45 protein-coding genes (2 of these 45 cut by a window edge) are annotated in these 57,671 nt (G+C 61.5%); 16 read left to right on the top strand and 29 right to left on the bottom strand.

Translation table 11 applies throughout. The features are described from left to right. The 8 genes from J3A64_RS18425 to J3A64_RS18390 form a co-directional block, all read right to left on the bottom strand. Positions 1 to 389, bottom strand: partial view of an amino acid permease gene (locus J3A64_RS18425; RefSeq protein ID WP_210065267.1) — the beginning only. 1,018 nt of this gene lie to the left of the window's left edge; only the first 389 of its 1,407 coding nucleotides appear in the window; it begins with the start codon at positions 387 to 389; its stop codon lies off the left edge, out of view. Between the two features lie 222 nt (positions 390 to 611). Beyond that, positions 612 to 1,919, bottom strand: coding sequence for a M18 family aminopeptidase (locus J3A64_RS18420; RefSeq protein WP_210065266.1), 1,308 nt, complete (start codon positions 1,917 to 1,919; stop codon positions 612 to 614). 37 nt (positions 1,920 to 1,956) lie between these two features. After that, positions 1,957 to 2,850 carry an intradiol ring-cleavage dioxygenase gene (locus J3A64_RS18415; protein ID WP_210065264.1) on the bottom strand — a complete coding sequence of 298 codons (894 nt, stop codon included), beginning with the start codon at positions 2,848 to 2,850 and terminating at the stop codon, positions 1,957 to 1,959. A 62-nt stretch (positions 2,851 to 2,912) separates the two neighbouring features. Further along, the gene (locus J3A64_RS18410) at positions 2,913 to 3,605 is read right to left on the bottom strand and encodes a response regulator transcription factor (protein ID WP_011776761.1); all 693 of its coding nucleotides are present in this window, start codon (positions 3,603 to 3,605) and stop codon (positions 2,913 to 2,915) included. Next, a complete protein-coding gene (locus J3A64_RS18405; protein WP_210065262.1) occupies positions 3,602 to 4,891 on the bottom strand; it encodes a sensor histidine kinase in 1,290 nt (429 codons plus the stop codon). Before J3A64_RS18405 ends, J3A64_RS18410 begins: the two co-directional genes overlap by 4 nt. A gap of 26 nt (positions 4,892 to 4,917) precedes the next feature. Further along, positions 4,918 to 5,769, bottom strand: a complete 852-nt coding sequence (locus J3A64_RS18400; protein WP_011776763.1) for an ABC transporter permease subunit — start codon at positions 5,767 to 5,769, stop codon at positions 4,918 to 4,920. A 2-nt stretch (positions 5,770 to 5,771) separates the two neighbouring features. Continuing rightward, on the bottom strand, positions 5,772 to 6,716 hold the full coding sequence (locus tag J3A64_RS18395) for an ABC transporter ATP-binding protein (protein ID WP_011776764.1): 945 nt from the start codon (positions 6,714 to 6,716) through the stop codon (positions 5,772 to 5,774). 165 nt (positions 6,717 to 6,881) lie between these two features. Continuing rightward, positions 6,882 to 8,384, bottom strand: coding sequence for a phosphatase PAP2 family protein (locus J3A64_RS18390; RefSeq protein ID WP_011776765.1), 1,503 nt, complete (start codon positions 8,382 to 8,384; stop codon positions 6,882 to 6,884). Positions 8,385 to 8,439: 55 nt separating this feature from the next. On the opposite strand from J3A64_RS18390, the gene J3A64_RS18385 reads away from it, so the two are divergent. After that, positions 8,440 to 9,144: a phosphatase PAP2 family protein gene (locus J3A64_RS18385; RefSeq protein ID WP_210065260.1), complete on the top strand. Its 705-nt coding sequence runs from the start codon at positions 8,440 to 8,442 to the stop codon at positions 9,142 to 9,144. Here the strand turns inward: J3A64_RS18385 and J3A64_RS18380 are convergent. From J3A64_RS18380 to J3A64_RS18370, 3 genes are all read right to left on the bottom strand, one after another. Next, complete coding sequence (locus J3A64_RS18380; RefSeq protein WP_210065258.1) at positions 9,089 to 10,276, bottom strand: MFS transporter; 1,188 nt, start codon at positions 10,274 to 10,276, stop codon at positions 9,089 to 9,091. The genes J3A64_RS18385 and J3A64_RS18380 overlap by 56 nt on opposite strands. Beyond that, positions 10,273 to 11,040 carry a DeoR/GlpR family DNA-binding transcription regulator gene (locus tag J3A64_RS18375; RefSeq protein ID WP_210065256.1) on the bottom strand — a complete coding sequence of 256 codons (768 nt, stop codon included), beginning with the start codon at positions 11,038 to 11,040 and terminating at the stop codon, positions 10,273 to 10,275. Before J3A64_RS18375 ends, J3A64_RS18380 begins: the two co-directional genes overlap by 4 nt. 155 nt (positions 11,041 to 11,195) lie before the next feature. Continuing rightward, on the bottom strand, positions 11,196 to 12,878 hold the full coding sequence (locus J3A64_RS18370; RefSeq protein WP_210065255.1) for an ABC-F family ATP-binding cassette domain-containing protein: 1,683 nt from the start codon (positions 12,876 to 12,878) through the stop codon (positions 11,196 to 11,198). Positions 12,879 to 13,029: 151 nt separating this feature from the next. Here J3A64_RS18370 and J3A64_RS18365 point away from each other — a divergent pair, with 151 nt between their 5' ends. Continuing rightward, a complete protein-coding gene (locus tag J3A64_RS18365) occupies positions 13,030 to 14,589 on the top strand; it encodes a serine hydrolase (protein WP_210065252.1) in 1,560 nt (519 codons plus the stop codon). Here the strand turns inward: J3A64_RS18365 and J3A64_RS18360 are convergent. From J3A64_RS18360 to J3A64_RS18345, 4 genes are all read right to left on the bottom strand, one after another. Then, positions 14,573 to 16,570 (bottom strand): penicillin-binding transpeptidase domain-containing protein, encoded by a 1,998-nt coding sequence (locus tag J3A64_RS18360; protein ID WP_210065250.1) that lies wholly within the window; start codon positions 16,568 to 16,570, stop codon positions 14,573 to 14,575. The two genes, J3A64_RS18365 and J3A64_RS18360, sit on opposite strands and share 17 nt — an antisense overlap. Positions 16,571 to 16,683: 113 nt before the next feature. Continuing rightward, entirely contained in the window at positions 16,684 to 20,532 is a 3,849-nt protein-coding gene (locus tag J3A64_RS18355; RefSeq protein ID WP_210065248.1) for an NPCBM/NEW2 domain-containing protein, read from the bottom strand. A 124-nt stretch (positions 20,533 to 20,656) separates the two neighbouring features. Further along, complete coding sequence (locus J3A64_RS18350) at positions 20,657 to 21,313, bottom strand: response regulator transcription factor (RefSeq protein ID WP_011776773.1); 657 nt, start codon at positions 21,311 to 21,313, stop codon at positions 20,657 to 20,659. Further along, on the bottom strand, positions 21,310 to 22,590 hold the full coding sequence (locus J3A64_RS18345; protein ID WP_210065246.1) for a sensor histidine kinase: 1,281 nt from the start codon (positions 22,588 to 22,590) through the stop codon (positions 21,310 to 21,312). Before J3A64_RS18345 ends, J3A64_RS18350 begins: the two co-directional genes overlap by 4 nt. A gap of 195 nt (positions 22,591 to 22,785) precedes the next feature. Between J3A64_RS18345 and J3A64_RS18340 the strand changes: the two genes are divergently transcribed. Together J3A64_RS18340 and J3A64_RS18335 are read left to right on the top strand one after the other, a co-directional pair. Then, positions 22,786 to 23,865, top strand: a complete 1,080-nt coding sequence (locus tag J3A64_RS18340) for an ABC transporter permease (RefSeq protein WP_210065244.1) — start codon at positions 22,786 to 22,788, stop codon at positions 23,863 to 23,865. A gap of 24 nt (positions 23,866 to 23,889) precedes the next feature. Next, on the top strand, positions 23,890 to 24,588 hold the full coding sequence (locus J3A64_RS18335; RefSeq protein ID WP_210065241.1) for an ABC transporter ATP-binding protein: 699 nt from the start codon (positions 23,890 to 23,892) through the stop codon (positions 24,586 to 24,588). Here the strand turns inward: J3A64_RS18335 and J3A64_RS18330 are convergent. Continuing rightward, positions 24,585 to 24,980 (bottom strand): helix-turn-helix domain-containing protein, encoded by a 396-nt coding sequence (locus tag J3A64_RS18330; RefSeq protein WP_011776777.1) that lies wholly within the window; start codon positions 24,978 to 24,980, stop codon positions 24,585 to 24,587. The two genes, J3A64_RS18335 and J3A64_RS18330, sit on opposite strands and share 4 nt — an antisense overlap. A gap of 100 nt (positions 24,981 to 25,080) precedes the next feature. Between J3A64_RS18330 and J3A64_RS18325 the strand changes: the two genes are divergently transcribed. Next, a complete protein-coding gene (locus J3A64_RS18325) occupies positions 25,081 to 25,686 on the top strand; it encodes an NAD(P)-dependent oxidoreductase (RefSeq protein WP_011776778.1) in 606 nt (201 codons plus the stop codon). Positions 25,687 to 25,691: 5 nt separating this feature from the next. On the opposite strand, the gene J3A64_RS18320 is transcribed toward J3A64_RS18325, so the two are convergent. The 5 genes from J3A64_RS18320 to J3A64_RS18300 form a co-directional block, all read right to left on the bottom strand. Beyond that, on the bottom strand, positions 25,692 to 27,137 hold the full coding sequence (locus tag J3A64_RS18320) for an NAD(P)/FAD-dependent oxidoreductase (RefSeq protein ID WP_210065239.1): 1,446 nt from the start codon (positions 27,135 to 27,137) through the stop codon (positions 25,692 to 25,694). Next, a complete protein-coding gene (locus J3A64_RS18315) occupies positions 27,130 to 28,647 on the bottom strand; it encodes a glycosyltransferase family 87 protein (RefSeq protein ID WP_210065237.1) in 1,518 nt (505 codons plus the stop codon). Before J3A64_RS18315 ends, J3A64_RS18320 begins: the two co-directional genes overlap by 8 nt. Positions 28,648 to 28,777: 130 nt before the next feature. After that, a complete protein-coding gene (locus J3A64_RS18310) occupies positions 28,778 to 28,918 on the bottom strand; it encodes a hypothetical protein (RefSeq protein WP_011776781.1) in 141 nt (46 codons plus the stop codon). Between the two features lie 599 nt (positions 28,919 to 29,517). After that, on the bottom strand, positions 29,518 to 30,099 hold the full coding sequence (locus J3A64_RS18305; RefSeq protein ID WP_011776782.1) for a histidine phosphatase family protein: 582 nt from the start codon (positions 30,097 to 30,099) through the stop codon (positions 29,518 to 29,520). Next, the gene (locus tag J3A64_RS18300) at positions 30,096 to 31,562 is read right to left on the bottom strand and encodes a CCA tRNA nucleotidyltransferase (protein WP_210065235.1); all 1,467 of its coding nucleotides are present in this window, start codon (positions 31,560 to 31,562) and stop codon (positions 30,096 to 30,098) included. Before J3A64_RS18300 ends, J3A64_RS18305 begins: the two co-directional genes overlap by 4 nt. Positions 31,563 to 31,758: 196 nt before the next feature. On the opposite strand from J3A64_RS18300, the gene J3A64_RS18295 reads away from it, so the two are divergent. The 5 genes from J3A64_RS18295 to trxA all read left to right on the top strand — a co-directional run bounded on the left by J3A64_RS18295 (position 31,759) and on the right by trxA (position 37,651). Next, positions 31,759 to 32,262 (top strand): NUDIX hydrolase, encoded by a 504-nt coding sequence (locus J3A64_RS18295; protein WP_043470909.1) that lies wholly within the window; start codon positions 31,759 to 31,761, stop codon positions 32,260 to 32,262. A gap of 26 nt (positions 32,263 to 32,288) precedes the next feature. Further along, positions 32,289 to 34,304 carry a murein biosynthesis integral membrane protein MurJ gene (murJ, locus tag J3A64_RS18290; RefSeq protein ID WP_210065234.1) on the top strand — a complete coding sequence of 672 codons (2,016 nt, stop codon included), beginning with the start codon at positions 32,289 to 32,291 and terminating at the stop codon, positions 34,302 to 34,304. Between the two features lie 140 nt (positions 34,305 to 34,444). Then, a complete protein-coding gene (locus J3A64_RS18285; RefSeq protein WP_011776786.1) occupies positions 34,445 to 36,106 on the top strand; it encodes an ABC transporter substrate-binding protein in 1,662 nt (553 codons plus the stop codon). Between the two features lie 227 nt (positions 36,107 to 36,333). Continuing rightward, positions 36,334 to 37,290 (top strand): thioredoxin-disulfide reductase, encoded by a 957-nt coding sequence (gene trxB / locus J3A64_RS18280; RefSeq protein ID WP_014923338.1) that lies wholly within the window; start codon positions 36,334 to 36,336, stop codon positions 37,288 to 37,290. Positions 37,291 to 37,324: 34 nt separating this feature from the next. Then, the gene (gene trxA, locus J3A64_RS18275) at positions 37,325 to 37,651 is read left to right on the top strand and encodes a thioredoxin (protein WP_014923339.1); all 327 of its coding nucleotides are present in this window, start codon (positions 37,325 to 37,327) and stop codon (positions 37,649 to 37,651) included. Between the two features lie 6,252 nt (positions 37,652 to 43,903). On the opposite strand, the gene J3A64_RS18270 is transcribed toward trxA, so the two are convergent. From J3A64_RS18270 to rpmH, 8 genes are all read right to left on the bottom strand, one after another. Next, complete coding sequence (locus tag J3A64_RS18270; RefSeq protein ID WP_210065233.1) at positions 43,904 to 45,151, bottom strand: ParB/RepB/Spo0J family partition protein; 1,248 nt, start codon at positions 45,149 to 45,151, stop codon at positions 43,904 to 43,906. 67 nt (positions 45,152 to 45,218) lie between these two features. Further along, positions 45,219 to 46,271, bottom strand: a complete 1,053-nt coding sequence (locus J3A64_RS18265) for a ParA family protein (RefSeq protein WP_307807208.1) — start codon at positions 46,269 to 46,271, stop codon at positions 45,219 to 45,221. An 87-nt stretch (positions 46,272 to 46,358) separates the two neighbouring features. Continuing rightward, the gene (gene rsmG, locus J3A64_RS18260; RefSeq protein ID WP_210065232.1) at positions 46,359 to 47,009 is read right to left on the bottom strand and encodes a 16S rRNA (guanine(527)-N(7))-methyltransferase RsmG; all 651 of its coding nucleotides are present in this window, start codon (positions 47,007 to 47,009) and stop codon (positions 46,359 to 46,361) included. A gap of 6 nt (positions 47,010 to 47,015) precedes the next feature. Beyond that, positions 47,016 to 47,567 carry a R3H domain-containing nucleic acid-binding protein gene (locus J3A64_RS18255; protein ID WP_011776794.1) on the bottom strand — a complete coding sequence of 184 codons (552 nt, stop codon included), beginning with the start codon at positions 47,565 to 47,567 and terminating at the stop codon, positions 47,016 to 47,018. After that, complete coding sequence (gene yidC, locus J3A64_RS18250) at positions 47,567 to 48,556, bottom strand: membrane protein insertase YidC (protein WP_011776795.1); 990 nt, start codon at positions 48,554 to 48,556, stop codon at positions 47,567 to 47,569. Before yidC ends, J3A64_RS18255 begins: the two co-directional genes overlap by 1 nt. A gap of 16 nt (positions 48,557 to 48,572) precedes the next feature. Beyond that, positions 48,573 to 49,058, bottom strand: coding sequence for a membrane protein insertion efficiency factor YidD (yidD, locus tag J3A64_RS18245; protein ID WP_011776796.1), 486 nt, complete (start codon positions 49,056 to 49,058; stop codon positions 48,573 to 48,575). Next, positions 48,988 to 49,398, bottom strand: coding sequence for a ribonuclease P protein component (rnpA, locus tag J3A64_RS18240; protein ID WP_043470913.1), 411 nt, complete (start codon positions 49,396 to 49,398; stop codon positions 48,988 to 48,990). The genes yidD and rnpA overlap by 71 nt, the downstream gene beginning before the upstream one ends. A gap of 41 nt (positions 49,399 to 49,439) precedes the next feature. Then, positions 49,440 to 49,577, bottom strand: a complete 138-nt coding sequence (gene rpmH / locus J3A64_RS18235; RefSeq protein WP_011776797.1) for a 50S ribosomal protein L34 — start codon at positions 49,575 to 49,577, stop codon at positions 49,440 to 49,442. 465 nt (positions 49,578 to 50,042) lie between these two features. Between rpmH and dnaA the strand changes: the two genes are divergently transcribed. From dnaA to gyrB, 6 genes are all read left to right on the top strand, one after another. Continuing rightward, positions 50,043 to 51,461 (top strand): chromosomal replication initiator protein DnaA, encoded by a 1,419-nt coding sequence (dnaA, locus tag J3A64_RS18230; RefSeq protein ID WP_011772782.1) that lies wholly within the window; start codon positions 50,043 to 50,045, stop codon positions 51,459 to 51,461. 575 nt (positions 51,462 to 52,036) lie between these two features. Next, positions 52,037 to 53,161 carry a DNA polymerase III subunit beta gene (dnaN, locus tag J3A64_RS18225; RefSeq protein ID WP_011772783.1) on the top strand — a complete coding sequence of 375 codons (1,125 nt, stop codon included), beginning with the start codon at positions 52,037 to 52,039 and terminating at the stop codon, positions 53,159 to 53,161. Between the two features lie 41 nt (positions 53,162 to 53,202). Then, the gene (gene gnd, locus J3A64_RS18220; protein WP_014920277.1) at positions 53,203 to 54,150 is read left to right on the top strand and encodes a phosphogluconate dehydrogenase (NAD(+)-dependent, decarboxylating); all 948 of its coding nucleotides are present in this window, start codon (positions 53,203 to 53,205) and stop codon (positions 54,148 to 54,150) included. 23 nt (positions 54,151 to 54,173) lie between these two features. After that, positions 54,174 to 55,367 carry a DNA replication/repair protein RecF gene (gene recF / locus J3A64_RS18215; protein WP_210065231.1) on the top strand — a complete coding sequence of 398 codons (1,194 nt, stop codon included), beginning with the start codon at positions 54,174 to 54,176 and terminating at the stop codon, positions 55,365 to 55,367. After that, complete coding sequence (locus J3A64_RS18210; protein WP_011772786.1) at positions 55,354 to 55,908, top strand: DUF721 domain-containing protein; 555 nt, start codon at positions 55,354 to 55,356, stop codon at positions 55,906 to 55,908. The genes recF and J3A64_RS18210 overlap by 14 nt, the downstream gene beginning before the upstream one ends. A 337-nt stretch (positions 55,909 to 56,245) precedes the next feature. Continuing rightward, positions 56,246 to 57,671, top strand: the 5' portion of a protein-coding gene (gyrB, locus tag J3A64_RS18205) for a DNA topoisomerase (ATP-hydrolyzing) subunit B (protein ID WP_011772787.1). Its footprint extends 653 nt past the window's final position; only the first 1,426 of its 2,079 coding nucleotides appear in the window; the start codon lies at positions 56,246 to 56,248; its stop codon lies off the right edge, out of view.

Below are 57,671 nucleotides of genomic sequence, written 5' to 3'. Positions count from 1 at the left end.
AGCACAAGGGCCCAGATCCACTGGTCGACGCCGGGAACCCAGCGGTGCATGATGGCGGCACCGGCCGTAGCTTCGATGCCAAGGACGATGATCCAGAACCAGGCATAGAGCCAGCCAATGCTGAATCCGGCCCAGCGGCCAAGGGCTTTGTCGGCGTAGGTGGAGAAGGATCCGGTTTCGGGGTTGGCCGCAGCCATCTCACCAAGCATGCGCATGACGAGGATGACCACGAGGCCTGCAGCCAGGTAAGCCACGAGGATGCCCGGGCCGGCCTGCTGAATGGCAGCGCCGGAGCCTACGAACAGGCCAGCTCCAATGACGCCGGCGATGGCGATCATGGAGAGGTGACGTGGCTTCAGGGACTTGGAAAGCTGTTGGTCAGCGTGCATGGATCGGCGCCGTCCTTTAGGTTTGGGGTTGGCCGCAGTGGTGTGCCACTGGCCACATGACTAGTTCACGCTAGCCTGCGACACCGCACCGAATCCTGTGCACCCGAACATTTTGCACTCCCTCAAACAGGGGCCGTGCACAAAATGTAACCCTCAAGGCATCTAAAGTTTCTTATAGGAAACTTTTGTCATGCCCCTGAAATGAGTGTTTGACGCTTCAGCCTAGACGGCAGTACGGAAAAAAAGCTCCGCAACAGTCGAAAGGCTCTTCGGATCCTCTACACCGCACAACTCCCGCGCAGAGTGCATGGACAGCAGCGGAATCCCCACATCCACCGTCCGGATGCCCAAGCGTGTAGCTGTGAGGGGTCCGATGGTGGAACCACACGGGAGATCGTTGTTGGAGACGTACTCCTGGTACGGAACGTCAGACTCATCACAGAGCCTTGCCCAGACGGCGGCGCCCGTCGCGTCTGTGGCGTAGCGCTGGTTTGCGTTGATCTTCAGCAGCGGACCGCCGTTCAACACCGGTTTGTTTGCGGGGTCATGCTTCTCCGCGTAGTTCGGGTGGACAGCGTGGCCGGCGTCCGCAGAAACGCAGAACGACGCCGCCAAAGCCTGCCGCCGCTGGCTCACCGTAGCGCCCAGGCCGTCGGAGATGCGGACCAGGATGTCCTCAAGGATGGGGCCGCAGGCGCCGGACCGGGAGTTGGAGCCGATCTCTTCATGGTCGAAGGCAGCAAGGACGGCGATCGGGCCCCCTGCCGGAGCATCGGCTGCGTGCGCTACCAACGCCACCAAACCAGCGTGTGTGGAGGAGAGGTTATCCATGCGCCCGGAAGCGAAGAACTCACTCTTGGCCCCGAAAACCGCCGGTGCCTGCGTGTCTGCCACCACGACGTCGTACCCGCCGATTTCGGCAGCGTCCACAGTGGCGCCCTCAACGCGATCGGCAAGCAGTGCCAGAAGATCTTCACCGGTTGGGTCCCCCTGGCCGAAGACGGGGTTCATGTGTTGCTGCTTGGAAAGGTGGAGTCCGTTGTCGTTGACGCCGCGGTCCAAGTGAATGGCAAGCTGCGGGAAACGGAGGAGGGGTCCGGTGGCCGTGAGGTGCTGGGTTCCATCGCGCAGTACCAAGCGGCCCGCCAACTGCAGTTCGCGGTCCAGCCAGGAGTTGAGCAGCGGCCCACCGTAGACCTCCACACCGGCCTGCAGCCAACCGAACTTACCTGTGGTGGGCTTCGGCTTGAGCTTGAACGACGGCGAATCGGTGTGTGCACCAAGGATGTTGAAACCAGTGGTGGGGCCGGCGTTTTCGGGAGTCACCCAGGCAATGAGCGCACCATCACGGATCACGTAGAACTTGCCTGCTCCGCCGTCCCACGGCTGCAGTTCATCCAATCCCGTGAAGCCCGCGGCGTCGAGTCGGCGCGCGGCTTCGTGCACAGCGTGGAAGCTCGACGGCGACGCCGATACGTACTCGCCCAGGTCCTTGATGTGGTCAACTGCTGCGGAGGCATTCGAAGGCATGCCCCCGAGTCTAGCCCCGCTTTCGTTGCCGGCCGGGCTAGACGGTGACGTTCAGCGCGGCCGTGTAACCGCCCGCGACAGAACCGGACATAGTCGCCAGCTGGTATATGCCTCCATCGTCACCAAAGACGTTGTCCGAGGTCAGGGTGGTATTCGGGAAGTTCTTGGCGCTGGATTCATAACCGGCCGTCGCATAGACCTCCTTGCAAGCCTTCTCAGTAAGTGCGATCTGCGAGACCGTCAGCACCTGTCCGGCTGCAGTCGTATTGCTCATGGATTCGAATACCTCAAAGTGAATATGTGGCCAGCGGCCGTTGTACGCTCCCGGGTAGATGGTGCTGAAAGTCAGTTGGCCGTTGGCATCTGCTTCCTGCACGCCTCGGAGGTAGTTCTCGTTCTCCAAGCCCGAATCGTAGAGCGAATACTTCCCGTCTTTGTCGCAGTGCCAGGCGTACACGGCGGCACCGGCCAGAGGAGCGCAACCGTTCGCGTTGTCCAGGAGCGTCAAGGTCACTGTCAGCGGCACGCCCTCAGCCTTGGTGGTGGAGGTGCCAAAACTGGACCTGATGTCGCGACGGACTACTCCCGAAGCCTCGAGCACGTTGGGGCCGTTGGAACCGTCGCCCGGGTAGGGCCCCAGCGTCTCCTCCGGGATCTCCACTCCGCATTCTGCGAACGCCCGGGTCACCGTGCTCGTGGCCGACGCGGAAGGTGACGCAGCCGCCGTCGTGGTTTCCGTCGCCGTGGCAGTAGCGCTGGCGGTGGCAGTGCTCGACGGCGACGCGCTGCCGCCCCCCGTTCCCGGCGTGCAGGCTGCGAGGGCTGCTGCCGTTCCAGCGCCGAAGAGGAGCCCCAAGCTGCGGCGCCGAGTTAAGAGCGTGGAGAGATCGAATTCAAGGCCGCGGTCGTGGTCGGGGTGAGGAGTTGTCATGCCTCCATGAAACGCGCCGCGCCTGTGCGTTGTACATGGTGAAACTGTGCCGCGGCTATGTCTCAGTAGTCCGGGTTGCTGGGCACCACGAGTCCGGTTTCGTAGGCGTAGACCACAACCTGCACCCGGTCCCGCAGTTGCAGCTTGCTCAGGATCCGGCGGACGTGGGTCTTCACCGTGGCCTCGGAAAGGAAGAACTTGTGGGCGATCTCAGCGTTGGAGAGACCCTCCGCGATGGTGGTGAGGATTTCGGTTTCCCGCGGGGTGAGTTCGTCCAAGAGCGGGTCGCGGTGCGAAGTGGGCGAGTGACCGGGCACGACGCCACCGCGTACATACGTTTCAAGCAGCCGTTGCGTGACTCTCGGGGCCACCACGGCATCGCCGCTGGCCACCAAGCGCACCGCGTGAACCAGCTCAGAGGGGGCAACGTCCTTGAGCAGGAACGCGGACGCCCCCGCCTGCAGCCCGCTGAAGGCGTACTCATCGAGGTCGAACGTGGTCAGGATGATGACCCGCGCGTCGGAGCCTGAATCCGTGATCTGCTTGGTTGCCTCGATGCCGTCCATGCCGGGCATGCGGACGTCCATCAGAACGACGTCAGGTTGCAGGGCTTCTACTTGGCGAACAGCCTCGATGCCGTCCGAAGCCTCGCCCACCACATGGACGTCCTCTTCACCTTCAAGAATGAGCCGGAAGCCCATCCGCAGCAGTGGCTGATCGTCCACCAGCAGCACTTTGATGACTTCTTCGATCATGATTCCCCCTTTTCGCCGTTCCAGCGGAGCTCGGCATGGACTGCCCAACCTCCCCGTTTTCCTGGACCGGCAGTAACGATTCCAGCATAGATTCCGGCACGTTCATTCATTCCAGCGATTCCCTGCCCGGTCCCCAGGCTGCCCACGGATTCGCTGCCGCCCTCACGGGTTCCGCGGCCGTCGTCGAGCACGTCAATGGTGACCAAATCACCATCGCGAGCCACCTGGACATCAACGCGGCTGAGCGAGCGCCCGTACCGCAGGACGTTGGTCAACGACTCCTGCACGATCCGATAGACAGTGAGTTCGAAGGCCGGGTCAGCCGGGAGGCCCGGCCCCGTGTGGGCGTAGTGCAGCGGCAGTCCGGCTGTCCGGAAGCCGTCCAAGAGTTTCGCCAGGTTCTGCCCGGATTCAAGGGGTGTCAGTGGTGCCGGTCGCCCGGAATCATCCCGCAGAACGCCGAGTACGCGGCGCATGTCGGCCAGCGCGGCCCTTCCCGTCCGGGATAGTTCTCCGAGCACGTCACCGGCGCGCTCCGGATCTTTCTTGACCACCACGGCGGCACCGTCCGAAAGGCTGATCATCACTGTCAGCGAGTGCGCCACGACGTCGTGCATTTCCCGGGCAATTCGGTTGCGCTCGGTGACCTTGCCAAGCTGGGTGGTTCGCGCGGCCCACGCCGCAATCTCGGCTTCATGTTCCCTGCGCTGGCGCACCGAAATGCCGATGCCTGTGGCCAAAAGGTTGGACAGCATGATGGTCACCGCAGTGGCGATGTTGTTGATGAGGTGGAAGTTCTCCGGAACGTCCTGCAGGTTGTCCATCTCGCTGGGACTCGTCCACATGAACAGGTAGAGCAGGCTCAGAGGCAAGCTGGCTACGGCGAAAACCACCAGCGCCAACGCACGCTTCCGGAGTGACGCCACGGCATAGAGCGCGAACCATAGACCTGCGGAAACATTCGATCCCCAAGGGTTCAGGATGGTGGCCGCTATTTCCAGAAGCGCGACAGCGAGAACCACCTGAAGAGGAAACGGGCGCCTGAAGAACAACGCGATCGCGATCAACAGCAGTATCGCCACCACGAGCCATTTGCCGTCGACGACCGACGGAATGATGGTGGGCAGCGCCAACAAAAGGTAGCAAAGGACCACCACTGCATCCATCGCGCGGGGCCGTTTGAAGAAGTAACGCCGTATTCGGCCCCTGCGGCGCTGGGCAATTTCAGCGAAGGACGCGTCGGCCGTGGTGGCCGACGCGTCCTTCATCTGTGGAGCTTCAGTCATGAATTGAGCCTAGACGGCAACCCGTCCTAGACGTCCCGCTTCTTGAGCAGGATCATGGCCAGGGCCACCGGCACAACCACCCAGGCGCCAAGAACCAGCGCGGCCTGCCACGCTTCCAGCGTGTCCGGGACATGCTCGACGGCGGTCATGGGCGTGATGGTGCTCGTGGGGAGGTACTTGTTGGCTTCCTTGAAGAAGTCGCCGGGGATGAGCTGGAAGGCAATAGGCGCAACGAACAGGAGTCCCACCAGGCTCATGATGCCGCCGGCCGAGTTACGGACGATGGTTCCGAGGGCCATGCCGATTGCTGCCACGGCTGCCACGTAGAGGCTGTTGACCAGAAGGAGCTTGATGGACTGTGAGCTGCCAAGGTCCAGCTTGAGGTCGTAGTTATCAACGATGGGAAGCGACACCAGGCCGGCGATGTAAATGGACACCGCTGTCAGGAGGAAAGCGCTGACCATGACCACAATGAGCTTCGCCAGGAAAGGCGACAGCCGCTTGGGGACGGCGGCAAAGGTGGAGCGTGCCATGCCGGTGGTGAACTCGGAGCTCATGAGCAGGACGCCCAAGGAACCGAGGATGAGCTGGGCGAACGAGATACCCGAGGTGGGGATGCTGACGGCGAGGTCCCCGCCCTGGGCGGCCATGGCTGCTGCGACTTCGGGATCCGCCGCGGCCTGCTCCGCAAACTGGCCTGTTCCCCACGCTGAGAGGGCTGCGAAGCCCACCATGACCAGTGCCGTGGAGGCAAGGAGGATCAGCGTGGACATCAGAGTACGGAACTTGATGAATTCCGAGTTGAGTACACGATGGAATGCCGGTCCGGGACCGACGGAGTTGCGGATGGACTTGCGGTCCAATGTGGTGGTGCTCATGTCTATTTCCCTCCGGCCTGAGCGGGAACCGAGGCCCCGGCGGTGATGTGCGAGTGGTATTCGACCTCGTCCTTGGTCAGTTCCATGTAGGCCTCTTCCAGGCTTGCCTGGAGCGGTGTCAGCTCGTAGACCATCACTTGGTTGTCCAGGGCCGTACGGGCGATGCCGCGGGGATCAAGCCCTGAAACTTCCAGCAGTTCGCGTTCGTGGACCTCCACGGAAACGCCAGTGCCGGCCAGGAGCTGCATGAGGCGTTCCGGCTGATCGGTGCGGACCCTGGTCCGGGCGTTGCCCTTGCCCGTAATGATTTCGGCGATAGGTGCGTCGGCGATGATCCTGCCGCGGCCGATGACAATCAGGTGGTCTGCCGTCAGTGCCATTTCGCTCATGAGGTGGCTGGACAGGAAGACTGTGCGGCCTTCGGAGGCCAAGTACTTGACGAGGTTGCGGACCCAGACCACGCCTTCAGGATCGAGGCCGTTCACCGGCTCATCCAGGATGATGGTCTGCGGGTCACCCAGCAGCGCTGCTGCGATGCCAAGGCGCTGGCCCATTCCGAGTGAGAATCCCTTGACCTTCTTCTTGGCGACATCGCCCAGGCCCGTCATCTCAATGACTTCACGGACGCGGCTCTTGGGGATGCTGTGGGTCGCTGCCATGGCAAGAAGGTGGTTGTAAGCCGTGCGGCTCGTGTGGACAGCCTTGGCGTCCAGGAGGGCGCCAATTTCACGCAGCGGCGCCTTGTGCTGGGCGAACGGCTCACCGTTCACGGTCACAGAGCCCGCCGTAGGAGAGTCAAGCCCCATGATCATGCGCATGGTTGTGGACTTTCCGGCACCGTTTGGGCCCAGGAAGCCCGTCACCCGTCCGGCCTGGACAGTGAAACTGACGCCGCCGACGGCGGTCTTCTCGCCGTAGACCTTGGTCAGGCCTTTTGCTTCGATCATGGAAGCGTTCCCTCCTCGGAGCACATGTGTGTGCAAGTGAGTTTTGAATGTACCTACAACGCTACTCACGGAGGGGACGTAAATCGCCTGTCTCAGGGATGATTCAGGGTTCAGTCAGGGTAGTCCTCGCGGATGACCTGCCGCGTTGAAACCCGGGCTTTTCGCTCAGTCGACGGGCAACGGCGAGTAAACGGTGAGCTCGCGCGGTTTCACAGTGAACGTGGCACGGCGGACCCCGGGCTTCGGCTCCCCGTCAACGGCCAGGACCAGCGGTTGGCCAAGAGCCTCCACCGTGATGGTGGTGGCCTCGGTCAGGTGGGTGACTTTGGAGGCGGCGACGGTGCCGGTAACCACCGCCCACAGCAGCCGCGCCCGGGCGAATGGCTCGTCCGCAGTGATCATGCGCAGATCGAAAACACCGTCGTCCAGTACCGGCCGGCGAAGTGGTGCGTGGTCGCTGGGATAGAACCTGCCCCGGCCCATGTAGAGGATCCAGAGTTTGTGCTTTACCCCGTCCACCAGCAGCGTGGTGGGGGAGTTCACGCCGAAGGTGCGCAGCGATGCCACCACGCTGGCCAGCGGTTTACCCATGGCAGGTTGCAGTCTCTCCCGACGTCGAACCAGGTTTGGATAGACGCCGACACTCGCCGTATTCAGCATGCCCAGCTCTGTGGTTTCCGGCATTTCAGGTAGTCCCCGTTGCACCACCACGTGCCCCAGGTCGACGGACGCTGCGTGTCCTTTGGTCACGGCATCGATCGCGTCGTCAATCGAACCGGTGCCGAGGTCGCGGGCGAAGTGATTGAGCGTTCCGCCTGGAAGCACCAAGAGCGGGAGTGAATGCTCGACGGCGGCAGCCGCCGCAGTGCCAACCGTTCCGTCACCGCCCCAGACGCCGAGTGCAACGGTGCCTGGGCGGGTTGCCACTGCATCGATCTCAGCAGCTACGTCTTCACCTTCGGAAATTTCGCGTATATAAGCCTTTGGGAATATAACCTTCAATAACTCTGCAGTCTCGGGGGAGTAGGACCCGCCCAGGACGTTGACCGCAATACCCAGCCCCTCGCCGTCGGAAATTGCGGGAGCTTCCGCAGGCGTCCGGCGCGGCGTCGGTTCGGGTGGTCGGGCCGGCCACCACTTGCGGGTCAGCAGTGCCGCTCCCGCACCGAGAGCGGAACCGAAGACCACATCGGAGGGCCAATGGGCCCCCGTGTGCACGCGCGAGTAGGCAACCCCCGCAGCAAGCGGTGCCAGTGCGGCGCCGAGTGCGGGCGAGACCATGCCGACACCCACCGCGAACGCCACCGCAGACGCTGAGTGGCCTGACGGCATGGAGGAACTCGTCGGCTGTGGATTCACGAAGCGGAACAGTGGCAGGTGCTCAGGGAGTGGCCGCCTGCGCGGGAGTGCCGTTTTGAAGACCAGGTTTGTGACCCCGGAGGCAACGCCCAGGGCGAGGAGTCCGTGGAGGGCTGCCCTCCGGGGCTTCCCTGGGAACGTGGCCATAATCCCCGCTATGCCGAACCACAGTTTGCCTTTGGTTGCCGCGGCAGAGAGTTCTCGGAAAAACACGTCGTGATCACCCTGGGGTTGCCGGGACACAGCCCGGACCAGGAAATGGTCGAATCTTGCAATCCGTTTGGGGCCTTTGCCCAAGAAGCCTCGCATCCCATCACACTAACCCTTGCCGGTGCCGCCCAGCTGCCGTGGCTACGATGAATGGATGATTCGTGTACTCCGTCCTCGTCAACGGCCCGCCTGGCAGTTGGTCACGCCCGGAGTGCTCCTGCTGTGCGCTTTCGCAGTGCCGGGCATACTGGTGATGGCCGGGCAAGGCGAGCCGGCGTTCAACGGCGTGGACGTTACCTGGCAGGCCTACGCCTTCAGCCTGCACTCACCCTTCTGGGATGGCGTGAACGTTGTCCTCAACTGGGCCGGGTATGCGGGGATGCTGGTCTTCCACGTAGTGCTCGCGATCTCGCTCCTCATATGGCAACGACCTATGGCCGCGGTGTTCGCCGCCTCAAGCGGCATCGCCGTACTGGCACTGACGCAGCTCGCCAAAGCTGTGGTGGGTAGGGACAGGCCGGAAGGTGCCAAAGTGCTCACCGATACAGGCTCATACCCCTCGGGGCATGTATCAACCACCACGGCGTTCCTGATGGTGCTCGCCATCCTCATTGGTCGATCATGGATGGCACTGTTGGCCGTCTCCGGAATCCTCGCGATGATGATCAGCCGCACCTATCTGTCGGCCCATTGGTTGAGTGACGTCCTGGGCGGCGCCTGTCTGGCTGCCGGCATTGTCCTGCTGATGTGGTGGCGTTTACGCGATATATGCATCAAGGAGAATGATCGCGCGGACGGGCGGACTATTTGGGCGGCAAAGGCTTCGCGACGCCGGCAAGCAACAGAGCAAGCAAAATAGGCGCGCCAATGGCCAGCAAAGCCAGATGGATTCCGGTGTGGTCGCCGAGGTAGCCCAAGAGGGGCGGGCCGGCTAGGAACGCTATGTAACCGATGGTGGAAACCACAGACACCCGAGCCGCTGCATGCTTGGGGTCATCCGCTGCGGCCGACATTCCCATGGGGAAGGCCAACGCCGCGCCGATGCCCCACAGCGCCGCACCAAGGCCGGCCAGGATCACATTGCCGGCGAAGACGAACAATGCGAGGCCCACGGCGGCCGCGGCCATGCTTGCCCGGAGGACGTTCACTCGTCCAAACTTGTCGATTGCCTTGCCACCCAGGAACCGCATCACGGTCATGGCCAGGACAAAGAGCGCGAACAGCAATGCGCCAGTGGACTCCGAGGCGCCAAGCCCGTCCACTGCAGCCTTCGCGATCCAGTCGTTGCCCGCACCTTCGGTAAGGGTGGCACCCAGCACCACGACGCCGATGAGCAGCGTCCTGCCGTCCCTCCAAGCCGTGGGGCCCTTCTCAGCCGCCGCGCCGCCGTCGTGAATTTCTTCGACCTCGTGCGGCAGGAAGTACTTGGGGACCGTCAGCGCCAAGGTGACGGCGATGGCCGCGATGACCAACAGGTGCTCAGGCAAGCCGACACCCAGTTGGGAGAGGCCGGCACCGATCAGTGCGCCCAAGAACGCGCCACCGCTGAAGGCAGCGTGGAACTGCGGCATGATGGTGCGCTTGAGCCGGTGTTCGACGTCCGCGCCTTCAATGTTCTGCGCCACGTCCCACAGGCCGATACCGATGCCGAAGAAGAAGAGGGCAACGGCTGTGCCCGGAACGGACGCGGCCATCAGTGAGAAGGCAATGGCCGCGCCGGCAGCCCCCGCCACGATGCCGGCCACCCGGACCGTATTGGCTGTACCGATCCTGCCCACCACCCATCCGGCTGATGGAAGCGCCAGCAAGGACCCGACGGCGGTGCAGAGCAACAGAGTGCCCATCTGGCCGGACGTCAGGCTGAGTGCCTCGGTCACGGCGGGGATGCGGGCAGCCCAGCTGGCGAAGACCAAACCGTTCATGCCGAAGATCAGGAACGTCGCCACCGCAGCGGCGTTGACGTTGGTGGTGCTTCTGGTGTTGGTGGTCATGCAATCACAACTTCCACGGAGAGTTTGTTGAGCCGGGCAAGATCTTCGGGGGATGGTTCCTGGTCTGTCACGATCACGGCAACGGTGTCCATGGCTGCAACCAGTGCTACTGCGGTGGCATTCCACTTGCTTTTTGAGGCAGCCACAATCACCCTCGCCGCCGATTCCAGACCTGCGCGCTTAACGGCGGCGTCCTCTAGGTCGTGCGCCAGAAGGCCGTCCTTGAGGTTGAGGGCGCAGGGGGTTACGACGGCGGTGTCGAACCTCAGTGAGCGAACGTTGGATTCGGTCATGGGTCCCCTGAACGACTGTTCCCCGGGGGTGAGGCGACCCCCGGGGAGTATGAGCTCCGGTGCGTGGCCATCCTTGTTGCGCGTCAGCGCCTCCACCCCGTGCAAGGACATGGGCATCACCGTGAGTGCCCGGTGGCTCAGGCGGCGTGCGATCTCCGTGGCCGTGGAACCGCTATCCAGCCACACGTGCTCGCGGTCCTTGATCAGTGGATCTACGGCTTGGGCTATGCGGACCTTTGCCTCGTGGTCCTCAAGTTCGCGCTGTCCGTAGCCGGGATTGTCTCCCCGTGCCAGCAAGCTGCGGGCACCACCATGGACGCGCTTGAGAACTCCGTTTGCTGCGAGGATTTCGAGGTCTCGACGGATGGTGGCCCCGGAGGCTCCCGTAGCTTGGGCGAGCTCGTCCACTGTGGCTTCTTCGCGTGTACGCAGCAGCTCGCCAATGAGCCGGTGGCGGTCAGCAGTTCCCATGCTTCAACCTTAGCAAGAATTGCTCATTTAATCACTATAAGTGATCATTTGCGCATCCAACGCTCTCTCGCATCCCATGGCTTAAAGGGACACGCTCTTGCAGCAACTGCAAGAGCGTCGGCCAGAAAGGGCTGTTATGTGAGAGAGCGTCGGAACTACCGGGCGCGCTCCACCCGCTTCTCGTCCCACACGGGTTCCTCGGATTCGTAGACCTTGCCGTCGGAGCCGAAAATCAGGAACCGGTCAAAGGACTTGGCGAACCACCGGTCGTGTGTGACAGCCAGGACAGTGCCCTCGAAAGCATCGATTGCTCGTTCCAAAGCCTCGCCCGAGTGCAGGTCCAAGTTGTCCGTGGGCTCGTCGAGCAGCAACAGGGTGGCACCGGAAAGTTGCAGCAGCAGGATCTGGAAACGAGCCTGCTGGCCGCCGGACAAGGACTCATACTTCTGCTCGGACTGACCGGCCAAGCCGTACGAATCCAAGGCTCCAGCGGCAGCCTCACGAGGAAGGCCGGACCGGTGTTCGTCGCCGCGGTGCAGGATCTCCAACAAGGTACGGCCCAGAAGGTCAGGGCGCACATGCGTCTGCGCGAAGAATCCGGGCCTGATGCGGGCGCCGAGCTTAACGGCCCCTTCGTGCGGCACTTCAGCGATCACGACGTCGGACACTGGCAGGTGCTCGCGTTCGGGGTCGGTGCCGCCGGTGGCAAGGAGGCGCAGGAAGTGGCTCTTACCGGAGCCGTTGGATCCCAGCACGCCAACGCGGTCGCCGAACCAGATCTCCGTGGAGAACGGCTTCATCAGTCCGGTCAGTTCGAGCTTCTCGGCTACAACGGCGCGCTTGGCAGTTCGCCCACCTTTGAGGCGCATCTTGACGTTCTGCTCGATCGGCAGGGCCTCGGGCGGCCCAGCTTCCAGGAACTTGGCAAGGCGGGTCTGCGCTGCCTGGTACCTGTTGGCCATGTCGGAACGGAAGGCTGCCTTGTTCTTGTACATGTTGACGAGTTCCTTGAGCTTTACGTGCTCCTCGTCCCAGCGCTTGCGGAGTTCCTCGAACCTGGCGTTGCGGTCGGCGCGTGCCTCCACGTATGAGCCGAAGCCTCCGCCGTGGATCCATGCCCCGGCACCGTTGATGCCGGGTTCAAGCGTAACGATGCGGCCGGCCGCGTTGTTGAGCAGCTCGCGGTCGTGGCTAATGAACAGCACGGTCTTCTTGGACTCGTTGAGCTTCCCCTCGAGCCAGCGCTTGCCGGGCACGTCAAGGTAGTTGTCCGGCTCGTCGAGGAGCAGGAGCTCATCCGGACCGGCAAACAGGGCCTCGAGCACCAGGCGCTTCTGCTCGCCACCGGACAACGTCGAGGCGCGGCGGAACTGTGCCTTGTCGAAGGAAATTCCGAGTGCTGCCATGCAGACTTCGTCCCAGACGGTTTCGACGTCGTACCCGCCGGCATCTCCCCAGTCCACAATTGCCTGGGCGTACTTCATCTGGGTGGGCTCGTCGTCGTGCTCCATCATGGCGAGCTCGGCGTGCTCCACGGCCTTGGCAGCGGCGGCGAGGCCGGCCTGTGCCGTGGAAACCAGGAGGTCGCGGACGGTTGATTCGTCGCGGACCTGGCCGACGAACTGGCGCATGATGCCCATGTTTCCGGAACGGCCCACAACGCCTTCGTCCGGCGTGAGATCCCCGGAGATGATTTTGAACAGGGTGGTCTTGCCCGTGCCATTGGGGCCGATGAGCGCCGTCTTGGTGCCATCGGGGACCTTGAAAGTCACCCCGTTGAGCAGCTGGGTGCCGTCGGAGAGGAAGTAGTCGATGCCGGAAACGTCAATATGGGCCACGTTTCAATCCTCCCACGGCGGCGGATTGGCGCTCGACGGCGGCACTAGGCGTGGGTGCGTGGGCTGACTTCGCGCGCGGTTGGCGGAGCATTGTTTTCCACGTCCCCCCGCCTTACCGTGAAAGGACGGTCAGCCGAAGTGCAGGTGCGGCATGCGGGTTTCTCGATGGTCATCGCGCGGCTTAGTGTCGTGTGTCCTTGCCGCCGCCGTTCTGGGAGGTTCCACTACTCCGGCTCCGGACAATGCCGTCATCGCAGGGTCAGCCTACGGGGAGTTGGACGCCTTCCTGCAAGACCAGCTCGGCACCCTAGGGATTCCCGGCGCCGCTGTGGTGGTTGTCCAGCACGGTGTGCAGGTGCATTCTGCTGCGTTTGGCCGTGCTGACGATTCGGGAAGGCCCATGACGGTCCGCACGCCCCTGCTCTTGGCTTCCACCAGTAAGTCACTGACGGCAATCGCCGTGATGCAGCAAGTTGAGGCTGGTCGGCTGGAATTGGATGAACCTGTGCGGACGTACTTGCCGTGGTTTGCGTTGAAGGACAGCCGCGCATCCGGAATTTCCGTCCGCCACTTGCTCCACCAAAGCAGCGGTATGTCATCAGCAGACACGGCGTTTGAAGGCAGCGACGCGCAAGGCCCGGAAGCCCTTGAAGATGGTGTGCGTGCTTTGTCAGGCTCGCCTCTGGCCAGGTCACCCGGGGAAGCTTTCGGGTATGCCAACGCGAACTACAACATTCTTGGTCTCCTGGTGCAGACAGTCTCGGGCCAACCTTTCGGCGATTACATGAGGCAGCACATCTTTGAACCCTTGAACATGACCCACAGCCATCCGACGCAAGCGGCTGCCCGCGCAGACAACGTGGCTGCCGGGTATTCCTTGTGGTTCGGCTCATTTTGGCGGCAGACGGATGTTCCTGCGCCCTCCACCGGTATGCCGTCCACCACTATGTACTCCTCCGCCGAGGACTTGGGTCACGAGCTAACAGCACTGCTGGGGCAAGGGCGGTACGGCGACGCCCGCATCCTCCAGCCGCACAGCGTGATCGCGATGTTCGAGCCTGGCGTGCAGGTAGACGGCTCCAAGGGGTACGGCATGGGATGGTTCACCCGCCCACTTGTGGAGTCCGCGGATCCAGCCAAGCAACCACAGGATTCAGAGTTGCCGCTACTGCTGGAACACCAGGGCGAATGGGGCAACTCGCACACCTACTTGGCAATGATTCCCGATTCCGGTATCGGTATCGCGTTGGTCATCAACGCCAATGACACGTCCGCGCCCTCGCGGCTCAAAGTCATTGATGGCAATGTCCTGCGGATTCTCCACGGACAGTCACCCGTACCCACGATGGTGCAAGAAGACTGGCTGCAGCGCTACAGCTGGGCGGTCGCGCTGGGACTGCTTCTCGCGGAGCTGCTCAGTTTGTGGCTTTCACTCTCTGTCCTGCTTCGGGACCGCGGAAGGTCCCGGACGTGGAAGCCACCCACCCTGGCCGTCAGCGCCCTCCTCCTTGATGCGTTCGCGCTATGGCTGTGCTTCCTTTACGCACCCGCGAGGTTCGACACCAATGTGGCCGTCATCATCCGCCAGTTTCCCGACGTCGGGATTTCCTTGGTACCTGTCCTGGTTTTGGCTGTCCTTTGGCCTATCCCACGAACGGCCTTGCTTCTCTGGAGGGCGCGGACGCCTTCCAAAGTCAGCCAGCCGCGGTAAGGAATGACTTCAGCAGGGGCCCGCTGGTGGTGGCACCCAGGCCGCCTTCTTCCACGAACACGGCAACTGCCAGGTCCCCGTGCGTCGCGACGATCCACGCGTGCGTCTTAGGTGGGTTGTCGTTGCCGAACTCTGCGGTACCGGTCTTCGCTCCTACCGGCGTCCCGGGCACTTCGGCCAGGAATCCTGCGTGGCCGGAGGTCACGACAGCCCGCATCATGTCGGACAGGGCAGCAGCTTCTTCCTTGGTGATCGGCTTGGTGGACGCCGGTGATACGGGAACGGCACTTACTGAAGCGGACGACGGCGACGCGGTGCCGCCTTCTGTGGGCGTGGCGCCGGCGCTGGGGTCCTGGCCCGTGTCCGGGTTCTGGGCGGCGTCGGCGTTCAGCACGAGCTGCGGAGAAACAGGAGCGCCGTTAGCAACGGAAGCTGCCATGACTGCGGCCGAAAGCGGGGAAAAGAGCACCTTGCCCTGGCCAATCATGGAAGCGGCGTGCTCGGTGCCTTCCGCGGCACCGGGAACCGAACCCAGGAACGCGTCAGCACCCAGCTTGGGTGCTTCAACCGCTACGCCCAGAGCCTGGGCCGCGGATTCGAGTTGGTCTTGGCTGACGGAGTCGCGGGCGTTGATGAAGGCGGTGTTGCAGGAGTGCGCAAATGCGTCGCGCAAGGCCACCGAACCAAGTGAGCTCTCCGGGTAGCCCTCGGCATTCTTGAACGTCCGGCCGTCAACCGTGAGCGTGGATGGGCACTCAACCTTGGAATCAGGGGTTGCGCCGTTCCGGAACATCGCCAGGGAATCAACGATCTTGAACGTGGAGCCCGGTGCGTACTGGCCCAGCAGTGCCGTGTTGTAGCCGTTGCTTCCGGGTCCGGACGCTGCAGCAAGGACAGCTCCGGTTGATGGTTTAAGGGCAACAATGGCCGACGCCGGCCCAACACCGGCCAAGGTCTCTTCGGCCAACTGCTGGAGTTTCAGGTCAAGCGTGGTCTTGAGCGTAGTGCCAGGGGCTGGGAGCGACGAGAAGAACACTCTGGTGCCGGGCGTCTCGCCTTGAGACTTCACCTCAGGCGTGGCAACTACTTCCACGCCGTCTTTGCCGCGCAGCAAAGAGTCGTACTTCTGCTGCAGGCCGCCGGTACCCGTGGTGTCTCCAGCACGCAGCGCACCGTTGGAGTTCTCAATTTGTTCGGCGCTGGCTTGGCCAACACTGCCCAGCAATGCCCGCGCAAAAGTGCGGGTTGGTGCCAAAGCCATGGAGTCGAGGATGCTCGAACCGCCGGGAATGGCCTCAATTTTCGCTTCAGTGATCTCCGCCGTGTACGCGCGGAGGACGAGGCCTTCCACGAAAGCCTGCGGACCTGACGCAGCAACCTGCTTGGCGTACTCTTCTGCGTCCAGCCCGAGGAGTGCAGCCATGGCACGTGCTGAGGCGTCGGCTTGCTCTGCGGGGACCTTGGTTTTGTCGATGCCAACACGGAAGACGGGACGGTCCTCAACGATCGGGGCATCTCCTGCACCCAGGATCTGGCCGCGCTGGGCGGGAACTGTCTTGACGGAAAGGGTCTCACCCTCAGAGAGTTCCGGAGCAAGGAGGGCCGGTGTCCATTGGACAGCCCATTTGTCGCCGGACTTCTTCAGCGTGGCCTCGGAGCTGTACTCCCACTTGGCCGAGCCGATGTTCCAGCTGTAGTTCAGGGGGAAAGTTGCGGTGTCGCCGTCGAGTTTGACGTCACCGGATGCCACCGACGGCTTGGCCTCGAGTCCCTCAAAAACCGCCTTGAGCTGATCGTTGGCCGCGGCAGCGTCCTTACCCTCAACGGCGAGCGAGCCGACGTCGAGCGCTGACAATGAGGAGGCGAGCTGCTTGGCTGCTCCCTCCGCACCGGTGCGGCCGTCATCGCAGGCAGTCAGCGAACCAGCCATCACCAGCGATACGAGACCAAGGACAAGACCGTGTTTTCTCAATTTCCCCATTTGCGACATTATGCCCGGTTCCACTGACAGTTTCTTGTGGTGCCCGTTAAACGGACAGCCGCCGCCCGCCACCCAGGCTGGAGTTGGCGAGCGACGGCGATCTTCACGTCAGGTTACGAAGCACAAGTGAACTTGGCATCACCCCACACACCATGTGCCCCGTTGATGGATCCGGAGGGGTCCACCACCAATTCCACATAGGCGGCGCCGGTGAGGTCAACGACCACGGCCTCCGGCGCGAATCCCGGAGTGTACGTGCGCGACTGGTACTTGTTCACGCCGTCGGTGTTGACCTTGAAGATGATGTTGCCGCCGAAACCGCTCTCAAGGCCCACTTGGGAGGTGAACGAGGTGCATTTGCCGCCCAAGTAATAGGTGATCTTGGACGCCGCGTGCACACCCAGACCTTTGCTGAACACAGGCTGCTGACCGGTTGCGGGGTCCGTGTAGTTGATGGCCAACGGCTTGTCCGGGGACGACGCCGAGTCCTTGTTCGCCACGTTCTTGCCAATCACGCCGTAGCCGTTCAAAGCCTGCACCCACGGCGTTTCCGAGGCATATACGGAGCCAACCGGTACGTCCGGCAGCGGCTGCGATGTCACTTTCCAGTCGAAGAACTTCACTCGGGTGTCGGTGGGCAGGGTGACGGATGCCAACTCTTTGGTGGGGTTGAGCCGGACCGTGTTGGAGAACGCCTGGTACTTGTATTGCGTGTACTCCGGCGAGGGCCCGTTGGCGTTGTTGCGGCCCTGCTCTGACACTGCGAGCACCGCGCCGTTAAGAACCGACGGCTGCAGCCAGTTGGGGAAGAAGATGGACTGATTTTCCATGCTTCCATCGGCATATGTCAGTGTCAGGGTGGGGCTGGTGCCATTGCCTACTGCAGCGGATCCAAGGACTGCCAAGTGCGTTCCCTTGCCCTTGACGGCAATGGTTTGCGCGGACAACGCCACCGAGTTGGGGACATCGGGTCCGACGGCCGGCCACGTGTAGTCAACCTGCGTCGGTTTTCCGGCGTCCACTGTCACCGTGCTGCCCGGCCGGACTCCGCCGGCAGGAACCGTGGCGGCGGCCAGCTGCTCGGCAGCGAAGGTGGCCCCGCCGCCGTCGAAGTTTCCAAGCGCCTTACCTGCCACCGTGGTGACCGAAACGGTGTTGTACGCCGCGGCCAGAGAACCAAAGGCTACGTAGATCTGGTTGCCGCCGGTCACCGATTGGTTCGCGTCCGAAGCAACGTACGACGCCGAGACCCGCACAGTCTGTTGGCCCGCCTTTGCGCTGGAGCCGGGTTTGATGACGAACGTTGCGGTGGTGGTCGCACCGCCGTCGACCTTCGCCGCGGTTGCGCCGGAAGAAGACACCACAGTCCAGCCCTCAGGCAGGATCGGGGTCAGGACGACGTTGGTCTTGGCTTTGGTTCCGGTGTTCACGAACGCCGCCGTGACCGTGGTTTCCTGATCCTGGAAAACCTGCTGGCCGGTTGTCACGCGAACCTCAGCTGCAACGTCCTCCTGGCTCTTGCCGCCCAATGGACCGGCTTGCTGGAGCTGGACAGTGGCGGACTGGTTGGAGGCGATGGAGCCCGTCTTCACCCAGATGGTGCCGTTGTTGGCCTCATCGAAGTACCAGCCGGTGGTTGCCGCGGCGTAGGCTGCCTGCGTGGAGTGCTGGGCCAGCTTGGTGCCGCCAATCTTCACGTCCTTGGGCGCTGCGCCGGCGTGGACTTTCAATTCATAGGGACGTGCCGCCGCCTTGCCGGTGTACTCACCCTTCCGCTCACCGATGGACACCTTGACGCTGCTGTTGCCTGTGCCTGGGGCATCCACGGAGAAGAGCTGGCTGGAGGACTTGCCATCCTTGAATTCGCGGGTCACCTTATCGTCCTCGTACAAAGTAAAGGTGTCCTGGCCCTTGGCGTAGACGTCCAAGGTGATCATGGAATCTTCCGGAACCAACGAGGCGTTGCGGGCCACGATGCCTTGCGGGATCACCGCACCGGCACGAACGAAGACCGGCAGCTTGTCCAGCGGTGCGTTGTAACCGTTGAGGATCTGGCCGCCCTGGTAGAGCTTGCCGGTCCAGTAATCCACCCACTGCTGGCCTGCGGGGAGGAAGATGCCATTGCGGACATCGGTCTGGGTGAAGACCGGGGCCACAAGGAAATCGGAACCGAGCATGAACTGGTTGTTCGCCTCGGCACCGTAGGACCATTCCTGGTCAGGGAACTCAAGGGCCATGGAACGCATCATGGAAACCCCGCTTGTGGATGACTCCTGAGCCAGCGTGTAAATGAAGGGCATGAGCTGCTGGCGGAGCTGGAGGTACTGGCGGTTGATGGCAGTCGCCTCGTCGCCGTAGAGCCACGGACGCTTGTCCGTCGCAGCCCAGCCGGACATGGAGTAGAGCGCCGGGGCGAAAGCCTTCCACTGGAGGTCGCGAACGTACGACTCAGCAGAGCCGCCGAAGATGCCGTCAACGTCACCGGTGGTGAACGCCAAACCTGAGTTGCCGGCGCCGGTGAGGGCCGAGACCTGCCAGCGGACGGCGTCGAGGTTTCCTGAATGGTCGCCCGTCCACTGCATGCCACAGCGCTGGGAGCCGGCCCAGCCTTCAACCATCAGCGAGGTGCCGCGGGCATTTGAGTACTGTTCGATGCCTCCGTGCGCCGCTTCGCAACCGGTGAGCGCTTGGCGGTAGCCCTGGCCCACCCACGCGACGTCCAGCTTGCGGAGCCGGACACCGGCCTCGCCCACTTCGTATTCCTGGTTGGTCAACGAGCGCTGCGTCCACAGGCCAACTTTGAGGTCGGTTTCTTCCTCGATGTTGCTCACGGTTTCCGGAAGTTGCTGGTACTCGCAGCCGTAGCCGTCATTGACCAGCATCCAGCCGGCGGGCATGTCGTTCTCAACGAACTTCCGCGCGGTCTTGATGGCGTCGGGGGTCTTCTGCTTGGCGCCGTCGGGATCGCCGTAACCGGAGGAGGAGTAGCCCGGGTTGGAGCGGTTGTAGCAGTCAGCATCGCCGTACTCCAAAGCGTAGACCGGGGGCATCATCGGCTTGCCGGTCAGCGTGGTGTAGGCGCCCAGGGACTGCTTGTAGTCACCCACGAAGTAGTAGGCGTCAAAACGCTTTTCCTCATGCGTAGTGGTGGGCTGGCCAGCGAAGTTGTAGGAGCCGCGGGCGAACGTGTCGCGGAGGACTCCGTAGCCCTTGGAGGACATGTAGTAGGGCACAGCGTTGGGGTAGCCGTCGTCGTCCCAGTCGAAGTTCTTGGCGATGTTGATCAGAGCGCCGGTGTGGACGGAGCGGCCGTTCTGCATGCCGCCACCGATGAACTGTTCGCCGTCCTGCTGGGCGAGGTGCTGTGTGGCCGAGTTGGCGCCGAAGGTGATGGGCGCGGACTCCTCCAGAACCAGCGAGCCGTCAGCCCTGAGGACGCGGAGTTGGGTTGTGGCCTTGCTGATCTCGACGCTGATCTTTGCGGTCTTCAAAACCAGCCAATCGCCATCCGTTACGGTGGGCGTGCTGCCGGGGAATTTGTCCTTGCCCACCACGATGTTGGCAGTCCTGGCAGGGTCGCCTTGGTCGGTGTTGGCCGGGTCGGTGAACTTTCCGCTGGGGTCAGCTTCCAAACGGAAGTTGCCGTCGTCCAGGAACGTGACCCTGATGGCGCCCTTTTCAGCGGAAAGGTCGACGACGTTTCCGGACTGGGTGAACCCGGTCACCGCTCCGAGGGGTACTCCGGCGGCATCGACTGGGACTTCGGGGGTGACGGTTTTGATGGATGCCGGGTCGCCGGGAGCGGCATTGGCGGCTGTGGCAAATGTGAGAGCGGGGATGGTTCCTGCGAGGAGTAGCGAGGCCAAGCCGAGGGAGGCGGCCTTCCTGGCTAACGAGCCTTTTCTGGAGTAGCCGGCGCTGTTGGGAGCAGCGCCGGATAAGCCCAAGGAGGGTGCGAACATGTGGGGCCAACTTTCGACGAGTGACTTTTTGTGATCTAACTCATAGCGAAACGTGCACTAATCGTCACTGCAAAAAAGGCAAAGGTCAACCGTTTCACCAAAATTGCCTATCCACCTAGGGGAGTCAGTGGCCGCGGATAATCCTGCGCTGCGTAGCGACGGCAATGGCTGCCGTACGGTTGTCCACCCCGAGCTTGGAGTAGATATGCACCAGGTGAGTCTTCACCGTGGCCTCGGATATGAAGAGTTGCTTGGCCATGGCGCGGTTGCTCATTCCCGTCGCCAAGAGCTCCAACAGTTGGACTTCCCGGCCGCTCAACGCCGGTGAGGGGTTCCGGATGCGTCCCATGAGGCGCGCCGCGACCTCGGGCGCCAGCGCGGTTTGCCCGGCCGCGGCGGACAGGACAGCCTGCCGAATCTGCTCCGGCGGCGCGTCCTTCAGCATGTAGCCGCTGGCGCCAGCCTCCACTGCGGCGAGGATATCGGCGTCGGTGTCGTAAGTCGTCAGAATCAACACGGGTGGCGGGGGATTACCGCCCTCGCCGGCCTTGATCTTCTCCGTGGCCGTCACACCGTCCATGCCGCTGCCCATTTGCAGATCCATGAGCACCAGGTCCACGGGCTCGCCCAAGGTATGCAGCTTGCTGAGTTCCACCAGCGCGGCATCACCCTCAGATGCCTCGGCAACCACGGTGACGCCTGGAAAGTCGGCGAGCATCGCACGGAGTCCGGCCCGGACCACGGGATGGTCGTCCACTAACAGCACCCGAATATCACTCACACAGCACCTTCATCCACCGGCAACGGCATCCGGACCGCAACCACTGTCCCTTCGCCCGGAGCCGACTCGATTTCCAGGCTGCCATCCAGCGCGGCAAGCCGCTCACGCAAGCTCTGAAGCCCGACGCCGGTGCCGTCGCCACGCGCTATACCTGCCGCCGTCGACGGTTCGAAACCTATGCCGTCGTCGAAAACATCCAACGTCACCTCCGCGCCCAGAAAGGACAGCGTCACGACGGCGGCCCGAGCGTGGGCATGCGCCCACACGTTCGCGAGGGAAGCCTGGGCCGCCCGGAGCAAGGTGGTCTGGTACGTATTCGGCAGCTCTACGGGCGCACCCACCAGCTCGAAGCGGCAGCGCAACGCGGAACCCCGGGCAGCAGCTTCCGTCTCCGTTTTTTCACAGAGTCGTCGGAGCGTGTCCACGAGTCCCGATTGCTCAAGATCCGGTGAACGCAAGCCGCGCACAAAGCTCCGCGCTTCGGCAAGGTTGGCCGATGCTGTGTCCTGAACGATTTTCAAGCTCTCCCTCGCCGTCTCCACATCGCTGCTCTCCAAGGCTTTCTCCGCGGACCTGCCCATCAGCACAATGCTTGAGAAGCCCTGAGCCAAGGTGTCGTGGATTTCCCGGGCGAGCCGTTCACGTTCAGCCAGCATTCCGGCGTCGTGCTGGGTTCGGGCAAGCTCGGCGCGTGTCCTGCGCAGCTCGTCGGCAACTGTGCGTTGGTTTTCGGCTTCCAGGAACAGTGCCCGGTAAGCCAGCCCTGTAACCACCGCAAAGACGGCCCCGAACACCGGTCCCAGGATCATCGAAAGCTGCAGGCCGCCGTCGGACGATCCCCGGCTGTGGAACCACAGCGTGCCCACCAGAAGGGCAGTACTCCCAGCAATCGCGGGTAACGCGAGTCCACGGGGGAGCAGGTGCAATTGCAGGAAGAAGAGCGGGAACGCCACCCATGCGAAGTCGCTGCTGACCAGGAGGAGGAGCAACCACAAGAGCATCACCGCGGCAAGCCACCAGCGTGCGTACTTTGAGGGGTTGAACCGCGAGGGGTCGCTTGAATGGCGCTTCTCCAGAACGGTTCCGGCGAGATAGACGGCAGCCAGCAGGGCGGAAAGCCCCAAACCGGCGGTCAGTGCCACCGGCGAGGGCGTCCCGGCGGTTCCCACGCCAGTCAGCAAACGAACGATTGCCACCAGCAGCAGGACCGCGAAACCGACATGCAGGCTCACGCGCAGCACGCGGAGGATTGTGGCGGCGCCAGCGGGAGACTGCATGCTTCCCAGCGTATCCCCGGCGTTGTGCAAACCGCCCCGGATTCAACGCTCCAGGGCGGGAATCAACCATTTGGATGATCGCCGGTTCAACCCCTCGACGCCAGCTAATCCACCCGGCTCCCGATGCTCCTTGGAGCCATCCCCGGAAGAGTTGATGGTGCCGGGACCAAGCCCGCATTGAATCGAAGGAATCCGATGTTTCTCGCCATCCGCGACATCCGTTTTGCCAAGGGCCGTTTTGCGCTCATGGGCGGCGTCGTTGCACTGATCACTCTGCTGCTCGTCATGCTTTCCGGGCTGACTGCGGGCTTGGGCAACCAGTCGACGTCGGCCATTGCGGCGCTGCCCGCTCAGCAGATTGTCTTTGGCGCCCCCGCCGGAAGTGAGGCCACGGCGTCGTACACAGAGTCCGAGGTTTCCACGGCACAGCTTGAGACCTGGCGGGAACAGCCGGGCGTGACTTCGGCGCAGGCACTCGGAATCAGCCAGACGCGCTTCCAGTCTTTGGGTGGGGGTGGCACTCCGAGCGGCACGGCGAATGCTGCAGTCTTTGGCGGCTCCTTGGCACCGTCTGCTGTGGAGGACGGAACCGTCATCGTGGGCGAAACTCTGGCCAAGGAGCTATCGCTGGAGGCCGGTAGCCTCGTCCGGGTTGGCGGGACGGACCTCAAGGTCTCGAACGTTGTGGAGGACCAGTGGTACTCCCACACCGGAGTGGTGTGGACGACGCTCGACACCTGGCGGACCATCGCGCACGCAGCACCCGGCACTGCCACTGTCCTCGCTGTAAAGCACGACGCCGGATCCACCGTTGACCTCGACGCAGCCAATACGGCGGCCGGCACGGTCAGCACCGATCCCGAGGGCTCTTTTCAGGCGCTGGGCTCGTACAAGAGTGAGAACGGATCACTCATGCTCATGCAGGCATTTCTTTACGGCATCTCAGCCTTGGTGATCGTCGCCTTCTTGACCGTCTGGACCGTGCAGCGCACACGTGACATCGCCGTGCTCAAAGCTTTGGGGGCATCGTCCGGCTACGTAGTGCGGGATGCCCTCGCCCAGGCGGCCCTGGTATTGCTGGTTGGCGCCTCAGTTGGCGGTCTTGTTGGTCTGGCGGGCGGTATCTTCGCGGCGCAGGCTGCACCTTTCCTGATCACGCCTATGACCACGCTGGCACCCATTGCAGGGATCATCCTCCTTGGCTTGGCTGGCGCGGTCCTGGCGGTCAGAAACGTGACCAAGGTGGATCCTCTGCTGGCCCTCGGCGGCAACTAATACATTCCTAGAAAGGCATATATCGTGACAACGCTGAACCTCGCCAACGTCTCCCTCGAATACCCCGACGGAGGCACTACGCTCAAGGCCCTCGATGCCGTCAACCTCAGCGTGCGCAGGGGTGAGTTTCTTTCATTGGTTGGTCCCTCCGGGTCCGGTAAGTCATCGCTGCTCGCCGTCGCCGCGACTCTGGTGAAACCCACTGCCGGGCTGGTCGTCATCGATGGGCAAGACGTCGCCTCGCTCAAGGAGGCCGAACGCACAGCCCTTCGCCGGGACAAGGTGGGCATCATCTTCCAGCAACCTAACCTGCTGCCGGCCCTGACCGCCGTCGAGCAGTTGCTGATTCGCGAGCATCTGCGGGGCAAGCGGGTGCGCGAAGAGCGGGGGAAGGCGGCGGAGATGCTGGACGTCGTCGGACTTTCCGGCGTGGCGCACAAGAGGCCCCACCAGTTGTCCGGCGGCCAACGTCAGAGGGTGAACATTGCGAGGGCTCTCATGGGCAGCCCCACAGTTCTTCTGGTTGATGAACCCACAGCCGCGCTCGACCACGAACGGAGCGAGTCGATCGTCCGGCTTCTGCGTCAGGTAACCGATGAGTTCCAGACGGCCACCGTGATGGTCACGCACGACACCGAGTTCCTACCGCTCACCGATGCAGTCGCCACAATGCGGGACGGACGAATCAGCCGCGCCCTGGTCCCGTCCGCGCAATCCAACTAGGGGGAGCCGAGGAGAGCTTCGTCCTGCGCTTCGTCATAGGCGTCGCGGGCTTCCAGGATGGTGGGCACGTGACTCTCGGCCCAGTGGCGCAACATTGTCAGCGGCTGCAGCAATGACTCACCCATCGCCGTGAGTTCATAGTCCACCCGCGGCGGCACTTGGGCATGGACGGTCCGAGTGATCAGCCCATCGCGCTCCAGGGCACGCAGGGTTTGCGTCAGCACCTTGGGAGTCACCACGCTCACCATTTTGCGTAGCTCCGAGAACCGCACCGGCCCGTTGCCCAGCACCTGAATCACCAAGGAAGCCCATTTGTCGCCAATGCGCTGAAAGATCACGCGAGACGGGCAATTGGGGTCCAGGATGTTGGCGGGCAAGTCTTTGGTATCCATGAGTATCAGTATCCCTGAGGTAACTAGGTTCCTTTGAAGCTATCAGTATCCGGTGGATACCTTTGGGGTTATTGCAAGGATACCAACCTCAAGGAGAGCTATGAAAATCGCAGTGTACGGCGCAACGGGCATGGTCGGCAGCCAGATCGTCAACGAATCCATCACCCGCGGCCACCAGGTTACGGCCATCTCCCGCAAGGGCGCAGAGGTTCCCGGAGCCGCTGCCCAAGCAGCCGATCTGGCTGACGCCCAGGCCTTCGCCTCCATCGCCAAGAATCACGACGTCGTCGTGCTGGCTACGGGCCCCAGCCGCACCGGCGGCGATCATGGCGAATGGCTTGATGCGATGGCTTCCGCCTACAGCAATGCCGAAGGAACCCGGCTCATGATCGTCGGCGGCGCCGGCACCTTGGAGATTGACGGCGTCCGGCTGCTTGACTCCCCCGACTTCCCCGAGGCCTACAAGGCTGAGGCCACTACTGCCGCCAAGGCTTTCGAAGCTGTGAAGCAGACGCCGGAGACCATTGACTGGACGGTTTTGGCTCCCGCTCCCGTCATTCAGCCGGGTGAGCGCACGGGTGAATACACCCTTGCCAAGGATTCACCGGCCGGCAACAGCATCTCCACTCAGGACTACGCAGTGGTCATGCTGGACGAAATCGAGAGCCCGGCTCACCGCCGCGCCCGCTTCACCGCCGCTAACTAAACGAGCTAAAGCCCAACGCCCAGCCCGGGTACCCGCATCTTGAATATGTCTTTGAGCGCATATCTTGCAGCGTGGTACCCGGGCATTCCCGTGACACCGGGTCCTGGCGGCGTTGACGAGGAACACAGGTAGACGCCCGGCATGGGAGTCCGCCAAGGCACGTTGGAAACTACCGGCCGTTGCACCAGACCGCGGAGGTCCAGCAGGCCGGCACTGAAGTCGCCACCAACGTAGTTCTCGTTGTACGCGGACAGTTCCGCCGCCGTCGTGGTTTTTGAGGCCACCACAACATCCCGGAAGCCTGGCGCGTACCGCTCAATGCGTGCGGTGACAGCTTCCGCCATGTCCACGGTGGAGTTGGCAGGTACGTGGCAATAGGACCACAGAACGTGGCGGCCTTCCGGCGCCCGGCTCGAATCCACCAGCGATGGCTGGGACACCAGGACATAAGGCTCGGTTGGATGTTTGCCCATGTCCACGAGGTTCTCGGACTCTGCCATCGCCAGCCTCGAACCGCCAACATGGACCGTCCCGGCCTTTGCCAATCCGGGATCACGCCATGGAACAGGTCCGGACAGGATGAAGTCCACTTTGCACGCTGCATTCCCAAAGCGGAATGCTTCGAGAGCCCGGCGGTAGCGGTCGGGAACTTCCGAGCCACCCAGGCGTGCCAGGGTTGGCGGTGCAACATCCAGCAAGATGGCTTTCGCGGGCCGGACCTGATCCAGCGAATTCACTTGTTCGCCCACGTGGATAGTGCCGCCGTGCGCTGTGAGGTCGTCAGCCATGGCCTTTGCAATGGACATCGAACCACCAACAGGCACAACCCAACCGCCTGCGTGCGCCAGGACGCTGAGCAGCAGTCCGGCACCCGTTGAACTGAGGGACGGCTGCGAGCCGAGTGCATGCGACATCACGCCCGTCAGCAGCGCAGGGGCGGCTTCTTCGCGGAATCGGCGCATCCATAGCGGGGTCCCCTGGTCCAGCGTGGCCAGCCCGAACCTGACTGCCGCCACGGGATCCTTTGGAATGCGCAGGAGTTGGTTGGAGGTAAAGTCCACCACCCCGTCCACGCGCTCCAGCAAGGGTTGAAGCAGCCGTCGGTAAGCCGGACCGTCGACGCCTAGTTCCTGCACCGTCCGATCCAAGGATTGGTAGGCCAGGGCGGCCCCGCCGATGTCCAACGGTGTGCCGTGCTGGATCTCCGGCAGCCGCAGATCCACGCGCTTCGATAACTCAAAAGCGCGGAAGAAGGGGGATGCCACAGCCATGGGATGCACTGCCGAACAGACGTCGTAAAGGTATCCAGGCTCGATCAACTCGCTGGTCCGCGATCCTCCGCCGATCGCATCGGCTGCCTCGTACAGATGGACACTCAGGCCCGCGCGGGCCATAACCACTGCGGCGGACAGGCCGTTGGGGCCGGCGCCGACGACGGCGACATCAACCATCGCTGTTTACCTCCGTACGCTGCGGTGCTTTGGGATCGGTAGTCTCTACCGTAGCCCGGGGCCGCCATGGCAGCACTGACCGGGAGGGGCGGAACACATCGAGCCGCAGCCAGTCCCGGGCATCGTCGAATGGTCCCCCATGCGGGTCGTCCTGGCCATGGGCGCGGAGTGGATCCTGGGCAGGATCCCAGATATCGATGACCACCCTCACCATGAGATACGCCGTGGCAACCATGTGCAGTCCTACGGCCAGGACGTAGTAGGACATGTCGATGTTGTGCTGGACGGAACCGCCACTGGTTGTTTGGCCCAGATACATCCAGACGGCCGCCCAGTGCAGCCCCTCGGCCGCTTGCCAGATGAGGAAGTCCCGCCAGCGGGGTCGGGCCAGGGCGAGGAGGGGTATGAGCCAGATGACGAACTGGGGCGAGTACACCTTGTTGGTCAGGATGAATGCGGCAACTATCAGGAACATCAGTTGCGCCAGTCGGGGTCGCCGTGGGGCGCAGAGGGCCAAAGCAACAATAAGAACGCATGCGAGGACGAACAGGGATAGGGCCAGGGTATTGATGGTGGCTGCGTCCATCTGCACCCAACGAACCCGGTCTGCCACAAGGCTGTAAGCGAACCAGGGTGAGCTGTACCCGGCAGGGCGGTCCTGACTGAATTCGAAGAAGTATCGCCAGCCGGAGGGGTTTATCACTGCAACGGGCAGGTTCACAGCCAGCCAGGACGCAATGGCTGCACCGGCCGTGATGAAGAAAACGCGCAGCTTGCCGGTGCGCAGGGCCACTACCAGCACAGCACCAAGTATGAGAACCGGGTATAGCTTGGTGGCGGCACCCAGTCCGATGCACACGCCGGCCAGGATGAGCTTGTCCCGGGAGAAGAAGTACATTCCCAGGGCCAGCAGTCCCACAACCCACATGTCCCAGTTGATGAATCCGGCCAGGATGATCCCGGGGGCTACGGCCACCATGGCGGCGTCCCACGGCCGGCGCCTGTTAATCCTTGCGGTCAGGAGGACCGTGACGATCCATACCGCAACGATCAGTGTTGCGTTGACGTCGAAGTAGCCCAGGATGCGTTCGTTTCCTACACCATGGCCGGGAACCAGCAAAGCGGTGACCCCCGCGATGATGCCTATGAGAACCGGGTACTCGAACAGGCTGCCCTGGCTGAAGAAGGGAAATATGCCCTCGCCCAAGCCGCGGTTCCGGAAGAGTTCCGGGAAGTCGGAATAGCAGGTTGCATAGAACTGGCCGGGGGTCTCCCACCCACGGACCCGGCAGAAGTCCTTTGCAAGCACTGCGAGCAACGCAGCGAAAACTGTGAGGATGATCAGGACCCGTTCCACAGTGAACGGACCGGATGCGATCCTTCCGGGCGAGGAATGTTTGCCAAGGGGCCCGCCCACGAGCTCCGTGAAGTGACGAAGCAGGGCGTCACTGCGGCTTGGAACCACTAAGCGGGCACGTTTTTGCAGCCGGTGAGGCTTCGTCTCCTGCATGGGATCGAGCTTACAGTCCTGCGAGGTTCACCAGCTTAAAGGCAAGGAGCCCACGCGTAGCCGCGTGGGCTCCTTGAGGTTCAGCATGAATGTGTGGCACCTGAACTCCTTCGGGGCTGGCTGAAGGGCATCAGCGGATGAGTCCCATCTGGTGCAGGACAACGTAGACGTCTTCACGGCGCTGGTCGAGCAGCTGGCCGTTGAACAGGGTGCGGTCCTTGGGAGCATTGACACTCTTGAAGAAGCGCATGTCTTCGGGGCGTTTTCGCATGGTTCACCTCCTTTCACGGAAGAATTGAACGGAATTTAGGCACAGCAATTAGAGCCGAATGAATTCGTAAGAAATCAAGGCCTAAAAGGGCGTAAATAGCCGAGGCTAATAGGGGTTTCGCGGACCGAATCAAAAGAGATTAGTCGTGCAATAGCGCGTGCTTCCAGCAGCCGACCCAACAAGAAGCTGGTTCCGAACTATGGGGAAACTGCGCACCCGCGGCATACTGCGTGGGTCCGCGCCTACAACTGACTACTCAGCCATCCAGAGACAGGATGGCCGTCAGGAATACCGCCGGCAACAAGCCGGTCCGGTAGTTCAGGAGTGGGTCAGAGAGCAAAAATGGCGTCGATCATCAGCAGAGGCCGGGGTAGCAGTGACGGTCAACTTCCGTCCGCTAGTCAAAGTAATCATTTTCCCAACCTCCTTTTCTGGCTGATAAGCAGCCTGCTGTGGCATTGTCCCGGCTGACTGAACCGGGGAATGCGCGCCTGGTTCCCGGCGGGTCGCTCTGGGAACAAGATATAAGCTACCCCACGAACGGGGAGTTTGACCAGCGAAATTAGCTAATTCGCCAAAAGTTTTTCTAAATTCGTGTTTTAGAGTCCCCAACGCACAATTGCAGGCGTCCGCTTATCCCAACCAAGGGTGCAGACCTTCGCAGTTCCCAGAATGAAGTGCCGGCCTTCGCGTGCATCCATTTCCAGCCACCGCGCTGTCAGGATTCGGGAGAAATGACCGTGGGCCACTACCAGGACATTGTCCATTCCGGATTCCAGAACGCGTCCAATGATCTTGTCGGCCCGGGCCGCAACCTCATCCAAGGTCTCCCCGTTGGGTACGCCATCTGTCCAGATGAGGTAGTCCGGGTTGTCTTTGCGAATCAGGTCCGAGCTGATGCCTTCGTAGTCCCCGTAGTTCCATTCCACAGCCAGTGGCTCATGGACGGCCTCAGGGTAGCCTGCGAGTTCTGCCGTGCGGCGGGCGCGCCGCAGGGGTGAGGTCAGGACCAGGTCGAAGTCGATGCTTTCCAGGACCTTGCGGGCTTCAACAGCCTGCTGCTCGCCCTCAACAGTGAGGGGGAGGTCGGTCAGGCCGGTGTACTGACCGCTCTTGGACCACTCGGTCTCGCCGTGGCGAAGGATCCAGAGTTGCGGACGCGGTGAAGTCGCAGCGTTCATGAGGGCTCCTCAGTTTCGGTCAAAGGCTCGACGGCGGACTCGGGTTGCGCTTCCCACCATGCGAAGAGTTTCTGCTCGGCTTCCTCGGGGGACAGCGGACCGTGTTCCATTCTCTCTTCCAGAAGGAACTTGTAAGCCCGTCCCACCACGGGACCCGGTTTGAGTCCCAGGAGCCTCATGATCTGCGCACCATCCAGGTCAGGCCGGACAGCCGCCAGTGATTCCTGTTCCAGAAGCGCCGAGATACGTTGCTCAAGGTCATCGTAGGCGAAGGACAGGCGGTCGGCCTTGCGCTGGTTACGCGTAGTGACGTCGGATCGGGTGAGCCGGTGAAGGCGTTCCAGGAGGGGACCGGCGTCGGTGACGTAGCGGCGGACCGCGGAGTCGCTCCAGCCGGCATCGCCGTAGCCGTAGAAGCGCATGTGCAATTCCACCAGGCGTGAAACGGCTTTGATTGAGTCGTTGTCGAACCGCAGTGCTTTCATGCGCTTGGCGGTCAGCTTCGCACCCACAACGTCGTGGTGGCGGAAGCTCACCGCGCCGCCCGGTTCAAAACGACGCGTAGCGGGTTTGCCGACGTCGTGCATTAGCGCTGCGAACCGCAACACAAAATCGGGGCCGGGCACAGGGCCGTCAGGTCCTGTTTCCAGTGCAGCGGCCTGCTCAAGGACCTGAAGGGAGTGCTGGTAAACGTCTTTGTGCCGGTGGTGCTCGTCGGCTTCCAGGCGCAGGGCGGAGACCTCGGGGAGCACGAACTCAGCAAGGCCCGTGTCCACCAGGAGGTCGATGCCCACGCGGGGGTGGGTTCCGTTAATAAGCTTGACCAGCTCTTCACGGACGCGCTCGGCCGAAATGATTTTGATGCGGTCTGCCATTTGGGACATGGCCAGCCGGACGTCTTCGTGAACCGACACGCCGAGCTGCGATGCGAAACGGGCCGCACGCATCATGCGCAGGGGATCGTCGGAGAAAGAGGCCTCCGGGGCGCCTGGTGTGGCGAGCTCTGACGCGTGAAGGTCGCGAACACCGCCGAAGGGATCCACCAGTTCCAGGCTCGGCAGGCGCAGCGCCATGGCGTTGATGGTGAAGTCGCGGCGGAGAAGGTCGTCGGTCAGGGAGCTGCCGAAAGCCACCACGGGCTTGCGCGAATCGGGGTCGTAAGCCTCCGCGCGGTACGTGGTAATTTCAATCTGGAAACCGCTCTTCTTCATCCCGATAGTGCCGAAAGCGCGGCCGATTTCCCAGAAATTGTCCGCCCACTTCTTGATGACGGAAATGGTCTGGTCCGGCGTGGCGTCGGTGGTGAAGTCGAGGTCCGGGGAGGTTCTGCCCAGGAAAAGGTCGCGCACGGGTCCACCCACCAAGGACAGCTCGAAGCCGGCGTCGACAAAGCGCTGCCCGAGGTCGAGCACCACCGGATCGATGGTGAAGTTAACAGAAGAGCTGTCCAATACGTGCGCCATAGTTCCTTAAGCTTGGCAGATTTTTGCGCAGCAGTGGGCCACTGTTCCATGCGAAATCAGGCATGTGTCCGCGGAGCATCTCCTGCAGTACATCTTGTGGCCATGTCCCGGTCATCACTCCGGGGCAAGAGTCGTTAGAGTGGACCTCATGGCCAACCCGATCCCGAGCGCTCCTGGCAGGAGGACAAACGCACCGTTGCCGTCGGCAATCGGCGCGCACGTCGCGCCTGCCCAGCAGCACCCGGTGCAGGCCTCGCTTCCCACTGTTGAGGAAGTGTCAGCCGGTGGCGTGGTAGTAGACACGTCCGACGGCGAACTCCGGGTTGCGATTATCGCCCGCCTCAATAGGGGTGGCCGGCTTGAATGGTGCCTCCCGAAGGGCCACCCGGAAGGCCGCGAGAACAACGAGGAAGCTGCTGTTCGTGAGATTGCCGAGGAAACCGGCATCGAGGGCAACATTCTGGCGCCCCTTGGCAGCATCGACTACTGGTTCACCGTGAGCGGCCACCGCGTCCACAAGACCGTGCACCATTTCCTGCTCCGGGCAACGGGCGGCGAGCTCACCATCGAGAACGATCCGGACCAGGAAGCCGTGGACGCCGCGTGGGTTCCCATCCAGGAACTGGCCCGAAAATTGTCCTTCCCGAATGAACGCCGCATCGCCGATTTGGCACGGGAAGTGCTTCCCGAACATCTCTGACCCGGGTACATGGGACGATAAAGGCGATGTCTGAAGCCAAAACAACCCAGTCCGTTCAGTCCGGAGAAGCACGTTCCAGCGCCATCATGGCCGCAGGAACGCTCGTTTCCCGGTTCCTTGGCTTCGCCAAAACGTGGATGCTCGGCGCCGCCCTCGGCCTGGGCTCCACGATCAATGACACGTTCATTAACGCGAACAACCTGCCGAACCTGATCTTCCTCCTGGTGGCCGGCGGCGTGTTCAACGCCGTTCTGGTCCCACAGATCATCAAGGCCAGCAAGGCCCCCGACCGAGGCGCGGACTACATCAGCCGCCTGCTGACACTGGCAGTCCTGGTGCTTCTGGCGTTGACGGCGCTGGTAACGCTGGCGGCACCCTTGGTCATCGACCTCACCACGCAAGGCTACTCCGAGCAACAGAAGGCCTTGGCGGTCACCTTCGCTTTCTGGTGCCTGCCGCAGATCTTCTTCTACGGGCTCTATGCCCTCCTCACGCAGGTGTTGAACGCCCACGGAGCGTTCGGCCCCGCCATGTGGGCCCCGATCCTCAACAACCTGGTGGCCATCGCCGGCCTGGGGATGTTCATCTGGATCTTGGGCGAGAACATTCACAACCCCCACACCTTGGACAACTGGGGGCCCACCCAGACGTTCCTGATCGCCGGTTTCTCCACTTTCGGTGTGGTCGCGCAGACTGCCATTCTCCTAATCCCCGTCTTCCGCCTGCGCCTCGGCCTTCGTCCGCGCTTCGGCTGGCGCGGCGTTGGACTCGGCCAGGCAGCCAAGCTGAGCGTCTGGACGCTGGCGACCGCCGCCGTCGGACAACTGGCGTTCCTGTACGTCATGCGGATCGCCACCATTCCCGGTGCCGAGCGCCTCCGTCTGAGCAACGCGGGGAATACAGTGGCCGCTGCGGTCCTGCCCGGCAACGCCGTCCTGGAGGTCGCGAGCCAGCTCTACCTGTTGCCGCACTCGATCATTGCATTGTCCTTGGCTACCGTCCTCTTCAACCGCATGACACGCGCGTCGCAGGACGGCAACAAAGCCGAGCTGCGGGACGCCCTTTCCCACGGCCTCCGCACTATGGCTGTTGCCACCGTTTTCGGTGCCTTGGCGCTGTTCGCGCTGGCCGGTCCGCTGGGAATGTTCTTCTCCGGTGGCGAACCGCAGGACGGCGTCATGCTGGCGCAGACGCTCACCATCCTCGCGCTGAGCACACCCTTCCTGAGTGCAAACTTCATGATGTCCCGCGTGTTCTACGCCAACGAGGACGCCCGCACGCCCCTGTACGTCCAGTTGTGGTTGGCCGTGATCTACGTGGTGGGCGCATTCTTCATCCAGTTCCTTCCCGTGGGCCAGATCATCTACGCGATCGCAATCCTCTACACACTGGGCAACATTCTGTCCGTGGTGATCAGCGTGGTGTTCCTGCGCCGGTTGCTGGGTCACCTCGACGGGCCGCGCATCGCTAACTCGTACATCCGCATGGGCTACGCAGGCCTGGGTTCTGCGCTTGCCGGTGCAGGGGCTTTGTGGCTTCTGGGGAGCTACCGTGCCGACGGCTTCGCATGGAGCAGCCGCCCGGCCGCCTTGGTGACCGTCGTCGTCGTCGGGCCTGTCATGCTGCTCGCATACCTGGTCCTCCTGCGCGTCTTCCACGTCACCGAACTTCGCGACCTCCTGCGTCCGCTCATGGGTCGTCTGGGTCGCGGTGTCCCCGCGCCCGTTGGCGCCCCTGCGGAACCCACGACGCCGGCACGCGCTACGGTCTCGGACGATACCGGTTTGATTCCGCGCATCTCGGGCGAGTTCGACGCTGCTTCCTTCAGGGCCGGGCCGGCTCTTGCCCCTCAGCGTTCTCCCGAGCCCGCCACCGGCGGCTCACCGGACGAGCCCAAGACCTACCTTCCGGAAGAAGACGCGCCAAGCACGGCCCGCGGCGGTAAGTTCCGTCCACAGGTCCCGCTGCCGGGTCGACGCACCTACCAAGGCGACGCCGGACAGAATCCTTACTTCCCCACACGCGGAAGCCACAGGAAGTGAGCCGGTGCCGCCAACACGGACGGCGGGCCTCAATCCGTTAGGCTAGAAACGAATATAGGTAGTTGCAAAAGAGGTTCAACCGGTTCACGCGGGGGAGCCATGTGCTGGACCGCAGCTCCCGGACAGCCTAGGAGGAACACGTGTCCCACCCGATCGACGTCGGATCAGTACTTGGCGGCCGCTACAAGGTCACGGCCAATGTATTGACCTCGCATGACCAAGATCAGGTGCTCGACGGCGTGGACCAAGTCCTCAACCGTCCCGTGAGCATCCTTGTTGCCGGTCCCGGAAATGCCGAGCAGGTGGCCCAGAGCGCCCGCGAAGTGGCCACCGGGGAGAGGCCGGGCCATGTTCAGATCCTGGACTTGGGAATCAGCGAAAACACCACGTACCTGATCACCAACCACAGTACCGCTGCGGATCTGCTGGACCTCGTGGTCGCCACCAACCCGCCTTACATCGAGCCTTTCTTCACGGAGACGCTCGGAAGCGAGATTTTTGGCCGGCCGCGCACCTATGAGCCCGAGACGTACGACGGTCTTTACGAGGATGATGAGCACGACGCCGAGTACATCCAGTACGACGAAAACGGCTACCCCATCCCGTACGAGTCCGACGGCGAGCAGTCTGAACCTGCCGCGCCCGCACGCACTGCGCCGCACGTACCGCCCATGCCCTCGTCCAGCCCTTCTTCGCAAAAGAGCGGGATCGCGGGCAAGCTGGCTGCTGCCGCTGCCGGCGCCGGAGCAGCGGGGGTCGCTGCCGCTGCCGCTCTGAAGCACGCGGGTTCCAAAAACCACGACGCCGGTGCTGCCGCCGCTGATACTGCAGGTCCAGGTTCTGCCGGCGCTGGTTCTGCCGGCACAACGGGCGGAGCGTCGCCTGCTGTTGCATCGCAGCCGCCGACCCAGGCCGTTTCATCGCCGCCGGTTTCGTCGCACACTGCCAACCGCGAGCCGGCTGCGGAACCAAAGGTTTCCCTGTGGTCCCAGGAGGACTACGGATTTAGCGGCTCAGGCGCAGATGCTGGTGGTTCCGGTGCTACAAACCGTGGCAGCGACTCCGGCTACGATCGGGCGGCCAGCAGCTTCCCGGCGTCGTCAGCTGTTACGGACGATTACGCGGACGAGGAAGTTTACGAAGACGAGGCTCCGGAGAAGGAACCGCGTTCACTGCGCTGGCTCGTCGGTGGCCTCCTTGCCGCCGTTTTGGTGGTGGGACTCGTCCTGGCGGTGACCAATCTCGGCAGTCTCTTGCCCAGCGGCGCACCGGCCGCCACGCAAAGCACGCCTGCCCCGCAATCCTCGGCTCCGGAAACTGAGGAGCCCGCGCCCACGCAAGCTCCGGCACCTGCCACGCCGCCGGAAATCGAAGAGATCAGCCGCCTCGGCGACTTCCCCTTCGCTGCCACCTATGACAAGGACCTTGCCCGGGCCTTTGACGGTAACGCTGCAAGCTACTGGTCGGACATGGAATTCGCCTCCGCAAACTGGGGTGGACTTTTCGAAGATATGCCGCTTGTGGTCAAGCTCAAGGAACCCACCGAGGTCAAGTCCGTTGTGCTCAACCAGCTGGGTGGTTCCGGCGGTAGTATCAGCGTCTACACCAACGATCGTCCTGCGATGGACGGCGCAAAACTGGTGGGAACCAACAGCTTCACATCCCCGGAACTGACCATGCCGCTTGCAGCACCGACGCAGACCCAGTACGTCATCGTGGTCATCAGCGCGCTGCCCAAGCTGGCTGCACCGAAGACCCGATTCGGCTTCGGACTGCGTCTCGCTGAGGTCACGGTGCAGTAGCCACACCATCAGATAGCAGTTGGGGCCGTTTTGACTCGTCAGAACGGCCCCTACTGCTGTCTGCGTTGGCGTCACCGCTTAGATTCGGCATGCTTGCAGACGGTACCCTGAATAATGGTGGCTTTTAGGGTCCCCAACTCCAACGGAATATTTGGAACGCAACAGGGGTTGAGTCAGGTGGCTGCCCCGAAAGCCGCAGCATCGACTAAGGAAGAGGTTCACGCCAAGTGAGCATTGCAGAAAACAGCGCATCGCAGGTGCGTGACGTCATCATCGTTGGTTCAGGCCCTGCCGGCTATACAGCCGCCGTTTACACCGCCCGCGCCAACATGAAGCCTCTGCTCATTGCCGGTTCCGTCACTGCTGGTGGCGAACTGATGAACACCACTGACGTGGAAAACTACCCGGGATTCCCGGAAGGCATCATGGGCCCGGACCTCATGGAGAACTTCGAGAAGCAGGCGGCCCGCTTCGGCACCGAGATCCAGTTTGAGGACGTTACCGAGCTGGACCTCGACGGCGACATCAAGACCGTGACCATCGGAACGGGGGAGACCTTCCAGGCGAAGGCCATCATCCTGTCCACAGGTTCGGCCTACCGCGAGCTCGGCTTGGCCAACGAGAAGCGCCTCTCAGGCCACGGCGTTAGCTGGTGTGCAACCTGCGACGGTTTCTTCTTCAAGGATCAGGACATTGCCGTCATCGGTGGTGGCGACTCCGCCATGGAGGAAGCACTGTTCCTCACCAAGTTTGCGAAGTCCGTCACGGTAGTCCACCGTCGCGATACCCTCAAGGCTTCCAAAATCATGGGTGACCGTGCCCAGGCCCACGAGAAGATCAAGTTCGTCTGGAACACGGCCGTTGAAGATGTTCTCGGTGGGGACAAGGTGACTGGTCTCAAGCTGAAGAACCTCGTGGACGGAACCGAGTCAGAACTCGCTGTCACCGGCGTGTTCGTGGCCATCGGCAACGACCCCCGCACGGACCTCATCAAGGGCAAGGTTGATCTGACCCCTGAAGGAACCATTGCCGTGGAAGGCCGTAGCTCCCGGACCAACATCAAGGGTGTCTTCGCCGCGGGTGACGTCATCGATCCCACGTACCGCCAGGCCATTACGGCCTCGGGCTCCGGTTGTGTGGCTGCCCTTGACGTTGAGCACTACCTCGCAGACCTGCACTCCTAAGCTGCATCCAAGCAACCATACGAAGGGAAAAGTTATGAGCAACGCAAAAGACGTAACTGACGCAAGCTTCAGTACGGATGTCCTGGCTTCCGAGAAGCCGGTCATCGTGGACTTCTGGGCAGAGTGGTGCGGCCCCTGCCGCAAGCTCGGCCCCATCCTCGACGAGATCTCCGTCGAGTACAGCGAAAAGGTTGACGTTGTGAAGCTCAACGTCGACGACAACCCCGCCATCGCCGCCGAGTACGGCATCACGTCCATCCCGGCCGTGTACCTGTTCAGCGGGGGAGAAGTGAAGAGCACCGTCATCGGCGCCAAGCCGAAGCAGTTCTTCGAGAAGGAATTCGCGGACGTCCTGTCCTAAGTTTTCCAGACCAAGTTACATCGAAAAGCCGGCGGCTGCTGCTCCTCAGGGAGCGGGAGTCGCCGGTTTTTTGTTTCCTTCAATGATTTCAAACAGATTCGGTCTCATTAGTTCCGTACTCTTCCTGAGCGTCCCCCAGCTTCCTCCTGAGCTTACAGTGCCGTTCTCCCTACCTGGGGTAGGGAGAAATCATCGTTCCTTCAGGCGCTTCCCCGTTCTGCCAGACCGGGGCACCCCTGAGGGCATTTCTTCGTTGCTCGTCAAGCTGTCCTTCAAGCTCTCTTCCCGCTTGTTGTCCTGGCCACTGGTTAAAGTGGCGCTAGCTCGCCGGTCCGGTTCCCTGTCGGACTGACTTCTTGCCCGTCCGGTGTCCCTCCCAGTTCCTCGCCCGTCCGGTTCCTTTGGGGGAGGGGCCGTGCGCCCTCCGAAACCGAGGGCCGCGTTGCTGCATCTCCGCTTTCACATCGGGATGCCCGCGGCGATGTAAATTGTATGGCTGCCCGCCGCAAGCTACGGGCCTCACGCTGCAAACAGAAGCCGCAGTCTGTTGAGGTAACCGCAGCTGGAGTGAATATCTTGCTGCCCCTGCGTCCTTCCACGTCTCGCCGACTAGCTAACCAATCCCACTCCCGATTAGCGTTGGGGAGAACCTTGGCCGTGCTGATGGAGAAAGTTCTTTGCCTGGTCGGACGCCTTGTCCAAAAAAGAACCTCTTCCTGCTTTCAATTGCTTGTGTTTGGCTTCGAGGGTGGTGGGTGCCGGTTTCACGTGAAACACTGCTCTCTAGTCCTAGCATTCACTTTCCCAGTCACTTAGGTGGATGGACCAGCGTTAAGCATCTGAAGCGCGCGGAAAATCACCAAATACCGACTGCGGATTCAGTACCTGGGGCAGTTGACCCTCAGCTGACTATTTGACGGTTCTTCGCAATCATCACTAGTCAGTGCTTGCAATGCTTCCAATGCTTCCAATGCTTCCAATGCTTCCAATGCTTCCAATGCTTCCAATGCTGAAAAGGCTACATATTCAGGCCGGAAACTGCCCGCTCTCCAGCGTAAGGGGGGCGTTAGGGAACGTGCGCCGGAACAGGAACTGGTTGCCAAGATGCATAGTAGGTCTCGATAGAAATCTGACTAGAACCAATTCTTATGCTGGAACCATCACTCGGTACTCGCATCAGATATTGTCACCGTTCTAGAACTGCGGGTTTCGATGGAGGTTACCCACCAGGTTCCGATCGTTCCGGCCAGTACACCCTCCACCTCATTGAGACCCATTTTCCTCTTGCCATGGTCTTTTGGGGTCCTGGAAGGGCTTCTAGGACCCGGATCCATGCAGCAGCCGAGCGCTCTCGTTCTCCGCAGAACGCCCCAATCTTCCTGTGCAGGGCAATAGCAGCGTGCCCATGCTGAACTCGCTCAAGCACAAGTCAATCCGCCCTGAGAGGGTGTCTGCGCTCATGATGACTCATCTACTTGTAGACGGTTTCAGTAACCTCCGTGTCGGTCGCCAGCCGGTGAAACCACTCCTGCCAGGGCGAAAGAAGCAGACAAGGTGAATACCGTCTCGCTAGTTACAATCAGAGTCGGTATCCGCGCATCGTCGTCCAGGGTTTGGTGATTCCGCACGCGATTCGCCCTAGTGCGCAGTTCTATCGGGCTAGCTCACCCAACAGGTCCGCTTGGCCCGCCGATTCCATGGCCTACGTTTCACGTGAAACACCATTCAGACCCTCTCAGCCCTGAGCTACGACGTTCACGCGATTTGGGTCCGCAATTGCAGTACCGACTCACACATGAATAGTCCGAAACCAGGGGTCCGGGGTCCGGGATCCGAGGCCGCCACCGCCACGTTCCGATTCCCACATGACTCACGCGACGCCCGAGCATCATCACCGGCCCGACTGGCACATGTTTCACGTGAAACACGCTTCCATACCTCATCCTGAATCTTGCACGGGCCTAAACGCCCTCGGGCGGACTACGAAGAACTGAACCTGAAGAGTCGGCGTGGCCCTGATTGAAGGGCACCCAGTGGCTTCTCTGCTGTGCGAAAGACTACGCCGTAGTGATCGGCCGCGTGCGCGTGAACCAAGATGCAGGCCCCGCCAGGAGATAGCTGTAGGGGTGCGCCCGTTACCACGTCAGGAACCCGCGCTGAAGACGCTCGGGCCCGCAGGTTCGTACGGATGCAGCCGCATCGCTACCCGGAACACGGGCGAGCCGGCGCATGAACGCACGGGCGCTCAACCACGCGACCAAGCCTGTGGATCGACAAGAGACGAGTCAGAGCGCGGGCGACCTCCTTCCAATGTCTGCCTTACCGCGGGGCGAGTGGCAATCGTGCGCCCAATGGGCCCAAGACCAAGTCCCCAGGCTAGGGGGAGTAGCGGAATGAACATGTTTCACGTGAAACAGGATGAGCTCATGAAAGGACCCACCAACCGAGGCTTAGGCCTCAAACCAGACCATCCCCTTCAGTGCAGCTCCTTCCCCCATCCTTGGGGGCACTCCATGACTGCAGCGCGTACGTCACCAGGCTCTTGGCGCACGATGTCCGGCCAGCCATAACGACATGCCCCGCACAAATACCGGCATAGGAACGACGAGGCCGTCGTCGTGCGTGAGTGCCCTGCTTGCGAACTACGACGCCGTTGACGTAGGTAGGAGAAGCCGGCGGCACCATCCTGCAAGGAGCGCTTGGGGAGACGGTGGCTACAGTTCGCAGACCCATCCGGCGGTTCCTCCAATGCGCCCCCGCAATAGCCACGACTGCTTGTCTTGTCCTTGTCTCGCCACCGGGGTACCAAGCGCAGGGGGAGAACGTCTGCGCCGACGTATGAGGTGAAGGGGATGTCAGCGGCGCTGACCTGATACATCCGATGAATATCCCTTGATAGTGGAAGCAACTGTGTACACCGGGAGTGTGATGCGCACGCGTCCGGCCAATGAAGACGATCATAGGGGCTTAGTGCGTCGCACTGAAGTCCAATCTTCTGTCCGACTATCCATACCCTCATCAAGCACCAACAATCGCGCTTGCGAATTTTCCCACATGGTGCCGATCTAAACTGCCGTGATCAGGGGCGACTAGAGAGCAAAGAGTCGGCCTACGCCGACACCATCCACAGACTTGTGCACAGTGTTATCCACAGGCTTATCCACTGCTCATGAGATTGCCCACATACCCTCCCTTGGCGGCGACGGAAGCCCATGCAGACTTTCACTTCACTGAAGTCAGGATGCTTCTCGATCCTTGTTGTGGAACAAGGGCTTGGCCACATTGAATTGCCGCCAAATCAATGAAAATTGGGCAATATGCGCACATTCACAGTAGGCAGTGGGGGGTGGACATCCTGGCTTCAGCCAATGTCGGACTCTGGTTCCATTGGAGGCACGTTAACCCGACTTGGGACGTCGGCAGAACTGATTCCATGGGATCGGGCAGGCTTCGGATCAACAGACTTATCCCCAGTGTTTTCCACAGGGATATCCACCGCCTTATCCACGGTTTAACCACTGCTTAAATGGGCGCCTGCGAAGCTCCGTCAAACGGGAGGCAGCGTGCCCCGTTGCTCTGTTTCACGTGAAACACTGGACAGCGGCCACGCCGAAACCAGATGCCACCGGCGAACTTGAGCGAGACACACGTCAGGAAAACGGCTCCTCACAGAGTGACCACGGGAGTTCTAGGTCATGGAGAGTTTGATAGCCACAATGTGGGACCTAGCAACATCCGACCAATTGACAACGGCACAACTGCTCTGAGCACGGCCGTGGTCCGCAGCCCACCTATGGTCGACCGCTGCATAGCACTTCCGGACCAGGCGACCACACGCTGAGAGATGGACTGCACCACATCATCTCTGCAGAGGACCAGCCGTCGGCGTGAGCGTACCGGTTGTAGTTCGTCGCAGTCGCTCAACTAGCGTGGCAACTTGAGGACGCCAGGGTGTCATCACTGTGGCCCAGCGCCCTCGAGAAGGGACATTCATGACTTCATGAAATGCCGTCATGGCCCGCGTTAGCCCGATGTGGAAGGCACCGCAGCGCGGAGCTCAGGAGCAACGGAGAATCATGTTCGAGATACATGCAACATTCGTCAGCCCTCGATGATGCATCGACTACCTCTGTCCCAACCCCCAGCAACTCACAGAGGCCATAGATGGACCGCATTAGCGAAGTCCTGATGCCGCCGCGCTGTACAGGACACGATTAGACACAACGCTCGATGGCCACCGTGACCATGGAATGACAAGATGTGGTCTCAGTTGCAGCACAATACAAATCACCGGTTCGTCGTGAGTCCTCACAGGCACCGGCACGACGAGAACTTCGGATGCATTCGCTGACGCATCCGACGATATTGTCTTACCTCGGCGAGGACTAGAAGGGTTTAGCAGGACACCTTGGCAGCCTGGCCCCAGGGGGAGCGAAGGCTAGAAGCCTGCGTAGTAGCTCAGGGAGCCGTACATTCCGGCCATCCATGCGTATCTATTCGAGACGCCCAAACAGCTGCCGCCCAGCAAGCAGTAGTCAGTGACAGGGGCCCATGCCGACTATCCGAGGCATCGCCCATCGGCTCAAGAGCAATCCAGATGGTGATCGGTCAATCGCGGGATTTCCGGGCGGTTCGTGCCCTGGAACATCTGTGGCAGCCTAAGCACTCCGGCATTGAACCAAGCCTCCCTGGTAAAGCACGGGATGAAGACTTTAGTGTCTGCTCCATGGTGCCCAATCATGAGTCGCCTCGCACGCTGAGTGGGTCTGATCCAGCGGCGATTACTGGAGTAGCCCTGCCCTCCTGCGAGGTCACCAATAGGTCAGAACCTCGCAGTGCACGACATCAATGCGTTTGAGAGTATCTGTCTTCCGACACAAGAGGTTTCATTCCCCAGCTGGACACTCGGTAGGTTCCGTTTTCCGGCCCACGATTCAGCAATGTTTCACGTGAAATTGCCGGGGCCCCCCTTATCTCCATGGCGTAGCACCACCGGATACATGCATAGGCCCAACTGCCCCCTGCAACGCCCCGACACTCAGGACCCATTGAGCAATAGGAGTTAGCAAAAGCGGTATAACTGACCAGCAGTGCTCCGGGCGTACTGTTTCACGTGAAACACAAACGGCAAGCGAAGCGCGGGACGGCCGGGCTTTACGAGGACCGTTTTGACCCGTCTAGCCCGCCAAGACCACTCCGCCTACCGTACGTGCCAGCATTTCATCCTGATGCTCTCAGCAGGCTTAGCAGCGGCTCAACTCACCTCGCGGGACGGATAAGGCCCGCTACTGGCCGTTGACACTACACATTCCCAGGTTCAGCACCTGTTCGCCACACGGAGAATGCGCCGATTTGCCGTGGAATCTTGAACACTCGCGCACGCCCACGTCTAACCTAGGGGACGAATGCCCATATTCCTCGAATTCGAACGCACCGACGCAGTCCCTCGCGTGCCTATGAGCGCGAATGGAGACATCCAAGTGCCAGCAGACTGAAGGCATCAGGTCCAAGAATCCAAGCTACCGTGCGTAGACGGCGCTAAACACCAGAAGCCTCCGAAGGCCCACTTGTCACGTCTGCTGTATTCTCATCTGAACCGATAGATCTCAAACGAATCGATCGCGGCACGAGGACCTACTTGATGGCGTGTTTCACGTGAAACACGCCCCGGGACATATCCGATATGCAAGAAACGCCGCCATTGCGGGGGAGGGTTTCGAGAACCATCTCCCGACGTTAGTCCCTGGCATCAATCCCCGCTGATCGTCCAGAGGGTGCATAATCCAGTGAAGCAAGAGATACGCACCCAATAATGATGAATCAGCACCTGAGGGCCCACCGTGCGCCCGGATCGCACCCGATCGGACTTCCAACGCAACAACTAGGACTAGGGGGAGCGTGCACAGGGTAAAAGCCTAGAGCATCAACCTTCGCTAGTGTTGGCGGCGCGTCCTTCCGACGACAGTCCCGGTAGGCAGACACTCTCACCTGGACGCACGCGGCCAACAGATTCTAGTCGGACAAGTCCTGCCTCAAAGCCAACGGCCCTATCAACATGTAAGGGCAGGTGAGCCTCATACACACCCACCCCTTCCGGCAGATATCAGCCAGATAGATCCCGTTTCACGTGAAACATGACAGGCAGGCAGCATAGAACGTCAAAACGGCCAAAACTAAGCACTGCATGCGGGCTAAGCAACAAAACAAATGGGGCCCACACCAAGTGTGAGCCCCATCCGTCGGTATCTGCTTCTAGTCTTCTGCGCCAGGGCCTAAGACATCCATGATGCGGTTGAGATCCTCAACGCTGGCGAACTCAATACTCACGCGACCTTTACGCGCACCCAAGGTGATCTTCACGTTCGTATCCAAACGGTCCGAGAGTGACGAGGCCAGGTAATCCAGGCGTTCGTGCCGAGCGTTGGGCTTGGGGATGCTGCTCTTAGCGGGCGTGGTGGGATCTTGGTACAGAGCAACTGATTCCTCGGTAGCTCGGACTGACATGCCCTCCGCCACGATCTTCTGGGCCATACGTTCCATCGCCGCAGCGTCCGGGAGTGCGAGCAGAGCACGTGCGTGCCCAGCGGACAGAACTCCGGCGGCAACGCGCCGCTGAACCAAAGGCGGGAGCTTGAGCAGTCGCAGAGTGTTGGAAACCTGCGGACGGGAGCGACCAATTCGGTCAGCCAACTGCTCGTGCGTGGTTCCGAAGTCCTCCAAGAGCTGCTGATAGGCCGCTGCTTCTTCCAAGGGATTCAGCTGGCTACGGTGAAGGTTTTCCAGAAGAGCATCGCGAAGAAGGTCATCGTCGGTGGTATCACGAACAATCGCAGGGATTGTTTCGAGTCCCGCGGCCTGGACTGCACGCCAACGACGCTCACCCATGACCAACTCGTACGGTTCTCCACCCTTTTCGGTTGAAGTACGCACAACAATTGGCTGGAGCACGCCGATTTCGCGTACAGAGTGCACAAGCTCAGCCATGTCGTCTTCATCGAAGACCGAACGAGGTTGTTTGCGGTTCGGATGGATGTCGCCGACGGGGATCTCGGCAAACCGGGCTCCGGGGACCTCCACCAACTCGACGTCTGGAGCCGAGTGCGAAGACGCAGGCGCGGCAGCCGCCGTCGACCCTTTCGAGTCGGCAGAATCCTTAGCGGCCGCAGCACGCGAAGCGGCCGGCTTGGAAGCAGATTTCGGGGGTGTGGATGTCCCGGCGTTGGAGGACCTGGCAGCCGAGGTCTTGCTCCGGGACTTCGCGGCTGCAGCGCCCTCTGCGGCACCGCCTAATGATGTAGACGTCTTTGCTGCAGCTGGCTTGGAATCTGCAGCGCCCGAATCTTCGAGAGAGGTCTCAACTGTCGGCTCCGCTGTCTTCCGCGCTTCGGGGAAGAATAGATCCACGGGACGGGCTGGTGCGGCACCGTTTCCCTGGGCCGCGGCCGAGCTAGGAATGAGAGCCCCAAGACCCCTGCCGAGGCCCCTTCGCTTTTCGCTCATTGATTCATCCCTCCGATGGAATAGCCGAGCACGGATCGGCCCAAGCTGTTGCTGTGTTTCAAGAATTCTAGCGTTCAGCTATTTCGGCTGCGGCTTCCATGTAGGAAAGCGCGCCGCTGGAAGACGGATCGTACGTCATGACTGTCTGCTGATAGCTGGGAGCTTCAGAGATTCGTACCGATCGCGGAACCACCGCACCCAGAACCTGCTCGGGGAAGTGCTGGCGCACCTCGGAGGCAACCTGCGCGGCCAGGTTTGTGCGGCCATCGTACATCGTCAGAAGAATGGTGGAGACAACCAGATCGGCATTGAGGTGCTTCTGAATCATCTCGATGTTCTTGAGCAATTGGCTCAGGCCTTCAAGTGCGTAGTACTCGCATTGAATGGGAATGAGGACCTCGCTGGCGGCGCAGAACGCGTTGACTGTGAGCAGCCCAAGGCTGGGTGGGCAGTCGATGAAGATGAAGTCCAGGCGCCCTTCACCGTTCTTCTCACGTTCCTTGGCGTAGACGTCTATGGCACGGCGGAGCCGCTGTTCGCGGGCGACAAGAGAAACAAGCTCAATCTCGGCACCGGCGAGGTGAATGGTTGCAGGCGCGCAGATGAGGTTGGGAATGTCAGGGCACGGAGCCACAACTTCCTTGAGCGGAAGATCGTTGATCAGCACATCGTAAATGCTGTCTACGTCAGCGTGGTGCTCAATGCCCAACGCCGTGGAGGCATTGCCTTGGGGGTCGATGTCTATGACCAACACGTTGAGGCCGGCAGATGCCAAGGCCGCAGCGATATTCACCGTGGTGGTGGTCTTACCTACGCCGCCCTTTTGGTTGGATACGGTGAAGATGCGGGTCTTGTCCGGCTTGGGCAGTTCCCTGCCGATCAATCGTTCGCGCCGACGAGTTTCGTTAGCCAACTGACGGGCGATGGGGCTGGAATCATCGATGGAATCCATGACGTTGCGCGCTCCATCTGAGACGGTTTCACGTGAAACGGCATTATCAACCGAATCCGTACGAACTATTGCAGATTGAAGGGATGCAGAGGGTGTAGCCATGGCCCGCGCGGACCCCAAAGACATAAAGGGGGGAATTCGCTGCGTGGAGGTTTCACTACTGCCCACTGGTCACACTCTCACTCTCATTCGGCGCTTGCTGCCGTTCTCTAGCCTAACCGCTCAGCCGCCGACACGCGGGATACCGAGCGGGACCTACGCCGTCTTTCCGGGCTTGTTGACGATGATCCTCACCACGGTGGTGGGTTCCTCCAAAAGCTCCTGTCCGCAAACCACAACTGACGTTTCCACGCCACCAAGTTTGCGGATGACTTTCTTTGCCTTTTCAATCTCTTCAGCCGCGCTGCGTCCCTTGATAGCCACCACTTCACCATGGCCGTTCAGGAGAGGAATGGTGAGACCAGCCAGGTTGGAGAGGGCAGAAACGGCCCGGGCGGTCACAACATCCGCATCCACCATTCCGACTGCGAGTTCAGCCCGCGTCCTCATGATGGTGACGTTGTCCAGGCCGAGGTCATCCACCACTTCTTGGAGCCAGATGACACGACGTTCCAACGGCTCAATCAGGGCCAGTTCAAGGTCCGGGCGGGCAATTGCAAGGCAAAGGCCCGGAAGCCCGGCACCGGATCCGACATCGGCAACATGGCTGTCCATGGCGATGGCGGACTCAATAACTGCGCAGTTCAGGACGTGGCGGCTCCACAAACGCGGAATCTCACGCGGGCCAATAAGCCCGCGCTCAGTTCCCGAGGTAGCCAGGTGCTCCACATAGCGCTTGGCAAGATCCAAGCGCTCCCCAAAAATCTTCTCTGCCGCTTCCAGTTCAGCTGCGGTGATTTCAACCATGAGCTGCTAGTCGGCAGAAACGACGATGTGGCGGCCAGCGCCTTCGCCCTCGGACTCGGAGACGTATCCGAGATCAGCAACGGCGTCGTGGACGATCTTGCGCTCGTAAGCACTCATCGGCTCAAGGGCAACTGTTCCGCCATCAGCCTTGACCTTGGCCACGGCGTCCTCGGCGATCTGCTGAAGCACGCCGGCGCGCTCCTTGCGGTAGCCGTTGATGTCCAGGACCAGGCGTGAACGGCTTTCGGTGGCGGAAAGGACCGAGAGACGGGCCAGTTCCTGCAAGGCTTCCAGGACTTCTCCGTCGCGGCCTACGAGGCTGTCCAACGCTGCTGATTCTTCATCCGCACCGATGGAGATGTACGTGCGTCCGTTACGGACCTCAATGTCGATGTCGCCGTCGATGTCAGCGATGTCCAGGAGCTCTTCGAGGTAGTCGGCGGCAATGTCGCCTTCCTCCTCCAAGCGGCTGGCCGTCTTGGACTGCGTCTCTTCCTGGGAATCTTCCTGGTCTTCAGTCACAGCGGTGATAACTTCTTCAGTGCTCTCGGCAGACATTACTTCTTCTTCCTGTTCTTACGTTGTGGCTGGACGCGCTGGGCCCTGATTTCGGCGGCTGCTGCAGCAGCAGCTTCGGCTTCAGCGGCAGCGTCCGCAGCGGCGTTTTTCTTTCCACCCAGCAGCGGCGGCAGGCCCTTTGCGGCGCGGCGCTCTTCAAGCGCCTTGGCTGCGGGGGATCCCGGTGTCGGCATACGGCGGATAACGAAGAACTGCTGGCCCATGGTCCAGAGGTTGGTGGTGGTCCAGTAGATGAGGACACCGATGGGGAAGTTGATGCCACCAATACCGAACACGAGCGGCAGGATGTAGAGCATCATCTTCTGCTGTCGCATGAACGGGCTGGCCATGGCCTCTTCGGACATGTTCTTGGCCATGATCTGCTTCTGGGTGATGAACTGCGAGGCCGTCATGGCAATGATCATGACGATGCTCAGAACCCAGACAGCCACAGCACTGTTGCCGCCACTGGGGTCGCCGTGAAGCAACGAAGCGGACAGCGGAGCACCAAAGATGCTGGACGAATCGAACTGGACTACCTGTTCGTGGCTCATGGCGCCAACGCCCTGGCCCTGCTTGGCATTCGTCGAAATACCGGACAGCACCTGGAACAGCGCGAAGAAGAACGGCATCTGGATCAGCATGGGCAAACACGCCGAGAACGGGTTGGTGCCGTGCTTCTTGTACAGCGCCATCTGTTCCTGCGCCATGGCCTGGCGGGACAGCTGATCGGTCTTGCCCTTGTACTTGGTCTGCAGCTTCTTCAGGTCCGGCTGCAGCAGCTGCATGCCGCGCTGCGCTTTGATCTGCTTGACGAAGACAGGAATCAGGGCGGCACGGATCACCAACACGAGGCCAATGATGGACAGAGTCCACGTCCAGCCGTTCGCGGCGGGCAGGCCAATGAAGCTCAGTCCCTCGTGGAAGCCAACCATGATGATTGACACCAGCCACTTGAACGGAAACATGATTGTTTCAAAGAAGTCCATACGATATCCCTATTCGTTAGGCCGCCGAGCGGCCTTCTTCATCAGCCTGAGCAGCCAGGAACTGGTCCGGATTGTTCAGTACAACAATTGTGGGCGTCCGGCCTTCAGGCCAATGACGATGGCCGGCGGGGACGTGGTCCACTCCGCCAGCGTTCCAAGGGTGACATTTGGCGAGCCTTTTGGCTGCGAGCCAGCTACCCTTCACGGCGCCATGCACCGTCACTGCTTCCAAGGCGTAGGCCGAGCAGGAGGGAAAGAAACGGCAAACCTGGCCGTACAGGGGCGAGACGACCTTACGGTACGCCTTCAGCAGGAGAATGAGAATGTTGCGGGGCAGCTCCCAGAGGAACGTGCCTACCACCGCCGGAAGACTCCGATGCGGAACCTTCCCGGAGGGGTCGCTTGAGGAAGGAACGACGGCGGTGCTTATGTCATGCACGCGGTGTCCCTTCCGTAGTGGTGCCGTTGTGTTCGGTCGAAGCGTTGCGTGGAGCTGAGCCACCCAATCGCTTCGTCGTCACTGCCAGTGCGGCGTTGTAGTCCGAGAGCAACTGCTCCCAGCTGGCTGTTGCAGCTGCGGGCAGCGCCCGGACTACTACCGCCAGACCCGTTCCGTGCGTGTGCAAGGACAGTGCGCCTGCTTCTCTCAGTCTCCTCTTAACGAGGTTCCTGGTCACGGCGTTCCCGACGGCTTTGGAGACAATGAAACCGATTCGACTCGGCTCCCCGGCCCCGATAGAGGCCGTATATAACACTAAGTTCCGGCGTCCATTGCGGACGCCGGAACGTACAGTTGTTGAAAAGTCGGTAGACGTCCGCAGACGGTTAGGGGTGGCTAGCACCGTCGAACCCGCAAAAAGACCCTGACCGACAAGTCAGTTATTTACGCCGACAGTTCGACGCGGCCCTTGCCGCGACGGGCAGCCAGGATGGCGCGGCCGGCACGGGTGCGCATACGAAGGCGGAAGCCGTGCTTCTTGGCCCGACGGCGGTTATTCGGCTGAAAAGTCCGCTTGCTCACGTTAGTTACTCCAGTGGATCAAAGGTGCGCCCACCCGATCAAAAAAGGGGAAGAACTGGCCGACGCTAAGTTTTGTATGTGCCTGCCGCCGTTGCCTCCCGCACGGTGAACGTACGGAGTTACAACTGATCTCAAAAGCGGACACAAAGGACTTCACAACGTTAGGGCAAAAAGGCACCCACAGTCAAACCGGGAGCCTGCCGCGGAGCTATCCACAGCTGTGCCCAACCGTGGTTTCCAGCCTGTGGATGAAGTGGCTCACAGGCGGGTTTCACGAACCACAACGGTGTAATTATCCACAGGCAACTTCCCAGCTATCTTCTAGCGATTTCATCCCCTAGAGTGGCTCAGTAGCCCATTGTCCACCCGCTGTGTATAACTCTGTGGATTATCGCCCAGAACAGCGCCGCCGGAGACACTTCGGCTGCCAGCAACGCCGGCAAGCAAGTATTTAGGAACTGATTGATGACAGTAGACGAAGCCAACCACGCCAACACTGTCGGAAGTTCCTGGCGCAGGGTGCTGAGCCTCATGGAACAGGACGACCGGGTTTCACCCCGTCAGCGCGGTTTCGTCATCCTCGCCCAAGCGCAGGGCCTTATCGGTTCAACACTTCTGGTGGCTGTTCCCAACGAACTCACCCGCGAAGTCCTCCAGACGCAGGTCAAGGACGCCCTGGACGATGCCCTCCGCAACGTCTTCTCGGACGACATTCGCTGCGCAATCGACGTGGACACCGATCTGGTGCCCGTCCACGCAGAGCCGGAACCCGCCGTCGAGCTTTCCTCAGTCTCTGACTTCGCAGAACCGAAGCCGCAGCCCACGCCGCCCAGCACCTCGCATGAGTTCGGCCGACTGAACCCGAAGTACATCTTCGATACCTTCGTGATCGGTTCATCGAACCGCTTTGCGCATGCTGCCGCAGTTGCCGTAGCTGAAGCTCCGGCAAAGGCATACAACCCGCTGTTCATCTATGGCGACTCAGGATTGGGTAAGACCCACCTGCTGCACGCAATCGGGCACTATGCCCGCCGGCTCTACAGCGGCATCCGGGTCCGCTACGTGAACTCGGAAGAGTTCACCAATGACTTCATCAACTCGATCCGCGACGACGAAGGCACCAGCTTCAAGACCACGTACCGCAACGTGGATGTGCTCCTGATCGATGACATCCAATTCCTGGCGGGCAAGGATCGAACCCAGGAAGAGTTCTTCCACACGTTCAACGCCCTGCACAATGCCAACAAGCAGGTTGTCATCACCTCCGATCAGCCGCCCAAGATGCTCGCCGGCTTCGAGGACCGCATGACGTCCCGCTTCGAGTGGGGCCTGCTGACGGACATCCAGCCGCCGGAACTCGAGACCCGTATCGCGATCCTCCGCAAGAAGGGCCTCAGCGAAGGCCTTTCTGCGCCTGACGACGCCTTGGAGTACATCGCCTCCAAGATTTCCAGCAACATCCGGGAACTTGAGGGCGCATTGATCCGCGTCACGGCATTCGCGAGCCTCAACCGCCAGCCGGTGGATGTGGCCCTCGCTGAGATGGTTCTCAAGGACCTGATCACCGACGACGGAGCCCAAGAGATCACGGCAAAGCAGATCTTGGACCAGACAGCTGACTACTTCAAGCTCAGCATGGAAGAGCTCTGCAGCAAGTCCCGTACGCGCACCCTGGTGACTGCCCGGCAGATCGCCATGTACCTGTGCCGCGAGCTGACAGATATGTCCCTGCCGAAGATCGGCCAGGAACTCGGCGGTCGGGACCACACCACTGTGATCCACGCAGACCGCAAGATCCGCGAGCTGATGGCGGAGCGCCGTGTGATTTACAACCAGGTCACCGAGCTGACCAACCGGATCAAACAGCAGCAACGCGACTCCTGAAATCCACACCGGGCCCGCCACTACATACCTTATTAACAGGTGCATGTGGATAAGCCTGTGGATACTTAAGGGGACAAGCTCGGTTAATGGGCTTAAAACCCTTAAGGCATCTGTGGATCGTTAAAAACTGCCCAGGGAGTTGTCCCCATCCACACCCTGTTTAAAACCCAGTTAACACACAATCCGTGAACAGGGCTTAACCGCGAAACGACGCGGTGAGATCGAGTTATCCACAGTTTCCACAGCAGTTATTAACACTACGAATCCCAAAAAATTGAAATCCCTCAAATAACAATCTCGTTCTACCACACGTCCCGACCTGAACAGAGCAGACCAACAGCCCGGCCCAAGCCGGCCTGCGACTGTCCACATACGAGGGGGCAGGCCCGACGGGGATGGGTTAATCGCAGATCTTCCGGCTAAGCTGTCAGCAGCGCTCCCATCCTTGGGTCTGTTTGTAGTTCGCTGAGTGCGGACCATGCAGGTTCCGGTGCCGGACTGCGAAGATTTAGCGGCTTCCAAGCAGGAATCCGCAGCTACTACATGGCAGCAGCAATGAAAGGCGGCACCCTTCCGTGAAGTTCAGAGTCGACCGCGACGTCCTGGCAGAAGCCGTTACGTGGACCGCGCGGTCGTTGTCTCCGCGGCCGCCCGTGCCTGTGCTTTCCGGCCTCCTCCTCAAAGCCGAGGCAGGCACCGTTAGCCTCTCCAGCTTTGACTACGAGACCTCGGCGCGTTTGGAAATCCCCGCAGATATCGCTGTTGAGGGCACCATCTTGGTTTCCGGACGCCTGTTGGCAGACATCTGCCGCAGCCTTCCATCGGCGCCCGTCGAAGTGGAGACCGACGGCAGCAAGGTCACCCTGACGTGCCGTCGAAGCAGCTTCCACCTGGCCACCATGCCTGAGTCCGAATACCCCGCACTTCCGGCCCTCCCGGCAATCAGCGGAACCTTGCCGGGCGACGCTTTCGCCCAGGCCGTGTCCCAAGTGATCATCGCGGCAAGCAAGGATGACACCCTGCCGATCCTTACCGGCGTCCGCATGGAGATCGAGGATGACCTCATCACACTCCTTGCCACGGACCGCTACCGGCTCGCCATGCGCGAGGTTCCCTGGAAACCTGTCACTCCGGGCATTTCCACCAGCGCACTGGTCAAGTCCAAGACCCTGAACGAAGTAGCCAAAACTCTCGGTGGCAGCGGCGACATCAACCTGGCACTTGCTGATGACGACAGCCGGCTCATTGGCTTCGAAAGCGGCGGACGAACCACCACATCACTCTTGGTGGATGGCGACTACCCCAAGATCCGCTCGCTCTTCCCGGATTCCACTCCGATCCACGCAACAGTCCAGACTCAGGAACTCGTCGAGGCCGTTCGCCGAGTGTCGCTCGTGGCCGAGCGAAACACTCCGGTCCGCCTTGCCTTCACCCAGGGACTGCTGAATCTCGACGCCGGTACAGGCGAGGACGCACAGGCTTCCGAGGAGTTGGAAGCCCAGCTTTCCGGCGAGGACATTACCGTTGCCTTCAACCCGCATTACCTCGTTGAGGGCTTGAGCGTGATCGAAACCAAGTACGTTCGTTTCTCTTTCACCACTGCTCCGAAGCCGGCCATGATCACAGCCCAGGCCGAAGCGGATGGCGAAGACCAGGACGATTACCGCTACCTCGTGATGCCGGTCCGCCTCCCCAACTAACTGGCAGTCGTGGCGGTTCCGGAGCCCCGGAACAATCACGAATGCAAGCCACTTGGGCCAGCCCGTACCGTCTCCCGCCACCTTCACAGAAAAGAGTTCACACTGTGCACATCGGACTGATCGGCCTCGGAAAAATGGGTTTCAACATGCGGGAACGCATGCGGAACGGCGGCATTGAGGTCACAGGTTTTGACCGCAATCCCGATGTCACGGATGTCGCGTCGGTGGATGACCTCATCGCTGCACTGCCCACTCCGCGGTTGGTGTGGGTGATGGTTCCCTCCGGCGCCATCACTGATGCGGTGGTGACGGAACTCGGCGAAAAGCTCAGCCCCGGTGACATGGTGATTGACGGCGGCAACTCGCGTTTTACGGAAGACCAAAAGCACGCTGCTGCACTTGCCGAGAAAAGCATCCGCTTCGCGGATTGCGGTGTCTCCGGCGGTGTCTGGGGCCTGCAGAACGGTTACGGCCTGATGGCAGGCGGTGCCGACGAAGACATCGAACTCGCCATGCCCGTTTTCGACGCTCTCCGCCCCGAAGGTGAACGAGCTGACAGTTTCGTCCACGTGGGCGGCGTTGGTGCGGGCCACTACGCCAAGATGGTTCACAACGGTATCGAGTACGGCCTCATGCAGGCATACGCCGAGGGCTACGAATTGCTAGCGGCAAAAGATATCGTGAAGGACCTTCCCGGGACTTTCCGTGCATGGCAAAAGGGCACGGTTGTCCGGTCCTGGCTCCTGGACCTCATGGTCAAGGCACTCGACGAAGATCCGGGTCTGGCCTCGATCGATGACTACGTTGAGGACTCCGGCGAAGGACGTTGGACCGTGGAAGAGGCAATAGCCAACGCAGTGCCCGCCCCTGCAATCACGGCTGCGCTCTTTGCCCGCTTTGCCTCCCGCGAAGATAATTCTCCGGCCATGAAAATGGTTTCCGCCCTGCGCCACCAGTTCGGCGGACACGCCACCCGTCCGGCCAACTAGGCCGCAGGAGTCCTGCAAACGGCGTGTACCTAGAACATCTTTCGCTGACGGATTTCCGAAGCTACGCACAGGTCGACCTGAAACTCGGCCCCGGTGTGACGGTCTTGGTGGGTTCAAACGGAATCGGCAAGACCAACCTGATGGAAGCCATCGGGTATCTGGCCACGCTGAGCTCCCACCGGGTCAGCACGGACGCTCCGCTGCTTCGTTTCGGTACGGAGCGCGCTTTGATCCGGGCCAAGTTGGTCCGTGGAGAGCAGTCAACGGTCATAGAGCTTGAGATCAATGCCGGCCGTGCAAACCGGGGACGCATCAACCGCAGCAACCCTGTCCGGGCACGGGACATACTGGGAATCTGCCAAACGGTGTTGTTCGCGCCCGAGGACTTGGCTCTGGTCAAGGGTGATCCTTCGAACCGACGTCGCTTCCTGGACGAACTGCTGGTGAGTCTGGTTCCGCGGCACGCCGCAACACGCAGCGACTACGACCGCGTATTGAAGCAACGCAATGCTTTGCTGAAATCCGCACGTACCGGCAAGTTCACCGCCGGGCACGAGGCAACCCTGGATGTCTGGGACCAGCACATGGCCCGCGCCGGCGCAGAACTCCTGCATGCCCGCTTGGAACTTGTGGAGCGGTTGCGTCCCCACCTGAACAGCGCTTACGCGCAACTTACTGACGCTTCCAAGGACGCCGGCGCTGTCTACCGCTCAACCATTCAGGGCGTACTTGACGACGACGGCGGTCCGACCGATCACGGAACGGAACCTTCGCCGTCGGTTGACGACCTCCGGCTGCTGTCCGTTGACGAACTCACTGAGCGCTACGTTCAGGCCTTCGCAGCATCGCGGAAAAAGGAACTGGAACGCGGTATCTCCTTGGTAGGTCCGCACCGCGACGAACTGGAACTCGTTCTGGGGCAGGCCCCGGCCAAGGGGTACGCGTCACACGGTGAAACGTGGTCAATGTGCCTGTCCTTGCGCTTGGCTTCCTACTATGTGATGTTGGATGACGCCCGCACCGGTGGCACCGCCCCGATCCTGATCCTGGACGACGTTTTCGCCGAACTGGATGTCCATCGTCGGCGTAAACTGGCTGCAATAGTCGCCGGTGCCGAGCAAGTGCTGGTGACTGCCGCCGTCGATGCCGATATCCCCGAGGAGCTGGCCGGACGGCGCGTAACCGTTGTTCCGGGAGGCATCGATGGCGAAGGATAGCCGCGACGGACTACAACCCGGCCGCGAGCCGGATGAGATCGATGCTGCCCAAGCGGCTCTGAACCGCATGCGCGAGGCCGCAGCGGCCCGTGGGGAAGTTCGGCAGCGCGCGCCCAGGCCCGGATCTGCTCCAAAACGCCAAGGGCTTCGGGATACCAGGGGTTTCGCCCAATTCCACGGCAGCGGCCGGGATCCCTTGGGGCTTGGAAAAGTGGTTGGCCGCTTGGTCGCCGAGCGCGGTTGGACGTCCCCCGTGGCCGTCGGTTCGGTTATGGCGGAATGGGAAACTCTGGTGGGACCGGACATCTCCTCCCACTGCACTCCGGAGAGTTTCACTGACACCACGCTGCATGTCCGCTGCGACTCCACGGCTTGGGCCACTCAGCTTCGGCTGTTGAGCACGAGTCTTCTGGAGATGTTTCGCAATGAACTGGGCGAAGGAGTGGTCACCAGCATTCACGTGTTGGGGCCCTCGGCTCCAAGTTGGCGAAAAGGTGGACGCAGCGTTAACGGTCGTGGACCCAGGGACACTTACGGCTAAACGGCGTGCAGGGCGTTTCAACGCCCCCGAGTCGTATAGGCCCCCGTCGGGACCTCCACAGGGCCATTCCAGATAGGGCCAGCGGTCTCCCATGGGCATATTCAGCTGTCGGCTGCCCCCGTATTTGCAAGGATTCGAGCGTTTCCACGATAGAATTGGCGTAGATCACTGAGCGCCGGTGAAACGTCGTCTGGACCTGAATCCACTCTTGTGGCATCGGGGACCCCTGTTGTCGTAGTAATCGGCGCAATCAGTCACGTGCCCGTTGGCCGCTGCGGTTCGCCGTGGGCAGCTCCGGGAACGGCCGACATCGAGTACAGAGGAGTCGAAAGCGCCTGTGGCTAACGACAATGCAGAGACCTTGGCAGTAGAGCCCGAAGAGGAGACTGTTCCCAAGCCTGACACGCCCGCGGAGGCGCCCAGGGAGTACGGTGCCAGCGACATCACCGTGCTGGAGGGCCTCGAAGCCGTGCGCAAACGCCCCGGCATGTACATCGGCTCAACCGGTCCCCGCGGCTTGCACCACCTGGTCTACGAAGTGGTGGACAACTCTGTTGACGAGGCTTTGGCCGGCTACTGCAGCCACATTGAAGTTACGCTCCGTGCTGATGGCGGCGTCCGCGTTGTGGACGACGGCCGCGGTATCCCCGTGGACATTCACCCAACCGAAGGCAAGCCCACGGTTGAAGTGGTCATGACCATCCTGCACGCCGGCGGTAAGTTCGGCGGCGGCGGTTACGCCGTATCCGGTGGCCTCCACGGCGTGGGTATTTCGGTAGTTAACGCCTTGTCCCGCCGGGTGGACACCGAAGTTCGTCGGCAGGGCCACGTTTGGCGGATGACCTTCGCCGACGGCGGCAAGCCGCAAGGTGAACTCGTCAAAGGCGAGGCCACCGACGTTACCGGGACGTCCCAAACGTTCTACCCTGACGGCACCATCTTTGAGTCCACGGAGTTCGACTTCGAGACGCTCCGTGCACGTTTCCAGCAGATGGCCTTCCTCAACAAGGGCCTCCGGATCACGCTGACGGATGAGCGGCCGGTAAACCGCGACGGCGACGACGACCTCGACCTGGACGCTGTGGCAACCGAGGGCGAAGTAGCCGCCGAGCACCGCACTGTGGTGTACCAGTACCCGGACGGCTTGCTGGACTACGTCAAGCACCTGAACTCGAGCAAGAAGGTTGAAATCGTCCACGAGGACGTCATCGCTTTCGAAACCGAGGACACTGAGCGGCACATCGCCGTCGAGGTTGCCATGCAGTGGACCACCGCTTACTCGGAAAGCGTCCACACGTACGCAAACACAATCAACACCCATGAGGGTGGAACGCACGAAGAAGGCTTCCGCGCCGCGATGACCTCTCTCATCAACCGCTACGCGCGGGAGAAGAGCATCATCAAGGAGAAGGAAGACAACCTCACCGGCGATGACATCCGCGAAGGTTTGACTGCCGTCATCTCTGTGAAGCTTTCCGAGCCGCAGTTCGAAGGCCAGACCAAGACCAAGCTGGGTAATTCCGAGGTCAAGGGCTTCGTCCAGCGCGTTGTCACGGACCAGCTGGGTGACTGGCTGGAACGGAATCCCGGCCCCGCGCGCGATGTTATCCGCAAGGCCATTTCCGCTGCCCAAGCACGCATGGCCGCGCGCAAGGCCCGCGATAATGCCCGCCGGAAGAGCCCGCTGGAGTCCTTCGGCATGCCTGGCAAGCTCTCCGACTGCTCCTCGAAGGATCCCTCGCGCTGCGAGGTCTACCTCGTGG

This window comes from Pseudarthrobacter sp. PvP004 (genome assembly GCF_017876035.1).
Taxonomy (GTDB): Bacteria; Actinomycetota; Actinomycetes; order Actinomycetales; family Micrococcaceae; genus Arthrobacter; species Arthrobacter aurescens_A.
The sequence above is the reverse complement of the archived record's forward strand: the minus strand, read 5'-3'. Positions and strand labels throughout refer to the sequence as shown.

Excerpts from the sequence above, each read along its gene's own strand:
- J3A64_RS18345 (WP_210065246.1), bottom strand. The coding sequence starts at position 22,590 with ATGCAGTCTCCCGCTGGCGCCGCCACAATCCTCCGCGTGCTGCGCGTG.
- J3A64_RS18405 (WP_210065262.1), bottom strand. The coding sequence starts at position 4,891 with ATGACTGAAGCTCCACAGATGAAGGACGCGTCGGCCACCACGGCCGAC.
- rsmG (WP_210065232.1), bottom strand. The coding sequence starts at position 47,009 with ATGGTTGAAATCACCGCAGCTGAACTGGAAGCGGCAGAGAAGATTTTT.
- J3A64_RS18300 (WP_210065235.1), bottom strand. The coding sequence starts at position 31,562 with ATGGCGCACGTATTGGACAGCTCTTCTGTTAACTTCACCATCGATCCG.
- J3A64_RS18305 (WP_011776782.1), bottom strand. The coding sequence starts at position 30,099 with ATGAACGCTGCGACTTCACCGCGTCCGCAACTCTGGATCCTTCGCCAC.
- J3A64_RS18360 (WP_210065250.1), bottom strand. The coding sequence starts at position 16,570 with ATGGGGAAATTGAGAAAACACGGTCTTGTCCTTGGTCTCGTATCGCTG.
- yidC (WP_011776795.1), bottom strand. The coding sequence starts at position 48,556 with ATGGACTTCTTTGAAACAATCATGTTTCCGTTCAAGTGGCTGGTGTCA.
- J3A64_RS18400 (WP_011776763.1), bottom strand. The coding sequence starts at position 5,769 with ATGAGCACCACCACATTGGACCGCAAGTCCATCCGCAACTCCGTCGGT.
- J3A64_RS18355 (WP_210065248.1), bottom strand. The coding sequence starts at position 20,532 with ATGTTCGCACCCTCCTTGGGCTTATCCGGCGCTGCTCCCAACAGCGCC.
- dnaA (WP_011772782.1), top strand. The coding sequence starts at position 50,043 with ATGACAGTAGACGAAGCCAACCACGCCAACACTGTCGGAAGTTCCTGG.
- J3A64_RS18380 (WP_210065258.1), bottom strand. The coding sequence starts at position 10,276 with ATGACCACCAACACCAGAAGCACCACCAACGTCAACGCCGCTGCGGTG.
- J3A64_RS18315 (WP_210065237.1), bottom strand. The coding sequence starts at position 28,647 with ATGCAGGAGACGAAGCCTCACCGGCTGCAAAAACGTGCCCGCTTAGTG.
- J3A64_RS18210 (WP_011772786.1), top strand. The coding sequence starts at position 55,354 with ATGGCGAAGGATAGCCGCGACGGACTACAACCCGGCCGCGAGCCGGAT.
- J3A64_RS18420 (WP_210065266.1), bottom strand. The coding sequence starts at position 1,919 with ATGCCTTCGAATGCCTCCGCAGCAGTTGACCACATCAAGGACCTGGGC.
- J3A64_RS18310 (WP_011776781.1), bottom strand. The coding sequence starts at position 28,918 with ATGCGAAAACGCCCCGAAGACATGCGCTTCTTCAAGAGTGTCAATGCT.
- J3A64_RS18365 (WP_210065252.1), top strand. The coding sequence starts at position 13,030 with ATGCGGGTTTCTCGATGGTCATCGCGCGGCTTAGTGTCGTGTGTCCTT.
- J3A64_RS18410 (WP_011776761.1), bottom strand. The coding sequence starts at position 3,605 with ATGATCGAAGAAGTCATCAAAGTGCTGCTGGTGGACGATCAGCCACTG.
- trxA (WP_014923339.1), top strand. The coding sequence starts at position 37,325 with ATGAGCAACGCAAAAGACGTAACTGACGCAAGCTTCAGTACGGATGTC.
- J3A64_RS18320 (WP_210065239.1), bottom strand. The coding sequence starts at position 27,137 with ATGGTTGATGTCGCCGTCGTCGGCGCCGGCCCCAACGGCCTGTCCGCC.
- J3A64_RS18385 (WP_210065260.1), top strand. The coding sequence starts at position 8,440 with ATGATTCGTGTACTCCGTCCTCGTCAACGGCCCGCCTGGCAGTTGGTC.
- J3A64_RS18415 (WP_210065264.1), bottom strand. The coding sequence starts at position 2,850 with ATGACAACTCCTCACCCCGACCACGACCGCGGCCTTGAATTCGATCTC.
- J3A64_RS18255 (WP_011776794.1), bottom strand. The coding sequence starts at position 47,567 with ATGTCTGCCGAGAGCACTGAAGAAGTTATCACCGCTGTGACTGAAGAC.
- J3A64_RS18390 (WP_011776765.1), bottom strand. The coding sequence starts at position 8,384 with ATGCGAGGCTTCTTGGGCAAAGGCCCCAAACGGATTGCAAGATTCGAC.
- J3A64_RS18375 (WP_210065256.1), bottom strand. The coding sequence starts at position 11,040 with ATGGGAACTGCTGACCGCCACCGGCTCATTGGCGAGCTGCTGCGTACA.
- J3A64_RS18270 (WP_210065233.1), bottom strand. The coding sequence starts at position 45,151 with ATGAGCGAAAAGCGAAGGGGCCTCGGCAGGGGTCTTGGGGCTCTCATT.
- gnd (WP_014920277.1), top strand. The coding sequence starts at position 53,203 with ATGCAAGCCACTTGGGCCAGCCCGTACCGTCTCCCGCCACCTTCACAG.
- J3A64_RS18395 (WP_011776764.1), bottom strand. The coding sequence starts at position 6,716 with ATGATCGAAGCAAAAGGCCTGACCAAGGTCTACGGCGAGAAGACCGCC.
- J3A64_RS18325 (WP_011776778.1), top strand. The coding sequence starts at position 25,081 with ATGAAAATCGCAGTGTACGGCGCAACGGGCATGGTCGGCAGCCAGATC.
- murJ (WP_210065234.1), top strand. The coding sequence starts at position 32,289 with ATGTCTGAAGCCAAAACAACCCAGTCCGTTCAGTCCGGAGAAGCACGT.
- J3A64_RS18330 (WP_011776777.1), bottom strand. The coding sequence starts at position 24,980 with ATGGATACCAAAGACTTGCCCGCCAACATCCTGGACCCCAATTGCCCG.
- J3A64_RS18340 (WP_210065244.1), top strand. The coding sequence starts at position 22,786 with ATGTTTCTCGCCATCCGCGACATCCGTTTTGCCAAGGGCCGTTTTGCG.